The organism is Paenibacillus harenae DSM 16969 (genome assembly GCF_000422465.1).
In the GTDB taxonomy this organism is placed as follows: Bacteria; Bacillota; Bacilli; order Paenibacillales; family Paenibacillaceae; genus Pristimantibacillus; species Pristimantibacillus harenae.
Map to the genome: position 1 here is coordinate 1 of NZ_AULV01000020.1, position 57671 is coordinate 57671.

The 57671-nt window shown below is 52.1% G+C and carries 49 protein-coding genes, 1 rRNA gene, 1 other RNA gene and 1 riboswitch (1 of these 52 running past the window's edge); of the genes, 15 read left to right on the forward strand and 36 right to left on the reverse strand.

Annotated elements, in window-relative coordinates; genetic code table 11:
- From H581_RS0107440 to rpoE, 16 genes are all read right to left on the reverse strand, one after another.
- A 16S ribosomal RNA gene (locus tag H581_RS0107440) occupies positions 1-192 on the reverse strand; the annotation flags it as partial.
- A gap of 283 nt (positions 193-475) precedes the next feature.
- Complete coding sequence (locus tag H581_RS0107445; RefSeq protein ID WP_028609464.1) at positions 476-739, reverse strand: pro-sigmaK processing inhibitor BofA family protein; 264 nt, start codon at positions 737-739, stop codon at positions 476-478.
- Entirely contained in the window at positions 736-981 is a 246-nt protein-coding gene (locus tag H581_RS0107450; protein ID WP_028609465.1) for a DUF2508 family protein, read from the reverse strand. The genes H581_RS0107445 and H581_RS0107450 overlap by 4 nt, the downstream gene beginning before the upstream one ends.
- Positions 982-1152: 171 nt before the next feature.
- Positions 1153-1752 (reverse strand): recombination mediator RecR, encoded by a 600-nt coding sequence (gene recR, locus H581_RS0107455; RefSeq protein ID WP_028609466.1) that lies wholly within the window; start codon positions 1750-1752, stop codon positions 1153-1155.
- A 44-nt stretch (positions 1753-1796) separates the two neighbouring features.
- A complete protein-coding gene (locus tag H581_RS0107460; protein WP_028609467.1) occupies positions 1797-2108 on the reverse strand; it encodes a YbaB/EbfC family nucleoid-associated protein in 312 nt (103 codons plus the stop codon).
- Positions 2109-2131: 23 nt separating this feature from the next.
- Positions 2132-3928, reverse strand: a complete 1797-nt coding sequence (dnaX, locus tag H581_RS0107465) for a DNA polymerase III subunit gamma/tau (protein WP_028609468.1) — start codon at positions 3926-3928, stop codon at positions 2132-2134.
- A 331-nt stretch (positions 3929-4259) separates the two neighbouring features.
- Positions 4260-4527, reverse strand: an RNA gene (ffs, locus tag H581_RS36970) — signal recognition particle sRNA large type.
- Positions 4528-4602: 75 nt separating this feature from the next.
- Positions 4603-5004, reverse strand: coding sequence for a hypothetical protein (locus H581_RS0107470; protein WP_028609469.1), 402 nt, complete (start codon positions 5002-5004; stop codon positions 4603-4605).
- An 83-nt stretch (positions 5005-5087) separates the two neighbouring features.
- Positions 5088-5285 (reverse strand): 50S ribosomal protein L31, encoded by a 198-nt coding sequence (rpmE, locus tag H581_RS0107475; protein ID WP_028609470.1) that lies wholly within the window; start codon positions 5283-5285, stop codon positions 5088-5090.
- A 144-nt stretch (positions 5286-5429) separates the two neighbouring features.
- The gene (locus H581_RS0107480) at positions 5430-6683 is read right to left on the reverse strand and encodes a radical SAM family protein (protein ID WP_028609471.1); all 1254 of its coding nucleotides are present in this window, start codon (positions 6681-6683) and stop codon (positions 5430-5432) included.
- A 21-nt stretch (positions 6684-6704) separates the two neighbouring features.
- Positions 6705-8039, reverse strand: a complete 1335-nt coding sequence (rho, locus tag H581_RS33350; RefSeq protein WP_036718106.1) for a transcription termination factor Rho — start codon at positions 8037-8039, stop codon at positions 6705-6707.
- Between the two features lie 125 nt (positions 8040-8164).
- A complete protein-coding gene (locus H581_RS0107490) occupies positions 8165-9427 on the reverse strand; it encodes a UDP-N-acetylglucosamine 1-carboxyvinyltransferase (RefSeq protein WP_028609472.1) in 1263 nt (420 codons plus the stop codon).
- Between the two features lie 128 nt (positions 9428-9555).
- Positions 9556-10410 carry a class II fructose-1,6-bisphosphate aldolase gene (fba, locus tag H581_RS0107495; protein ID WP_028609473.1) on the reverse strand — a complete coding sequence of 285 codons (855 nt, stop codon included), beginning with the start codon at positions 10408-10410 and terminating at the stop codon, positions 9556-9558.
- A 390-nt stretch (positions 10411-10800) separates the two neighbouring features.
- Complete coding sequence (locus tag H581_RS0107500; protein ID WP_028609474.1) at positions 10801-11199, reverse strand: response regulator; 399 nt, start codon at positions 11197-11199, stop codon at positions 10801-10803.
- Positions 11200-11355: 156 nt separating this feature from the next.
- A complete protein-coding gene (locus H581_RS0107505) occupies positions 11356-12960 on the reverse strand; it encodes a CTP synthase (protein ID WP_028609475.1) in 1605 nt (534 codons plus the stop codon).
- A gap of 530 nt (positions 12961-13490) precedes the next feature.
- A complete protein-coding gene (gene rpoE, locus H581_RS0107510; RefSeq protein WP_028609476.1) occupies positions 13491-14063 on the reverse strand; it encodes a DNA-directed RNA polymerase subunit delta in 573 nt (190 codons plus the stop codon).
- A gap of 464 nt (positions 14064-14527) precedes the next feature.
- Here rpoE and H581_RS0107515 point away from each other — a divergent pair, with 464 nt between their 5' ends.
- Positions 14528-15664, forward strand: coding sequence for a S8 family peptidase (locus H581_RS0107515; RefSeq protein ID WP_028609477.1), 1137 nt, complete (start codon positions 14528-14530; stop codon positions 15662-15664).
- Positions 15665-15694: 30 nt separating this feature from the next.
- On the opposite strand, the gene argS is transcribed toward H581_RS0107515, so the two are convergent.
- The 12 genes from argS to speE all read right to left on the reverse strand — a co-directional run bounded on the left by argS (position 15695) and on the right by speE (position 33123).
- Positions 15695-17374, reverse strand: coding sequence for an arginine--tRNA ligase (argS, locus tag H581_RS0107520; RefSeq protein ID WP_028609478.1), 1680 nt, complete (start codon positions 17372-17374; stop codon positions 15695-15697).
- Positions 17371-17841 (reverse strand): YwiB family protein, encoded by a 471-nt coding sequence (locus H581_RS0107525; RefSeq protein WP_028609479.1) that lies wholly within the window; start codon positions 17839-17841, stop codon positions 17371-17373. The genes argS and H581_RS0107525 overlap by 4 nt, the downstream gene beginning before the upstream one ends.
- A gap of 64 nt (positions 17842-17905) precedes the next feature.
- Entirely contained in the window at positions 17906-18415 is a 510-nt protein-coding gene (locus H581_RS0107530) for a DNA-deoxyinosine glycosylase (protein WP_028609480.1), read from the reverse strand.
- Between the two features lie 149 nt (positions 18416-18564).
- Complete coding sequence (locus H581_RS0107535; protein ID WP_084134499.1) at positions 18565-20712, reverse strand: bifunctional 2',3'-cyclic-nucleotide 2'-phosphodiesterase/3'-nucleotidase; 2148 nt, start codon at positions 20710-20712, stop codon at positions 18565-18567.
- Between the two features lie 345 nt (positions 20713-21057).
- Entirely contained in the window at positions 21058-24108 is a 3051-nt protein-coding gene (gene lacZ / locus H581_RS0107540; protein ID WP_028609482.1) for a beta-galactosidase, LacZ type, read from the reverse strand.
- Between the two features lie 503 nt (positions 24109-24611).
- Positions 24612-25436 (reverse strand): carbohydrate ABC transporter permease, encoded by an 825-nt coding sequence (locus tag H581_RS0107550; protein ID WP_028609484.1) that lies wholly within the window; start codon positions 25434-25436, stop codon positions 24612-24614.
- On the reverse strand, positions 25429-26244 hold the full coding sequence (locus H581_RS0107555) for a carbohydrate ABC transporter permease (RefSeq protein ID WP_084134500.1): 816 nt from the start codon (positions 26242-26244) through the stop codon (positions 25429-25431). The genes H581_RS0107550 and H581_RS0107555 overlap by 8 nt, the downstream gene beginning before the upstream one ends.
- 194 nt (positions 26245-26438) lie before the next feature.
- Positions 26439-27734 carry an ABC transporter substrate-binding protein gene (locus H581_RS0107560; protein ID WP_028609486.1) on the reverse strand — a complete coding sequence of 432 codons (1296 nt, stop codon included), beginning with the start codon at positions 27732-27734 and terminating at the stop codon, positions 26439-26441.
- 177 nt (positions 27735-27911) lie between these two features.
- The gene (locus tag H581_RS0107565; RefSeq protein ID WP_028609487.1) at positions 27912-29687 is read right to left on the reverse strand and encodes a cache domain-containing sensor histidine kinase; all 1776 of its coding nucleotides are present in this window, start codon (positions 29685-29687) and stop codon (positions 27912-27914) included.
- 14 nt (positions 29688-29701) lie between these two features.
- On the reverse strand, positions 29702-31261 hold the full coding sequence (locus tag H581_RS0107570) for a response regulator transcription factor (RefSeq protein WP_028609488.1): 1560 nt from the start codon (positions 31259-31261) through the stop codon (positions 29702-29704).
- Between the two features lie 127 nt (positions 31262-31388).
- Positions 31389-32258: an agmatinase gene (speB, locus tag H581_RS0107575; protein ID WP_028609489.1), complete on the reverse strand. Its 870-nt coding sequence runs from the start codon at positions 32256-32258 to the stop codon at positions 31389-31391.
- 37 nt (positions 32259-32295) lie between these two features.
- Positions 32296-33123, reverse strand: a complete 828-nt coding sequence (speE, locus tag H581_RS0107580) for a polyamine aminopropyltransferase (RefSeq protein WP_028609490.1) — start codon at positions 33121-33123, stop codon at positions 32296-32298.
- A 222-nt stretch (positions 33124-33345) separates the two neighbouring features.
- Between speE and H581_RS0107585 the strand changes: the two genes are divergently transcribed.
- From H581_RS0107585 to H581_RS33360, 7 genes are all read left to right on the forward strand, one after another.
- Positions 33346-35448: a transglycosylase domain-containing protein gene (locus H581_RS0107585; protein WP_028609491.1), complete on the forward strand. Its 2103-nt coding sequence runs from the start codon at positions 33346-33348 to the stop codon at positions 35446-35448.
- A 257-nt stretch (positions 35449-35705) separates the two neighbouring features.
- Positions 35706-35987, forward strand: a complete 282-nt coding sequence (locus tag H581_RS0107590; RefSeq protein WP_028609492.1) for a hypothetical protein — start codon at positions 35706-35708, stop codon at positions 35985-35987.
- A gap of 489 nt (positions 35988-36476) precedes the next feature.
- Positions 36477-37454: a ubiquinol oxidase subunit II gene (gene cyoA / locus H581_RS33355; RefSeq protein WP_036718115.1), complete on the forward strand. Its 978-nt coding sequence runs from the start codon at positions 36477-36479 to the stop codon at positions 37452-37454.
- Positions 37455-37477: 23 nt separating this feature from the next.
- The gene (locus H581_RS0107600; RefSeq protein WP_028609493.1) at positions 37478-39448 is read left to right on the forward strand and encodes a cbb3-type cytochrome c oxidase subunit I; all 1971 of its coding nucleotides are present in this window, start codon (positions 37478-37480) and stop codon (positions 39446-39448) included.
- On the forward strand, positions 39448-40089 hold the full coding sequence (gene cyoC, locus H581_RS0107605) for a cytochrome o ubiquinol oxidase subunit III (protein WP_028609494.1): 642 nt from the start codon (positions 39448-39450) through the stop codon (positions 40087-40089). Before H581_RS0107600 ends, cyoC begins: the two co-directional genes overlap by 1 nt.
- Before the next feature lies 1 nt (position 40090).
- Positions 40091-40423 (forward strand): cytochrome o ubiquinol oxidase subunit IV, encoded by a 333-nt coding sequence (cyoD, locus tag H581_RS0107610; protein WP_028609495.1) that lies wholly within the window; start codon positions 40091-40093, stop codon positions 40421-40423.
- Positions 40424-40773: 350 nt separating this feature from the next.
- Positions 40774-41793, forward strand: coding sequence for a GNAT family N-acetyltransferase (locus H581_RS33360; RefSeq protein ID WP_051250547.1), 1020 nt, complete (start codon positions 40774-40776; stop codon positions 41791-41793).
- Between the two features lie 130 nt (positions 41794-41923).
- Here the strand turns inward: H581_RS33360 and H581_RS0107620 are convergent, their stop codons facing one another.
- The 4 genes from H581_RS0107620 to H581_RS0107635 are packed head-to-tail and all read right to left on the reverse strand — an operon-like array spanning position 41924 to position 44929.
- Positions 41924-42604 carry a hypothetical protein gene (locus H581_RS0107620; protein WP_028609496.1) on the reverse strand — a complete coding sequence of 227 codons (681 nt, stop codon included), beginning with the start codon at positions 42602-42604 and terminating at the stop codon, positions 41924-41926.
- Positions 42591-43778: a hypothetical protein gene (locus tag H581_RS0107625; RefSeq protein WP_028609497.1), complete on the reverse strand. Its 1188-nt coding sequence runs from the start codon at positions 43776-43778 to the stop codon at positions 42591-42593. The genes H581_RS0107620 and H581_RS0107625 overlap by 14 nt, the downstream gene beginning before the upstream one ends.
- 36 nt (positions 43779-43814) lie before the next feature.
- Positions 43815-44396: a hypothetical protein gene (locus H581_RS0107630; RefSeq protein WP_028609498.1), complete on the reverse strand. Its 582-nt coding sequence runs from the start codon at positions 44394-44396 to the stop codon at positions 43815-43817.
- Complete coding sequence (locus H581_RS0107635) at positions 44393-44929, reverse strand: RNA polymerase sigma factor (protein ID WP_051250549.1); 537 nt, start codon at positions 44927-44929, stop codon at positions 44393-44395. Before H581_RS0107635 ends, H581_RS0107630 begins: the two co-directional genes overlap by 4 nt.
- Positions 44930-45137: 208 nt before the next feature.
- On the opposite strand from H581_RS0107635, the gene H581_RS0107640 reads away from it, so the two are divergent.
- The gene (locus H581_RS0107640; RefSeq protein ID WP_028609500.1) at positions 45138-46370 is read left to right on the forward strand and encodes an MFS transporter; all 1233 of its coding nucleotides are present in this window, start codon (positions 45138-45140) and stop codon (positions 46368-46370) included.
- Positions 46371-46776: 406 nt separating this feature from the next.
- Here H581_RS0107640 and H581_RS0107645 read toward each other — a convergent pair whose 3' ends face one another.
- Entirely contained in the window at positions 46777-47301 is a 525-nt protein-coding gene (locus tag H581_RS0107645) for a YwhD family protein (protein ID WP_036718119.1), read from the reverse strand.
- A 105-nt stretch (positions 47302-47406) separates the two neighbouring features.
- Between H581_RS0107645 and H581_RS0107650 the strand changes: the two genes are divergently transcribed.
- From H581_RS0107650 to H581_RS0107665, 4 genes are all read left to right on the forward strand, one after another.
- A complete protein-coding gene (locus tag H581_RS0107650) occupies positions 47407-49422 on the forward strand; it encodes a M1 family metallopeptidase (protein WP_028609502.1) in 2016 nt (671 codons plus the stop codon).
- A gap of 28 nt (positions 49423-49450) precedes the next feature.
- Entirely contained in the window at positions 49451-50269 is an 819-nt protein-coding gene (locus H581_RS0107655; protein ID WP_028609503.1) for a hypothetical protein, read from the forward strand.
- Positions 50270-50741: 472 nt separating this feature from the next.
- Positions 50742-50893, forward strand: a riboswitch (cyclic di-AMP (ydaO/yuaA leader).
- A gap of 3 nt (positions 50894-50896) precedes the next feature.
- Positions 50897-51373 carry a C40 family peptidase gene (locus H581_RS0107660; RefSeq protein ID WP_028609504.1) on the forward strand — a complete coding sequence of 159 codons (477 nt, stop codon included), beginning with the start codon at positions 50897-50899 and terminating at the stop codon, positions 51371-51373.
- Between the two features lie 170 nt (positions 51374-51543).
- The gene (locus H581_RS0107665) at positions 51544-52929 is read left to right on the forward strand and encodes a cryptochrome/photolyase family protein (RefSeq protein WP_028609505.1); all 1386 of its coding nucleotides are present in this window, start codon (positions 51544-51546) and stop codon (positions 52927-52929) included.
- 314 nt (positions 52930-53243) lie between these two features.
- Here the strand turns inward: H581_RS0107665 and H581_RS0107670 are convergent, their stop codons facing one another.
- The 3 genes from H581_RS0107670 to H581_RS0107685 form a co-directional block, all read right to left on the reverse strand.
- Positions 53244-53624, reverse strand: coding sequence for a hypothetical protein (locus H581_RS0107670; protein ID WP_028609506.1), 381 nt, complete (start codon positions 53622-53624; stop codon positions 53244-53246).
- A gap of 69 nt (positions 53625-53693) precedes the next feature.
- Complete coding sequence (locus H581_RS0107675) at positions 53694-53984, reverse strand: hypothetical protein (RefSeq protein WP_028609507.1); 291 nt, start codon at positions 53982-53984, stop codon at positions 53694-53696.
- 735 nt (positions 53985-54719) lie between these two features.
- Complete coding sequence (locus H581_RS0107685; RefSeq protein WP_028609509.1) at positions 54720-55967, reverse strand: MFS transporter; 1248 nt, start codon at positions 55965-55967, stop codon at positions 54720-54722.
- A 161-nt stretch (positions 55968-56128) separates the two neighbouring features.
- Between H581_RS0107685 and H581_RS0107690 the strand changes: the two genes are divergently transcribed.
- Together H581_RS0107690 and H581_RS33365 are read left to right on the forward strand one after the other, a co-directional pair.
- Positions 56129-56608 carry a GNAT family N-acetyltransferase gene (locus tag H581_RS0107690; protein ID WP_028609510.1) on the forward strand — a complete coding sequence of 160 codons (480 nt, stop codon included), beginning with the start codon at positions 56129-56131 and terminating at the stop codon, positions 56606-56608.
- 196 nt (positions 56609-56804) lie between these two features.
- Positions 56805-57671, forward strand: partial view of an ArsR/SmtB family transcription factor gene (locus H581_RS33365; RefSeq protein ID WP_036718125.1) — the 5' portion only. It continues 48 nt past the right edge of the window; only the first 867 of its 915 coding nucleotides appear in the window; the start codon lies at positions 56805-56807; its stop codon lies beyond the right edge, outside the window.

The window sequence follows — 57671 nt, forward strand, 5'->3', positions numbered from 1 at the left end:
TCATGCGACCGACTCGCGTATCCGGTATTAGCATTCGTTTCCGAATGTTATCCCGGTCTTACAGGCAGGTTACCTACGTGTTACTCACCCGTCCGCCGCTAAGTTACTCCCGAAGGAATAACTCCGCTCGACTTGCATGTATTAGGCACGCCGCCAGCGTTCGTCCTGAGCCAGGATCAAACTCTCCAAATTGGTTAGTTGATGACTCATTACTTTTTTATCGCTTTTCCATTAATCCGTAAGGATTAACGGGGCAGTTTCACTCGTTGTTCAGTTTTCAAAGAACAATCTTTTCTTTCATGTCAGCCGTGTGTATCTCAGCGGCGACTTTTATAATATATCATAGATGCCCAGCTTCATGCAAGCTTTTTTTTCGAAAAACTTTTATGAAGATTGTTGCTTACTCTTGGGCCGTGAACTAATGTAGCATATAACCTCTTCAGAAGTCAACCTCCTGCGAGCATCTTTCTCATGTCTATACAACCAGCCATTGTACCCCTGCAATTAACGCAAGGCCAGGAATACCCAACGCGACAACGGTTCCGATCGTAATCGGATTGAGCGGAATGTACATTCCCTTGACAACTCCCGAGTAGTTCAATACGTACAGAAGAGCGGCAGCCAATATAAGATGTAACGAAAAGCTGCGGAGCCATCCCCAAGAAAGCTTATTACGCAGGACAACCGCTATCAACAGAACGGATGAGATAATAAAGACCGTTAACCATAATACTCTCATTCCGCCACCCCTCTCCAAGCCGGCCAACTTCCTTTCATGTCTTTTGCCGTACGCAGCAGCATTTCATACCTCTTCTCAGCTGATATAATGGCATAGATCGCATAATCAACCTGGTCCTTTCCTATGGCATAATCAAAAAACCGATTGGCATTCTCCCAATCCCTAAGCGCTTCTTTGATTTCAATCCGCAGCTGCTCCATACGATCCTGCTCAATGTTAACGACTTGCTTCTGATTCGGCAAATGCTTCCCCTCCCGCTTGTCCTGCCCTATAACGGCTTTTTACTATATGTATAAGCTTGGGCTAAAGATTAGAACGGGCACTTACGGGAGAGAATTGCCGGATGCGGACTCCAAACAGCAAAAAAAACGGCTGAGCGTCCATCGCTCAACCGTTCTTCGTTTCGATACAGGTTAGAATAGTTCCCGCCTGCCCTCTAACGCTTTGGACAACGTAACTTCGTCTGCATATTCAAGGTCGCCGCCAACCGGCAAGCCGTGCGCAATGCGCGTTACTTTAATGCCGAACGGCTTGACGAGCCGCGACAAATACATTGCGGTCGCTTCCCCTTCGATATTCGGGTTAGTCGCCAGTATCAGCTCCTGTACCCGCTCATCGCTTAACCGTCTTAACAATTCGGCAATACGAATTTCATCCGGGCCGATTCCTTCCATCGGAGAAATCGCTCCCTGAAGAACGTGGTATTGCCCCTGAAAATCCTTCATACGTTCAATCGCGACGAGATCCTTCGTATCCTGCACGACACAGATAACCGATTGGTCCCGAGACTTATCCTGGCATATTCTGCAGGGATCGGTATCCGTTATATTGCAGCAAACCGAGCAATAAAACAAATTGCGCTTCACGCTTACCAGCGCTTTAGCAAAATCAATAACGTCGTCTTCCTTCATTCGAAGCACGTGAAACGCCAGACGAGCGGCTGTTTTGGGGCCGATTCCCGGTAATCGCGTAAAAGAATCAATTAATTTCGCTATCGGTTCGGGATAATGCAAATCGAGGTACAGCTCCTTTCAAAACGTAAAGCGCGGGCCGCCTCTTAGAACAGTCCTGGTATTTTCATGCCGCCTGTAAATTTGCCCATATCTTTGTTCGCAAGCTCATCTACCTTCGCAAGAGCGTCGTTGACCGCTGTAAGCACGAGATCTTGCAGCATTTCCACATCTTCCGGATCTACTGCTTCCGGCTTGATCGCGATGCTAAGAATTTTTTTGTGACCATTCGATGTTACAGTTACAACACCGCCGCCAGCCGTGCCTTCAACCACTTTGGATTCAAGTTCTTCCTGAGCCTTCATCATTTGATCCTGCATTTTCTTAACTTGCTTCATCATTTGGTTCATATTGTTCATTTGTAATCACCTCATATTAGAATTTAATCTTTGTCCTTCACTACAACCAAATCCTCGCCAAAAAGCTTTACCGCTTCCTCGACCCAGTCCGGCCGACTCGCTGATTCCGGAGCTTCAGAGGGCTCCGGCTCCAGTTGAAGCGTTTCACCCTTCTGTTCGCCGGCGCCTTCGAATGCGGATTGCCAATCCTTCAGCATGACGGTAACGATCCGGGAAGCCTCCCCCAATATATCATGCATGACCTTCTCGATAATTTCCCGATTGGCCGGCTTCTCGGTCGTCTCCCTGTGCATCGTATTCTTAAACGCCACGAGCACAGCTCCATCCGCTGCCGATACAGGTTCACCATCCTTGAGCCAAGCATGAACGGTGATCTTCGCTTCCTTCACGCCCTGCAGCACGTCATTCCATTTCATCCGGATCATGTTGAATTCCGGATTTTTGGCTGCAGCTACATACTTATCAAGCTTAACAGATGAACGGGAAGCTCCGCCAGAGCCTCCGAAAGAGCTTCGAACCGCACCGGAGCGGCCGCCTGACGCCGGCTGCCTGGAAGATGCGCCTCCATCAGCGGACTGGCCGCCGCCCATCGCCGCTCCGCTGCGAATGGCCTGCTCCAGCTTCCGCTCTAATGCTTCAACCTGGTGGCGAAGCCGGTTGATTTCCGACGAGGGAGCTCCTGCGGAATCTGCCGCGGAAGCATTTCGAACGGCGCCTCCTCCCGATGTCTGCTCCTCGCTCAACGTACACAGCTTCATCAACGCCACTTCAAATAGCGTTTGCGGCTGGGACGCATGCTTCAATTCCACCTGGTAACGGTTCAGCGTATCGATCATAGCGAACAACCGCTCAGGCGTAAATGCTTCCGCCATTCCGCGGAACCGTTCCGGTTCGACCACGCGTTCCGTTACAGCTCCGCCCTGCGGCGCCAGCTTCATAACAAGCAGGTCGCGGAAATAGTAAATCAAGTTTTCCAAGCACTTATCCGCGCTTTTGCCGGCTTGCATCAGACTTTCGACCAGCGGCATAACCGCCGCCACGTTGCGGTCCCTAACCGCTTCCGCCAACTGGTAGAACTGGTCGGCGGCCATCCCGCCCGTTACGTCTACCGCCGCTTCGAGCGTAATGCGGTCGCTTCCGAACGCGGATACCTGCTCGAGCAGACTGATCGCATCGCGCATGCCGCCCTCCGATAATCGGGCAATGTAGCTGATGGCGTCCTCATCCGCATTAATGCCTTCCGCGCTGCAAATTTCCAATAACCGCTGGGTCTGTTCCTCTAACGATACCTGACGGAAATCAAATCGTTGGCAGCGCGATATGATGGTAGCAGGGAGCTTATGAGGCTCAGTGGTCGCCAAGATGAAGATCACATGCCCAGGCGGCTCCTCCAACGTCTTGAGCAAAGCGTTAAACGCCTCCGCCGTAAGCATATGTACTTCATCTATTATATAAACCTTGAACCGGACTTCAGAAGGCGCATACCTTACCTTATCGCGAATGTCGCGAATTTCATCAATTCCGCGGTTAGACGCAGCGTCAATTTCAACCACATCCATAATATGCCCGGCAGTAATTCCGATGCAAGCCGCACATTCATTACACGGCTCGGCAGCCGGTCCCCGTTCGCAGTTAACCGCTTTCGCTAAAATCTTCGCCGCGCTCGTCTTACCCGTCCCGCGCGGTCCGTTAAAAAGATAAGCATGGGAAACCCGGTCCTCGCGGATTGCGTTCTGGAGCGTTTGGATAATATGCCGTTGTCCGACCATGTCCTGAAACGTCTGCGGACGCCAGGCTCGGTATAACGCGATATGTGACACGCAGACCTTCCTTTCAAACTTGCCTGTTCATTTCAATAAGCGCAAACGGCTGTCGCCATTCTTAGGTGGCAAAAGCTAACGTTTCGCTGTGAATTCTAAACCCAAATAAGTGTGAAACTTATGAATTCTTAGAATTTGAATAACAATAAATTCTGATTCCTCTATTATACAACATCTATTTAGCAAGCAAAACTTTCTTTTGCCCGTCACATTAATTAATGACCGATTCTTGTCATGCAAAAACACCTGCATCCGCTAATCACGATAATCATCGCGATGCGTATACAGGTGCTACCTTGTCAAATGTTATTCATTATAATAAAGGATTGTACCGTGCACCTGCCCCCGATAGATACGACCCAGGCGGCATCCTTGCACTACAGCTCGAGCCAGGCACTCCCCCGGCACATGAACTAATTTGCTTACGGCTGCTTCCTTCCGGACCTGACCGGGTTCACAAACGTCCATTGCGGAGGACCCGACTGTCAACACTGCTCGCAAGTGCCAAGCCCCACATCAGCATAACCTCAAGCAGGAATTCAACCTCGCTACAGCGGATTGCGAGTTACAGGGCACCGCTACCTCCCCGTCTAGCACGGCAAAAATAAGTATAGCCGATCTTGTCCCAAAGCGCAACACGGAGAAAAGTGGGAACCTATATCGGCCGGTCCGCATTATTTCCGAACTTCTACATGAACATCATATCTGGGCATATTAAATTCCACGACGGATTGGGCCGTTGACAGAAGCTGCTGCACTTCCGCGTCCGAGAGGTTTTTATTCACTCTCAAATTAACATGCATATTCGTTCCGTCAAAAATAACTTGCGTGTCTCTAATGCCGGCTATGGGCCTTAGCACCTGCTCCACCATATTGCCGTCCGTTTCATAATTTATCGTCGTATGCCGCCCCGGCATGTTTGGATTGCTGTTCGACAGCCCCATGTATCCATCATGTCCGTACGTCTTCACGCGATCATCATTCGTGTTGGCGCAGCCGCCGGCAATCAGTGCAAACAAGCAAATCATAACTGCAGAAAATCGCCGGATTGAGTAATATAACCGTTCTGTATGCAATCAAAAAACCTCCCTTCTATCCAATAGGATGGCTGAGGGAGGTTCTTGTATTCTGCCAAATAAAGGCGGAACGATTCGTAATATTAAATACCGTATTTCTTCTTGAAACGGTCGACGCGGCCGCCGGCATCCAGGAACTTCTGCTTGCCCGTATAAAACGGGTGGCATTGGGAACAAACCTCAACGCGAAGGTTCTGTTTAATCGAACCAGTCTCGAAGGAGTTACCACAAGCGCAAGTAGCTGTAATGACGTGGTATGTCGGATGAATACCTTGTTTCATCACGTTCACCTCTTTCTGCCCTGAATCGCATGCGGACCCAGAGTTAAAATCACACTCTACGGATTATAGCATGAACCTCTTTCCCGTTGCAATGAATAATCATGCATATCGATCGTTTTGAATATATTCCCATCCGAATTGGGCTTAACGGCGCAAAGCCGTCGGCGGCACATGCGTATAAGAACCGATCACAACATCAGGAAGCTCTTCGCGGAAGATTTCGAGCATCTGCTTCATCCCGTAAATTTCGCCTTGCGCCTTCGGAATAATGGCCAGATAACTCTCCGGGTCAATATTCAAGTTGCGCATTTGGATCAGCTTCAGACCCGTTCGCTTCACGAAGCCGAGCATAGCTTCGATTTCTTCCTCGCGGTCCGTCACTCCCGGGAATATCAAATAGTTAATTGACGTATACACCCCTTTGTCGGATGCATATTTCAGCGACTTCTCGACATTTTGCAGCGTATACCCCCGCGGCTTGTAGTAAGCATTGTAATGCTCATCGAGCGCGCTGATCGTGCTTACGCGCATCAGATCGAGCCCTGCATCTACGATCGCCCGCATAAAATCGGTTAAGCCGGCGTTCGTATTGATATTAATGTAGCCGAGCGAGGTCTGGCTGCGTACGCGACGCATCGCTTCGACGATAATTCTTGCCTGCGTGGACGGCTCGCCTTCACAGCCTTGTCCAAAGCTGATGATCGACTCGGGCTCACGCAAATGCTCCAGCATAATTTCGACGACTTCATCGACGGTCGGCTTGAAGTTCATGCGCGTCTGGGGCGCAACAAAACCGCTATCGTCCGGCTGTTCGGAAATGCAACCAAAACAGCCGGCGTTGCATGAGTACGATACCGGCACCGCTCCCTCCCATCGTCCAAGGAACGTGTTGGATGAGGTCAAGCATTCATATCCTAAGGCGCAATGGGATAGGTGCTTGTACAGCCGGTTCTCCGGGTACTTGGCAAGCAATCGCTCCACCTGAACGCCCAGTTCTCCCCTGTCGCAATTTAGCGGATCCCATCTTTCCGGGTCATCGCATTGCTCAGCCGTCACATAGAATTTGCCGTCCTTCCACACAACTGCCGTATAACCGAACAACGGAAGCTTCTCATTCTTATCCGCCTTCACATAGCCGGGCAAACACAATCGTGTATATCCTTGAGGAAGCAGCGCGCCGACAGCTTGAACGTCGCCGGGCAATGTCTGCATCTCGCCTGTATCCGGATGCAGACCAACCGGACGCGTGAAGGGCAAGCTGACGAGCGTCGCTCCGTTCGGAAGAGGAATAAGCTCCTCGTCCATAATTTCAACAATCATATCGCCGCTTCTTCCAAGAGCTGCAAATTCGGGATGATCGAATACATTTCCTTGCGAGTCCGCATATACGAGATTCATGATGTCCTCCTTCCCGCGGTCTTACGATCCGTGCGTCGTTCGCGGCGCCGGCCTTCTGGTTGTCGCCTGCGTTCCGCTCTTAATTGTCGCTCTCTCCGGCTTCGCTTCCGTAGAGGTATCGAGAGACATAAGGAATTGCTCATTATTTTCGCTTTCCTTCAGCTTCTTCAAGAAATTATCGACAAATTCCAGCGAATCGTTCATATTGCGGCGAATCGCCCAAACTTTGTCGAGCTCTTCCTTCGTCAGAAGCATCTCTTCCCGACGGGTACCGGACCTGCGCATATCGAGCGCCGGGAAAATACGGCGTTCAGAAAGCTTGCGGTCGAGATGAAGCTCCATATTGCCCGTACCTTTAAACTCTTCATAAATGATGTCATCCATACGCGATCCCGTTTCAATTAAAGCGGTCGCGAGAATCGTTAAGCTGCCGCCTTCTTCCACGTTGCGGGCCGAGCCGAAGAAGCGTTTCGGACGATGGAAGGCTGCCGGGTCGATGCCGCCGCTCAGCGTACGGCCGGACGGAGGAATAACGAGGTTATACGCCCTTGCAAGTCGCGTAATGCTATCCATCAAAATAACGACATCTTTCTTATGCTCAACCAGCCGCAAAGCTCTCTCCAGCACAAGCTCCGCTACTTTAATATGATTTTCCGGCAGTTCGTCGAATGTCGAAGCAATAACTTCTCCCTTGACGGAGCGCTGCATATCCGTAACTTCCTCCGGACGTTCATCGATGAGCAATACAAACAATTCGATATCAGGACGATTTTCCGCTATGCTGTGTGCGATTTCTTTCAGGAGCAAAGTTTTTCCGGTCTTCGGCGGCGCAACAATCAAACCGCGTTGTCCAAGCCCTACAGGCGCAAGCAAATCCATAATACGGGTAGACAGCTTTGACTGGGAGGTCTCAAGCACCAGCTTCTTCTCCGGATAAAGCGGGGTAAGCGCAGGGAAATGAAGTCGTTCGGATGCGGTTTCAGGGTTTTCACCATTAACGGCATTTACCTGCAGTAAGCCGAAATAGCGTTCGTTTTCTTTCGGTGGCCGGCATCTACCCGACACGAGATCCCCGCTCCGCAGGTCAAATCTGCGAATTTGCGAAGCCGATATATAAATATCTTCTTTGCTCGGCAAATAGTTAATAGGCCGTAAAAATCCGAAGCCTTCCGACAAAATATCGAGTACGCCCTCCATAAACATAAGGCCGCTCTTCTCCGCCTGCGCGCGCAGTATTGCGAATATAAGCTCTTTCTTCTTCAACGTACCGTAATAAGCGATTTGATATTGCTTAGCCAGCTTATACAAATCGGTCAGCTTCATCTCTTCTAGATCGGCGATCTGAAGGTCTGTCATGTTCTCACCACTTTATTCAGTTTTCATTAAAAGTTTGCATCTAAATCTCTTAGAAACAATTGCCTGATTATCCATCATTGCCGGATAACCCGCCGTCTATTCCATTCTGCGGGATATCCGGCAAATTATGAGGAAGTGTCGGCTTCGCGCCATACCTCTGCTCCAAGCTTACATAAGTTGTCAACAAGATTGTCGTAGCCGCGATCGATATATTCTACGCCTGTAATTTCCGTTACGCCGTCTTCGACGGTCAAAGCCGCTACAACCAGTGCAGCTCCCGCACGCAGATCAGCCGCACGAACCTTTGCCGCGTTAAGCTTGCCGCCTTCGATGATTGCCGACCGGCCTTCTACGCGAATATTCGCGCCCATCCGGTTAAGCTCGGGAACATGCTTGAATCTGGTGCCGTATACGTAATCGGTTAAAATGCTGACGCCTGTCGCCTGCGTGAGCAAAGTCGTCATGGGCGATTGTAAATCTGTGGCAAAGCCTGGGTATACGAGAGCCTTTACGTCAATTGACGAATATTTCGGACCTCCGATGATGCGTATCGATTCATCCATTTCAATGACCTGAACGCCCATTTCTTCGAGCTTCGCGGTCATGGCTTCCAAATGCTTAGGAATAACATTATCAATAAGGACATCGCCGCGCGTCGCGGCTGCTGCTATCATATAAGTGCCTGCTTGAATTCGATCGGGAATAATGGAATGGCGGCAACCGTGCAACTGATCGACTCCGGTAATTCGAATCGTCTCAGTGCCGGCGCCTTTGATTTTGGCGCCCATGGCATTTAGGAGAGTAGCTACATCTATAATTTCAGGCTCTTTTGCCGCGTTTTCTATAATCGTTAACCCTTTGGCCCGAGAGGCCGCCAGCATAATATTAATTGTTGCCCCCACACTTGAGACGTCGAGATAGATCTTCGCGCCGCGCAACTGCTTTGCGGATATTCGAATGGATCCATGATCATTGGTAACCGTAGCGCCTAATGCCTCAAATCCTTTAATATGCTGATCGATTGGCCGGGGTTCAAAGTTACAGCCGCCAGGCATTCCGATCGTGGCTTCCCCGAATCTGCCGAGCATGGCGCCCATCAGATAGTAGGAGGCGCGCAGAAGCTTCACTTTACCATTCGGCATCGGCTTTGAAAACAGCTTGGAAGGATCTATCCGCATCATATCCCCGTCGCGCTTAACAACAGCCCCCAGCTCTTGCAATATTTCGCTATAAACCGCAACATCACTGATTATCGGCAAATTATCCAACACAACTTCCGACTCTGCTAGAATGGCAGCCGGTACGAGCGCAACCGCGCTGTTCTTCGCTCCGCTGATTTGAACGGTACCGCGAAGAGGACGTCCGCCGCGTATCATCAATTTCTCCATTTAATTATTGTTCCTCCCGTAGATTGGAAGAGAATAAAGGAAAAACCGCCGTGGCAGCGCCGATGCTGATGCTGATACCATCCGCGCTTGCCGTAAAAAGGCGGTTTGTAATCCCTTGCTCCTGATTGTTACGCCTGGTTGTTGCTTCCGAACAAGCGGATTTTCTCTTGAATAACAGCCTTCATCGCGTTGCGGGCAGGCGTTAAGTATTTACGAGGGTCGAATACTTCGCCGTTAGCGGCAAGAACTTCACGGATTGCGTTCGTGCAAGCCACTTGGTTCTCCGTATTCACGTTGATTTTACCAACGCCGGCTTGGATCGACAAACGAATAGCTTCGTCAGGAACGCCGGATCCGCCATGCAAAACAACCGGTACGGGAATCGCATCGGCTACTTTTTGAATAATATCGTAGTGGATTTTCGGTTCGCCTTTGTACATGCCGTGTGCAGTACCTACGGCGATTGCCAAGCAATCCACGCCTGTCTCTTCATAGAAACGGATCGCTTCATCCGGCTTAGCCATCGTAGCGTCAGCTTCGTCAACGCTCAGGTCATCCTCAACGCCGCCGATTGTACCCAGCTCGCCTTCAACGGATACGCCCATAGCGCGGGCGGCTTTAACAACTTCTTTCGTCAGTGCGATGTTTTCTTCGAGCCCGTAGTGGGAACCATCGAACATAACGGAAGAGAAGCCGGCACGGATACATTTCATTGCAACTTCAAAAGAGCTGCCGTGGTCAAGATGCAGCGCGATGGGAAGACCGGATTTTTTGGCAGCGGCCTCAGCCATTGCAACCGTAAATTCGATACCCATATATTTCAAGGCGCCTTCGCTAACCCCGTAAATAAAAGGCGAATTTTCTTCCATTGCAGCTTCTACAGTTGCTTGCGCGAATTCCAGGTTGTTCATGTTGAACTGACCTACCGCAAATTTGTTCGCTTTTGCTTTCGGCAAAAACTCATTCATCGACACTAATGGCATAGTTGTCTTTCCTCCTAATGAAATTCTTTGTTTTTCAAGCCCGTTCCGACTTGTCATTCTGAGTCATTATAACATATCGTACATTGAAATAGTAAAGCTTGTTTTACATGCCGCAAAATGCAAAACATTAATAATTTATAATGCAAGTGTAAACGATTACCGCGTTTTAGCGCACAAACCCGTTTCACATGAAATAAAAGCTTATTTTATCATTGCAAAACTTATAAATTTCTAATATTCAAGCAGAACGTCTGTCGGCGTATTCCAAGGACGCCATCGTTTCGCGGCGAATTATAAGACCATTTATAAGCGTTACACTTATAAGGTCTTATATATTCAACAAAAACGACACCGCCGCTTAAGTAGCGACGATGCCGTCAGTCATTCATTTTAAGATCCGATCGCGAACCGGTTGGTCGAATTGCCTCCACGCAGCTGCATGTTCACCGCGATTCGCATCTCATCGATGTCGAACGGCTTCGTAAAGTGCATCAGAGCTCCAAGATCGGTCGCTTCTTTAATCATGTCCAGCTCGCCATAGGCCGTCATCATTATGACTTTTATGTTACGATCGATGGCTTTGACGTGCTTGAGAATTTCCAGACCGTCCATGCCGGGAATCTTCATATCCAGCAATACAAGGTCGGGAGCTTCGTTCTTCACGATTTCCAAAGCCAGCTTGCCATTAGATGCCTGGAACGTATTGTAGCCTTCGCTGCTAAATACTTCCATGAGCAGTACACGGATACCGTTCTGATCATCCACGATCAACACTTTCTTCTTCTCCAACGCCACATACCTCCCGCGACTGAGCTTCACCCTAGAAATGGTCAACTCTTCCATAATCGTTAATATATTCGCTTAGGCAGGCATAGAATCCTTCTCGTCCAAAGAAAAACTTTAGCGCCGGATACGCAGGAGTGGACCGCTTCCGTTCACAGGCCGTTAGTTGCCCGAATATGCCAGAGCCGCCTTCACAAAGCCGCGGAACAAAGGCTGCGGACGGTTAGGCCGCGACGTAAATTCCGGATGGAACTGTACCGCCAGGAACCAAGGGTGATCCACGATTTCGATCATCTCGACAAGACGGCCGTCGGGCGATGTCCCCGAGAAGCGCAGGCCCGCCTTCTCAATCGTCTCACGGTATTCATTATTGAATTCATACCGGTGGCGGTGACGCTCATAGACAAGCTCTTCGCCGTATTCCTTCGAAGCAAGCGTGCCTGCCGCTAGCTTGCACGGATATAAGCCGAGCCGCATCGTGCCGCCCAAATCTTCAACCTCCTTCTGATCCGGAAGCAGGTCGATGACCGGATAAGGAGTGGACGGGTTTATCTCAGAGCTGTTCGCATTCGCCATTCCAACTACGTTGCGCGCGTATTCAATCACCGCTACCTGCATGCCGAGACAAATGCCGAAGAACGGAATTTGATTCTCGCGCGCATATTTGATCGCTGTAATTTTCCCTTCAATACCGCGGTCCCCGAAGCCGCCGGGCACCAAGATGCCGTGAACGCCTTGAAGCTCGCCCGCAATATTTTGCTCCGTCAGCTCCTCCGCGTTGACCCAGCGAAGCTTTATTTCGGAATCGGCAGCGATGCCCGCATGTCCAAGCGACTCCACAATACTAAGGTACGCGTCATGCAGCGCCACGTATTTGCCGACGATGGCGATTTCGGTCGTTTTGTGAAGCGACTTCACGCGCTCAACCAGACTTTCCCATTCCCGCATGTCCGGCTGCTCGGTCGACAGCTTCAAATGATTGACGACAATTTCGTCAAGGCCTTCCTGGCGAAGCATCAAAGGCACCTCATATAATGTCGAGGCGTCTCTGCATTCCACAACCGCGCTCGCGTCGATGTCGCAGAATAAGCCGATCTTTCGCTTCAGATCTTCCGCAAGGGGATGTTCGGTGCGGCATACGATAACATTCGGCTGGATGCCGATGCTGCGAAGCTCCTTCACGCTATGCTGCGTCGGCTTCGTCTTCACTTCGCCCGCCGCTTTGATATACGGAATCAGCGTAACGTGGATGTACATGACATTGTCGCGTCCGATATCGCTCTTGATTTGTCTGATCGCTTCCAGGAACGGAAGACTTTCAATATCGCCGACCGTGCCGCCGATTTCCGTAATAACGACGTCGGAGCCGGCTTCCTTGCCCGCGCGGAATACACGGTCTTTAATTTCATTCGTAATATGCGGAATAACCTGCACCGTTCCGCCTAAATAGTCGCCGCGGCGTTCTTTCGTAATGACGTTGGAATAAATTTTGCCGGATGTCACGTTGCTGTTTTTCGACAGATTGATATCGATAAACCGCTCATAGTGACCAAGATCGAGGTCTGTCTCCGCGCCGTCATCCGTGACGAATACTTCTCCGTGCTGGTATGGACTCATTGTTCCCGGATCCACGTTAATATAGGGATCGAATTTTTGGATCGTTACTTTGAGGCCCCTGTTCTTCAGCAATCTCCCGAGCGAGGCAGCCGTAATCCCCTTGCCTAGGGACGACACGACGCCGCCGGTTACAAATATATATTTGGTCACTGTGATGATACCCTCCAAGCTCCTATGGTTAATATTTAGGTTTGCCCATTTCCTCGATAAACATGGATGCAGCCGAACTGCCTGACCATCCAGTTTGTGGGAATGTTTCCCTCGAAACGTTCCCCACAAACAAAAAAAGTGACACCCGTAGCAACGGGGCACTTTTTCATTTGTTGGCATATATAAAAATATAAGAGTGTATACAAAGATTGAACTTCATACTCCGCCTATATTTCACCGCGAAACGAACCTTTACTCGCAAAGGACGCCGCTTGTATGCTTATTTGTTAACCGAATCTTTAGCCCATGCAATAGTTTACTCTGCCCTTATAGGACCTGTCAAGCAGAAACGCCTGCCTTTCGTCCTCGGCAAAGGACGCAAACCGTTTACTCCGTATATTCTGAAGAAACTCGTAAATTAAGCTCATCGAAAAACGGTATCGCAGAAAATTCTAAGCCCATATAAGTGTAAAACTTATAATTTCTTAGAATTCAAGGGAAACCGGTAACCTTATCGGAGCGAGAGCATGCTATTTGTCCTCGTCGTCGTCTTCCAAATCGTCTTCAGCGTCAGAATCATCGTCGTCCGCGTCCAACTCGGCATCCACTTCTTCTTCCTCGATATCATCGTCTTCCAGGTCAACTTCCTCGTCAACCTCGGATTCCTCTTCCGCCTCTTCGAAGTCCTCGCGGTCTTCGTCGAATACGTCGTAATCCTCACCCTGCTCCGCGTACGTATCCTCTTCCTCGTCCGTAAACATATCATCGTCTTCCAGATCATCATCGTCGTTAATAATGCGGGTACGCTTCGCATTGCCCACCGGATCCTCGGAACGCTCTACCGGATACCAGCGCTTCAGTCCCCACATATTGCTGCCAACGCAGGCGAAACGACCGTCGATATTAATCTCGGTATATACCTGCGCGATGAACTGATTAATACCTTCCGCGGAAAGACCGCGTATTTTAGCGATCTCCATCATGAGATCGCGGTAATAATAAGGTGTATTTGCCGCTTTCAGCACCTCGAACGCCAAATCGACCATAGGCATTTCCTTTATACGCTCAGGATCCAGCTTTAACGTGAAATTGCTGCTGCTCATATGGACACATCCTCTCTTGCCAATCAATTTATGTACTCGTTTCTTCCTTCTACGTGCTAGTCACAGTATAGTAAAACCTATTTCCTGCAAAAAAGCAAGCGGACGGGACGGGCCAAAGACGTAAAGGGCTTATTTAACGCACAAACCGTTAGCTGTGTGTGCGCACAGCTTGGTTCCGTAAACACGAACGGTTAGCCGTATGTACGATTTGAAGGTACAGCTTGGACTTCATGACAAAAAGCGAAGGGAAGCCCCTCCGCCATGACTGTATCCAACCGGCCGCGACACGAGCTAACGTACCTTGGACGTAAGAGCTCTCTCGAACTCTTTGTTCATCCTATGTCCATTATCGGTTTTTGACACGGTTTGCAGCCTAATTATATGAAAAAGGGCAAGTTGCTCATGCGGAAAGAAGCGCTCGGTCATACAATAGTTCAGCATGGTCCGTCGGGAGGGAACCAATTTTGGATACCGCCGTTTTTATCCGCTTGCTGCAAGAGACGATGGCTTGCACGGACACAGCGACAGTTAAGCGAATCATACGCTTTCAGCATGTAAGTGACTACCGGTACTTCCTTCAGAAGCTGCCTGTGATCCAACCGTCGTCATCGCCTCATAAACGTATCAGACAAATGCCAATTATCCGTGCCATCTCATGCAGGCTCCCGGCCGAGGAAACACTAGAGAGGTTCTCGGGACGGGTATGGATTGAAAAGGATTGCAAAATCAGCGTGCATGCTTCGATGCCAAAGTCGACTATTGTAGAAAAAGGAATCCCTTGGGGCGTTAATCAAATACGGGCCCCGCATGCATGGAGCACGACGACCGGCCATCGGGTGAGGGTCGGTGTCATCGATACCGGCGTTGACTTCAACCATCCTGATCTGCGTCAATCCTTATCGAGAGGAATCAATCTGCTGAACAGAAGTATGCTGCCGCATGACGACAACGGTCACGGTACGCATATCGCGGGCACGATTGCCGCAGCCAACCAGATACAGGGCATGATCGGCGTTGCGCCGCGCGCCTTGATCTCCCCCGTCAAAGCCTTCGACCATAACGGCAGCGCCTTTGTCTCCGATATTATTCTCGGCATCGAATGGTGCGTTCGCAATCGCATGAATGTCATTAATATGAGCTTCGGGATGAAAACAAGAAGTAAAGCGCTGCTAAGCGCCGTTACTAATGCGTATAACGCCGGCGTTATTATCGTCGCCTCCTCCGGCAATGACGGCAAACGGCGCTCCATCGACTATCCCGCCAGATATCCCCAAACCATCTCGGTCGGTGCGACCAATAAGCTCCGCCGCATCGCTCCCTTCAGCAACCGCGGCTCCTACATCGACATCTATGCTCCTGGAGATAAAATCGTTTCGTCGTGGCTTCGCGGTAAATATAATGAAATGAGCGGCACCTCGATGGCCACCTCGCACGTAAGCGGGGCCATCGCTCTTCTGCTTGCGCATAGGCCTGGCCTGACGCCGGCAGAAATCAAGAGCATTATTAAGCGCTCCGTACAACCATTAAAAGGCAGAAAAGCCCGCCGGACGATCGGCGAGCTTGACGTGATACGTATGATGCAAGCCGTGGAAAAGCTGTAGCTCCGCGGCTTGTTTTATTGTGACGATTATTTACATCCGCTCAGGCGCAGACACTCCGACGAGGCGCAGCACGTTCGCGATGGACAGCTTGACCGCTCCCAGCAGCGCAAGGCGGGCCTGCGTCTGCTCCGCGTCCTCCGTGATGACGCGTTCCGCCCGGTAGTAGCTGTGAAATTGCGAAGCCAGCTCATAGACGTAACGAATCAGGCGGTGAGGCGCATATTGGGCCGCCGCTTCGGATACTTCCTGCGGGAGCTCGCCGATCTTGCGAAGAAGATCGAATTCCGGTTCGGCGGTAAGCTTGCTGAAGTCGATCGCTTCGACCGATTTGAATGGAAGGCCCTGCTCCTCCGCTTGCCTGAAGATGCTGCATATCCGGGCATGCGCGTATTGTACATAAAAGACCGGGTTTTCATTGGACGTGGAGATCGCAAGATCCATATCAAAGTCCAGATGCGAATCCATGCTGCGCATCGAGAAGAAGTAGCGGATCGCGTCCACGCCTACTTCGTCCATCAGATCTTCCATCGTGACGGCTTTGCCGGTACGCTTCGACATCTTCATTTTCTCGCCGTTCTGGAACAGGCTTACCATCTGAGCAATGAGCACGGTAAGCTTATTCGGGTCGTTGCCAAGCGCCTCCATCGCCGCTTTCACGCGAGGGATATATCCGTGATGATCGGCTCCCCAAATATTAATCATTTGGTCGAACCCCCGGCTGTATTTGTCGCGGTGATAGGCGATATCCGGTGTCAAATACGTGTATGAGCCGTCATTTTTCACTAGGACACGGTTTTTGTCGTCGCCAAAAGGCATCGTGGACAGCCACGTCGCTCCTTCTTCTTCATATACATGGCCGGAAGCCTTCAGCGCCTTCAGCCCTTCTTCGACCTGGCCGCTCTCGTACAGCGAGGTTTCGCTGTACCACACATCGAAGCCGACGCGGAAGCGCGCCAGATCCCGCTTAATTTTGTCCAACTCGCGCTCCAAGCCGTACTGGCGGAAAAACGCGAACCGTTCCTGTTCCGGCAGCTTCAGCAGCTTATCTCCTTCTTGCTCGGCGAGAAGCTTCGCGAAGCCGATAATATCTTCTCCGTAGTAGCCGTCCTCCGGCATGTCGGCTTCTTGCCCGAGCTCCTGGCGATACCGCGCCTCGATCGATACCGCGAGATTCTCGACCTGCTTGCCCGCATCGTTAATGTAATATTCTCTTGTGACATCATAACCTGCAAAATCTAGCACGTTACAAAGCGCGTCGCCTACTGCAGCGCCGCGAGCATGGCCAAGATGCAGGCTGCCCGTCGGATTCGCGCTGACGAACTCGACCTGAACGCGCTTGCCTCCGCCTTCCGCCGTACGGCCGTAATCGCCGCCCGCTTGCAGAGCCGCGCCTACGACAGGATAAAGGTAGCTATTGTCCATGCGGAAATTGATAAAGCCCGGACCCGCTATTTCCGCCGATTGGATCGAAGCCTTCTTCGTATCCAGGTTCGCAAGAATCGCTTCCGCGATTTGACGCGGATTCTTCTTGGCGAGCTTCGTTAATTGCATCGCCGCATTCGTTGCCAGATCGCCGTGCGTTTTGTCCTTCGGCACCTCCAGCACGAATGCCGGAAGCTCTTCCCTTGCGGCAAGCCCGGCCGAGACAGCAGCGTCCGCGATCGCCGCCTTGACCTGCTCATACATGTTTTCTAGTACATTAGCGTTCATGATTGTTGTTCCTCCTGTATATGGAGCCGTATATGAAAACGGCCCGACATTTGATCACCCACATGCATATCGTACTGCCACTCTACCGTAAAAGGCAGCGTTGCCGGAAGCTCGTCCGCGCTTTCTCCCTGCGGCTGCCGCAGCTGCAGCAGGAGCGTATCCGTCTCGAGAGGAAACGATGCCGCCTTCGAGCGGTAATACCCCGCCCTGCGCAGACCCGGCACGAACAGCTGCTCCGAATCGACGGCGCCGCGCCTTACGATGGACAGCTCATCGGGACGGTACCGCACCAGCGTGCGCACTTCGCCTGTCTCCGGACCGTTCTCCGCAGCCGGTTCGACGTAACGCACGAATACCGATAATTCCTTGCGGAACCATTCGCCTTCGTAGGTATGGATGTGCGGACTTCCGTCCTGCATGCTTTCCAAGGTGACCCGCACTTTCCCGCTTTGCCCGCTTTGTCCCATAGCCTTGCTCCTGTTCAGTTATCGTATGTAACTACTATATACAGGAAGTCCCCTAATTTCAACGCTAGAGTGTCGTATACGGCACGATGGCTCGCCATGCTTCCACGCGGTCTTCGAGCGTCCGCATGCGCGGAGTCGGAATCGGGCTGGTAGAAGGAAGCTTAAGCAGCGTAATGCCCCGAAAGCTGTCGTTCCCGCGAAAATGCTTTTGGAATGTGTCGTACGCCTTGCTCCCATTAAAGGCGAAGCAGCGCAAATGCGGATATTCCCCGATAATCCAAGGCAAGTTCTGCGGCACCTCCGCCCGGATGTTCATATCCAGACTGCCTTCCCGCTCGCATGATTCCATGACGTCCCATAAGGCAAGCCTATGCTCCTTCATGAACGCAAGACGATTCTCGTAGACGGGATCCGGGTCGGAACCGGCGAACAGCTTATACATAATGCGCCACATGAAGTTTTGCGGATGACCGTAGAATTGTTTATGCTCGAGCGACTTTACGCTCGGCGCCGTACCGAGGATCAGCACGCGGGCCCGTTCGTCGATGACCGGGGGAAATGAAAAGATACGCATCGGTTACTCCTCCTGTTAACGCGCTTTGTTGTATTGCTTTGTTGTATTCTACTATAAGTCTAGCCTACAGGAGAGGAACAAATCCTCTGCACTGGGCAAAAAGAAAGACGCGGTCCGCTCTGCTGGGCGGACCGCGTCTCGTATGGGGATTATTTCGCGGGAATTTTGATTTTTTGCCCCGGATAGATGAGATGCGGGTTGCTTAATTTGTTGTAGCTGGCGAGCTTCTGCCATGTCGTGCCGTGCTTCTCGGCAATGGCATATAGGGTATCGCCGGCCTTGATGGTATATACCTTATCTTGAGGCGCCGCCTGGACGGGCTTCGCCGGTTCTGCCGGTTTCGATTCCGGCTCTTCCGGTTTCACTTCCGGCTCTTCCGGCTGCGCAGCAGCTTTCTGCCCCAGATCCAGCCTAAACTCCGCGTAACCGTCCTCTGTGTCGGCCGTGAACGCAATAGCCTTATTCGCTTCATCTGACGCCTTCGCATCAGGCGACGTCTTGAACGTCACATTCACCGAGCTGTTGATCGGCGCAAGCGACCAGTTGCCGTCTGCTGACGGATTGATCGTTTGGAAGGAGCGGATATAATCGATCACGACCTGACGGTTCTCGTCGGGAGCAGCCAGAATAATCCGTTTGCCGTCCGGGTTCGCAAGCTTGCTGGAAGAAGCGCGGTAGTTATTGGAAGCGACAACGAATTGTTGATCGGATACGATCGCCTTGCCTTCGAATTGCAGGTTGACGATCCGGCTCGAGTTCTCGTTCAAGAGCGATCCGCCCGCATCGTACCTCGGAGGCTGCGTAACGTCGATCTCATACGTCACGCCGTCAATGACATCGAAATTATACGTTGGAAAATCATAATTGATCAGATCCTGTTTGTCCTTGCTGTCCGGATCGATTTGTTTAAACTGGCCGGCCGACCATTCGAGCCATTCCTTCAGCTCGGCACCCGATATAAGCACGGCGTTGACCGTATTGGAGTATAAATACAAATCGGCCACGTTCTTAATCGCAATGTCGCCCGCCGCGATATTCGTGTAATAGCCCGGGCCTTGGCGGCCGCCGGCCTTAAACGGCGCTCCGGCCGATAATACCGGAATGCCTTCGTATTCCGTCCCTTGCAGATGCTTCTCGACGTACCATTTTTGCGCGTTAGTTACGATTTGAATGGAGGGGTCGTCCTGAATGAGGGCGAACCAGCTGGTAATCGATGCTGTCGTCTTGCCGACAGGTCCGCGCACATACTCGAGGGTATGCTCATGATCCTCTTTGACGGCGTCAATGATCGCTGGATCGGCTTCGACAAGCGGCTTCTTGTTCACCGTGTCGTAGATCGGCCTAACCATCGCCTTGGAATCAATTACGGTCCATTCGCCTTCTTTTTGCTGAAGCGTCAGATCGATAATGCCGAGGTTATTGCCCCAATAGCCCGGCTCGACGGACGGTACGCCGTTGATCGTGCCCTTGGCCAGGTCGACGCCGTTCTTCCCCTCGAACGATTTGTCGGGGAATACTTTATGCGCGTGGCCGAACAATATGGCGTCAATGCCGGGTACCTTGCTCAAATAAAGCACCGAGTTTTCCATTAGCGGCGTCTGCGGAATATCTTCAAAGCCGGAGTGCGGGATGGCGACAATCAAGTCCGCCCCCTTCTCCTTCATCTCCGGAATAAACTTCTCGGCAGTCGCCACGATATCCTTGACCGTGACCTTCCCTTCCAAATGCGCTTTGTCCCACTGCGTGATTTGCGGCGGCACGAAGCCGATAACGCCGATCTTCAGCTGATGCTTGGCACCCGCATTGTCGGTAACTTCCTTATCGAGGATCAGGTACGGCGTGAACATATTCTCATCATTCGTCTCGTCCGTATCTCCGTCCGCTTTATAAATGTTCGCATTCACATACGGAAAATCCGCGCCGGCCAGCGAGGTTTCCAAGAATGACAGCCCATAATTGAATTCATGATTGCCCAAGTTGCCCGCATCGTAATCGAGCAGGTTCATCGCTTTATAAACAGGATGGGTCTCGCCTTGCTGCAGCTGATCGACCGTCGCCACGTAATCGCCCAGCGGATTGCCCTGGATTAAGTCGCCGTTATCGAACAATAAGCTGTTCGGCGCTTCCTCCCGCGCTTTCTTAATGAGCGTCGCCGTCTTCGCCAGGCCGTATTCGTCCGTAGGCTTGTCCGCAAAATAATCGTAGTTCACCATATTTACGTGCAGATCCGAGGTTTCCATAATCCGAAGTTGGACGGTGCCTGCGCCTCCCGTCTCAGCGGATACCGCGAGCGGCATGGCCGCAAGGCTGACGGTAAGAAACGCCGTAACCGCGCCCTTCCACAATGCTTTGTACGGTTTCACCAAATGAACTCCTCCTTATTTTTCTATCTGCTTACGCGATGCTGCAAAAGGCATGATGCCCCAATCATTACCATCATATCGTAATTTAAATATTTTGAATAGTCACTCAATGATTTTGTCGAATCATCAGGAATGATGTCCGAACCATACTGCGAAAAAGGAAAAGAACCCGCGCGGCGGCAGCCGGGTGATTTAGCGCCGCCGACCGAACGCAAACAAAGGCTGCCCTTTAAGAATCGATTCCGATCCTTCGGGACAGCCTAGTTTATTTGCGGTCAGCTATACTCGCTCGATGATAAACTCGAACGAAAGGTCTTGACCGGCTTTTATCGTGTATTCGTCATGCACCGGGGCGCCCCAGCTGTCGTCGCCGCCGACGCCCATCTGCCGGCCTGCTATCGTAATGACGGTATAATGCACGTTCGGCAGCTCATAATGATGCTGCGCGCTCTCAAGCTCGAACGCCGTATATGGAGAAATGCCGCATTCCACGGGCTCATCCGCCGCGCTGACCCGAATGCCCCTGCCTTCTTCGTCAAGCACGCTCACGCGCCGTACGCCGGTGCGGTTGCCCGACTCCTGCGGCACGACGTAACCGGACACGTTGCCGGCCGCGGTGCCGCGGAACAAGCCGAGACGCGCGCCGCTGACGCGGTCCTCGTAGTTTTCCTCCGGTCCCATCGCGAGCCATTCCAATTGATCGTAATCAGAAGGAACCTTGAAGGATACGGCGAAGACCGGCAAACGCGGAAGCCCTTCGGCGCCGCGGTACTCCGCTTTGACATGAATGCTTCCGTCGCTGCGGACCGTGTAGGCGATCCGCGCCTCTACCTTCTCGCTGATCGAGAAGCCGTACCGGTAAGCGACCGTCATGCTGCTGCCGTCTTCGGCCTCCATGACATCGATGCCGGTGCATTTCCGCGTCAAACTAGCCGCGAACCAGCCGCCCGCGTCAAAACCTTGGGCATAACCCCGGTCGTTATCCGTCGTCGCCCGCCAGAACAGCGGCGCAGGCGGTGCAGCAATCATCTCCCGTCCCGCGTAATTCAGGGAGATGAGACTCATCGCCTGTTTGGAGAATAGAATGCTGAAATCATTTCCCTTAATGCCGATATTCACGTCGCCGTGCACAACCTTCAGCTTGCCGGCAGGACTTGCGCCCTTCGTATTAAGCGCTCCCTCGATCCGGAATACATGCTGCCCGAACGCAACCTCATGTCCACTCTCTGCCCACAGCGTATTCTCCTTCAGCTTGAAGGCGGCGTGAAGGGCATATTCTCCCGACGCCAGCAACGAATCAGGAAGCTCGATAGCGATGTACTTCTCGCTCTTCGGCGCTACGACCGCATCCAATTGACGCCGCGCCAGTTCCTGACCTTCGCGATATAACGCATACTCCAGCACAAAGCCGGACGTATCGGCGAACAGGTTTTCGTTGCGAACCGTAATGCCCTTCCGATCAGGAATAAGCTTAATGTTCTGATAGAGGAATTTCACTTCCTGCATCTTAGGCGAAAGCCTTCGGTCGGCATAGACAATCCCGTTCGTGCAGAAGCCGTAATCGGTTGGCCGGTCGTCGAAATCGCCGCCGTACGCCAGATACTCCTTGCCGTAACGGTCCTTCTTGACGATTGCCTGGTCCATGTAATCCCAAATGAAACCGCCCTGGTACATCGGGTATTTCCGTTCCAGATCGGTATATTTACTCATGCCGCCGAGCGAGTTGCCCATCGCATGCATATATTCGCAGCTGATGTACGGCTTATCGGGATCTTTGTCCAAATATTGCTCGATATCCGCAACTTTGGCATACATTCGGCTCTCCATATCGCTTGCTTCGGTGAACCTGCGGTCGTAGAACACGCCTTCGTAATGAACAAGCCGGCTGCTGTCGTTCGACCGGAAATAACGGGCAGCGTCTACCAGCACGTCACCGACATAAGATTCGTTGCCAAGCGACCAAATGAGGATGGACGGATGGTTCTTATCCCGTTCATACATCGAAATCGCCCGGTCCAAGACAATAGCCCGCCACTCCGGCTTGCTGCCCGGGATGTTCCAGGACGGCTCGACCGCACCCATCTTCTGCCATGAGCCATGCGTTTCTAAATTCATTTCGTCGATGACATAGATGCCGTACTCGTCGCACAGCTCGTACCAATAGCTCTGATTCGGGTAATGCGACGTCCGGACGGCGTTCAAATTGTTCTGCTTCAAAGTTTTGATATCCCAGAGCATGTCTTCCTTCGTAATCGCCCTGCCCCTGCGGCAGTTAAACTCATGGCGGTTCACGCCCTTGAATACGATGCGCTCGCCGTTGATGCGCATGATCTTATCCACCATTTCAAACCGGCGGAAGCCGATTCTTTGGGGAATAGCCTCAATCAGTTTCCCGGAGCCGTCGAAGATCTCAATATATAGCCGGTACAAGAACGGTACCTCGGCGCTCCAGAGCTTAGGTTCGTTCATTTGCGCCTGCAGTGAGATTTTCTCCAGGCTTCCAATCTCCGCCTCTGCAGAGGCAACCCGGTTGCCATCCGGGTCGCACAGCGTCAATTCCGCCTTCGAGCCGGCCTCGGGAGGAGTACGGAAAGTCAGCTCTGCTCGAAGCGTACCCGCCCGGAAAGCGTCATCCAGCTCCGCGCGGACATTCAAATCATATACATGAATGGACGGCACCGTGTACAAGTAAACCTCGCGGAATATGCCCGAGAAACGCCAAAAATCCTGATCCTCCAGCCAGCTGCCCGTGCTCCGTTGGTAAACCTCCACCGCCAGCTTATTCTCGCCTTCTTGCAAATAAGGTGTGAGCTCAAATTCGGAAGGAGTAAAGCTATCCTCGCCGTATCCGACAAAATTGCCGTTCAACCAGACAAAAAAGGCGGTTTCAACGCCTTGGAAAGAGATATAAACCGGTGAACCCTGCATCGATTCCGGCACGAAAAAGGCCTTCACATAGCTGCCTACCGGATTGTGGTCTTCGGAAACCTGCGGCGGGCGCAACTCCTCATGTCCGTCCCAGGGATACATCGTATTGACGTATTGCGGCTGGCCGTAGCCCTGCAGCTGAATATGCCCGGGCACCTGAATTTCCTTCCAGCCTGCACAGCTGTAATCCGAGTGATAGAACTCGGCCGGCCGGCTGGCCGGATTCACCGCGTAGTTGAATTTCCATGCGCCGTTCAGCGAATGGCGCATCGCCATGGGTCCCCGCAGCTTCGCCTCTTCCAACGTTCCGTAGTACGAGTGATCGGAATGGGCCGGCAGCCGGTTTACTTCGTAGACGCTCACGTCGCTTAGCCAGTTCAGGCTAGGCATGGTTGCTTTCATTGCGTTCTCTCCCAACGTCTAAAATAACTGTATTTCGTATTTCTATCTTTTCATAATAGATCACTCTGGACCAGCTTTAAAGGGAATTTCTCCCGATAAATTCACAGTGATTTGGCTTTGGGAGATCCTAAAAGGAAATTCTCCCGCAAATTGGACCTTTTCATGATAAATTAGCCGGAACTCGTCGAAATAGCCGGAGGTTTTCTCGCTGCATAAGTTGATCAACGATTCGCAGTGGCTGCTGTCACTGTGAAAGAAAATCACTCTTGCTGGATTTAGATACACGAAATCCACCAATTCCCTCCCTTCACCAAACGCGGTGAAAAAGGAGCGCAGCGGGCCATTTGAATCTGGAAAAGCGTTAGCGGTCGCTTTTGAAACCCCATTCTTTCCCTCTACCAGTAATCAGAAGAATGGGGTTTCAACGCGATTGGAAGATCAAATGGCACGCGCAGCGGCATGTTTCACCTGCATTACGCTCTTCACTCCATTTTCACCGCGCCCTACTTCACCGATCCCGTCATACCGGCGACAAAATGCTTCTGCATGAGGAAGAAAACGATCGCCGTCGGCAGTGTCGCAATCAGAATGACGGTCATAATAACGCCGTAATCCGGCGAATAGCCGGACCCGAGATTCGAAATCAGCAGCGGAATCGTTCTTTTCTCCGGCGACTGCAGCACGACCAGCGGCCACAGGTAGTTGTTCCAGCTGGACATGAACGTAATGATCGCGGCAGCCGCATACGAGGTTTTCATCGTCGGCACGTATATCCGGAAGAATACGCCAAGCTCGCTTAAGCCATCGATGCGGCCCGCTTCAAGCATGTCCTTCGGAAACATCTTCGTGCTTTGGCGAAAGAAGAAAATCAGAAAAGCCGTCGTGACCGTCGGCAAAATAACCGAGGAAATCGTGTCGATTCCAATGAACGGCATGGTCTGCGTAATGCTGCCGAACATCCGGTACAGCGGCACCATCAGCGCGGCAAACGGAATCATCATGGACAGCAGCAGAATGCTGAATACGGTATCCTTCGCCTTGCTTCTGTAAATTTCAAAGCCGTATCCGGCAAGCGAGGCGATCAGCATCGCAAGAAGCGTCGTCGTGATCGAGATCTTCGCCGAATTAAGCAGCGCCGGAATCAGGTCGACGGTATCGAGCACCTTGCGCAGGTTCTCGCCGAGATAATTGCCGGGCAGGAGCCTTCCTTGCGTAACATCGATGGATCTATTCGTCGAGCTGACGATCATCCATAGGAATGGAAATATGGAGACGATAGCCGCTGCACTTAAAAATACATAAGTGAAAATTCGTTTAAACTTAGCCATTCTTATCACCTGCCAATTTGAACTGAAGGATGGAAAAGATGACGATCAGAATAACGATGGCATAGGAAACCGTGGCGGCATAGCCGAAATCCGGCGTATATTTGAACGACAAATTATAAATGTACTGCGACAGCGTCATCGTCGCGTTGCCCGGTCCGCCCCTCGTAATATTCATAACCTCGTCGAACAGCTGCAGCGTTCCGATCGTCGACGTAATGGACGTAAACAAAATAATGGGCTTCAGAAGCGGCACTGTAATTTTGGTAAACTGCGTAAAGGCGGAAGCGCCGTCAATACGGGCTGCCTCGTAGATCGAATTGTCGATATTTTGAAGCGCAGATAAATAGAAAATCATGTTATATCCGGTCCAACGCCATGTAATGGCGATAATAATCGTAATTTTAGCCCAGAACGGATCCGTGATCCATTGGATCGGAGCCGCGATGAGGTGAAGCTTGAGCAGCATGGCGTTAATAAGGCCGTCCGCTCCGAATAAATATTTAAAGATAACCGAATAGGCGACAAGCGACGTCACCGCCGGCAGAAATATCGCCGTACGATAGAAGCCCTTGAGCTTCAAATCCTTATCGTTAAGAAGTACCGAAATAAATAAAGCAAGAATAATCATGATCGGAACTTGAATGATCAAATACAGGAATGTGTTCTTCAGCGTCGTCATAAAAGTAGAATCCGTTAACAAGCGGGTGTAGTTGTCCGCGCCGACAAAAGATAGATTCGTGCCCGTGCCCGATTGGAATGACATGATCAACGCTTGAATCATCGGGTAGAAATAGAAAGCGCAAATCATAATAACCGCCACCGAAATAAAAGACCAGCTGATGACGTTCGTCCTAGCTTTAATATTCAAAGCCTTAGCTTCTCTCACAATATTTGGCAGCTCCTCTCTTCTCCAATTTCAAAACAAACCTTGATACAGGCCGTTTGCCGCCTACATCATGGCATCGGCAAACGGCTGTTCAAGGTTTCTCTGTGTGATTGCTGTTATTTAATTTGAGCGTCCGCTTGCTTCTGGGCGTCAGTCAGCACTTGGTCGATGCCCTTGCCGTTCAAATAGTTTTGCATTTCCACAATGATAATATCCTCAACCGCATACGTATGCATGCCGTAGTTTACGTTTGGAATTTCAGCCGTCCATTTTGCAAAATCGGCCACGATTTCTTGTCCGCCGAAAAACTCGTTCGGCGCTTTGTAAGCTTCGCCTTCCGCAGCAGGCTTATACGTTCCGATAGCGCCAACGTCCGTGATCAGCTTCTGATACAGGTCGACGTTCGAGCCTAACGTAGCGCCGAGGAATTCGGCAGCCTTTTCTTTGCCAGGCACGTTCAGCACGTACCAGGAGCTTCCTCCGAGGCTTGATGCGTGAACCGATTCGGGGTTATTCGTCAGCTTCGGCAGCGGAGCGATCGCCCACTTGCCGGCTTGGTCCGCGGCAGCCGTAATCGACGGCGTGAACCAGTTGCCCGTCGGAACGGATGCGACGTCGCCGCTGTTGTAATTCGCAACGAACTGGCTCCAGTCCGCGTGAATTTTCACGATGTTGGCTTCCATCATTTTCTTGTATGTCTCAAACGCTTCTTTCAGCGCTGCGTTGCCTTCCAGGTTGGCGGTCTTGCCGTCTTCGTTCAAGTACCATGAGCCCGCCGATTGGATCATCACGCGCAAAATGCCCATGTCGTTCGGATCAAGGGAAATCCAGTCCTTGCCCGTTTTCTCCTTGACGGCCTTTCCGATTTCAATGTATTTATCCCATGTAATATCCTGAAGATCTTCAATCTTGTAGCCGGCCTGCTCCAAATAATCGGTTCTGACATACAAGCCGGTTACGCCGGAGTCGAACGGAAGACCGTAGTTTTTGCCGTCAACGCTGGTCGGCCCGATTTTGTAATCCGCGAAGTCAGAAGCTTTGAAGCTTTCCGTCAGCGGGTAGAAGGCGTCCGGATAGGCTTGCAGGAAGCTTTGCGCGCGGTAGTCCTCGATAAGGACGATATTCGGCAAACCTTTTGTCGTTCCGGAGCTAAGGCCGGTATTCAGCTTTTGAACGATGTCGTTCTGGGCGTTCTCGATAATATCGACGGTCAAATCGGGATGATCGGCCGCGTAAACGTCCTTCGCGAGGTTCATCGCTTTAATGTTGAAATTCGGATCCCAAGCCCAGATCGTAATTTTGCTTGTATCCGCCGCCTCGCCGGCATTGTCGCCGTTGCCGGTGTCCGTATTGGCACCGCAAGCCGACAAGATCATGATGCTGGCAAGCAGCAGGGCAATGATTTTCTTCATGTCAAGACCTCCATTTATTTATCTGTCCTGTAAGCGTTTCCCCGCCTACTTCATTCATGTTAGCATTCGGAGGATTTAGGACGTTAGAATTATCTTTGCCTTCACTTGTCAGATTATTATGGTTTTCCGGATTATCCAAAATTTTATTTGTACGATTTTTGGATTCTGGGAAAATTTTTACCCTTTCAGCAGCGGAATACGAATTTTCACTTTCGTGCCCTCTCCCGGCTCGCTCGTAATCGTCACTCCGTAAGCTTCCCCGTATAACAGCTTAATTCGGTCATGCACGTTTTTTACGCCGATTCCCGTGAACAACTGCCGCTTGCTTTTTGGACGCGGGAGAAGATTGCCGGCGGAGGGGGCGTCCGCCATCCCGTCCCCGTCATCGACGACCTCGCAAACAAGCGCATCCCCCTCTTTCGCAACCATGATGTAAATGTGGCCCTCGGGCTTGTTGTTAAACGCATGAAAAAAAGCGTTCTCGATAAACGGCTGGATGATCAGCTTCGGAACGTGGAAGCCCATACAGTCGGGTGCGATAAAATAGTTCACTTTAATCCGGTCGCCGTAACGGACGTGATTAATGAACACATAGTTTTTCATATTCACCAGCTCTTGGCTAAGGGGAATCGTCTCGCTGACATTGCCGATCGCGTTCTGGAGAAGCGAGATCAGCGCGTTGATCGTCTCCGCCGCCTTCTCCTTGCTGCCCCGCTGCACCATAAATTTCACCGAGGCCAGCGTATTATATAGAAAATGGGGGTTGATTTGCTGCTGAAGCGCCTCCAGCTCCGCATTCCTCTGCTGCTTCTGCGTCTGAACGAGCTCCTTCACGTATTCCTGCAGCTCATCGAGCATATCGTTGAAGGCCTGTGCCAATTGACGCGTTTCATAGCTTCCTCCTACGGTCACGTGATGGTCGAATTCGTATTTCGATATCGTTGAAATTTGCTTCACCAGTCTCGTCAGCGATTTTGTCATCCTGCGGGAGATGACAAATACGATAATGACCGTCGCGAGCGTTATAGCCATGACGCTGAGCACGATCGTTTTCGTGTCGATCAATTGGCCGATAGCCGTCTCTTTATCGATCAAATTCACCACATACAAGTCAAACGGCGTCAAATATTCGGAAAGCACCACTTGATCCTTGTCCATGATGTCCACGTTTTTATAAGGAAGCCCCTGTTCCTCGATTTGTTCGGCGTATTGGAGAAGGTCGGCCGCGGGCTGTCCGATCCACTCCAGCCGGTTGGCCGATACGATCGTCCCTTCTCTATCCAGCACGGCGACATCGTTGCCAAGGCTGGTATAGCTCTCATAGAAACGCCTGAATTCCCGTTCCGGTATCGAGAAATACATCGTGCCGTACACAAAATCGGTCCGGTCAATGAGCGCCTTAGAAGCGATGACCGTCGGTTTGGTTGCGGGATTACCGGAATGCGCCGCATCGTCATATTGGTAGATCAGCCTGCGGGGCTCTTGAAGCGTCTTGGCCGTGACCGGATGATCGCGAAGCTCGGCATCGGTTAACGGCCAATAGGAGCGGTCGGATGCGTAGCTCCTGCCGTTCACTCCCGTAACCGTAATCCCCACCTCATACGCGTCAACACTTGAATTGAACCTTTCCATCTGCTGGCTCATGCTGTAATAAGCCTTGCTCCTGGCTATGGAGTCGCCGTCCCCTTCCGTCAGAAAACTGCGGACCGAGCCGCTCTGCGAAATATTATTGGACGTAATGACGATCGAATAATTGAAAGAATCCAGACTGCTCTTAATCTGCTCGATCACCTTGGAATTCGTAATGCTGAACGTCTCCATGAAGACCCTCTCCGACATATTGATTGTCGTCCACGTCGTCGTGACCGATACGGTAACGATACTGACAACCATGATAATGAACATTTTGACAAACAGCCCGTTATATTTAAAGCGATCCAACAAACGTCTCATAACCATCTCTTCCCTTATTTCATATATTGTCTGCGGTAACGGCTCGGGGACATGCCGGTCAGCTTCTTGAATACCTTGGTGAAATAACTGTGGTCGGAATAACCGACCAGGCCGCTGATTTCCGAAATCGTCGCTTCCCCGCCCCGAAGCAGCTCTGACGCCTTATCCGTTCTAACCCGGTGCAAATAATCGATAAAGCCCTCGTTGTTGTGGGAAGAGAAATAACTGGACAGATAGGACGGATTAAAATGAAAATGCTTGGCCATCTCCGTCAAGCTGAGCGGCTCCGCATAATGCTCGTCAATGTAATCAAGCAGCCGCTTCATATTCGCATTGCCGGCAGAAGCGGCTTTGCTCTCGATGCTTTTACCCGCCTCTGCGATAAAATCCTCGAGTTTCGCGATCGCTTCTTCGGCGTAACGGGAATCCTCGACCGCTTTGAAATACGCGTATTTACTTTTTTCCAGCTCTTTTATGTCATACGACATATTGCCCAGCAGCACGGTCATGTTAAAAATAAGATTGCCCAGAAACGACTTGAATTCGAACACGTCCGTTTTATAGTTGCCGGCCATGGCCCGGACATACCCGCGCAAATAACTGAACGCCGACTCGAAGCGCTCCCGCTTAAATTCGTCTGTGAACACATTTAAGTTAAAGCTGTCAGGCGCTGGCTGCGGTTCGGGCAGCTCGTTGTAGACCAATACTCTTTTCCCCTGCAAATAAAAGGAATAATCGAACAGCTTCAACAGGCTGTCTCTGTAGACCGTGCCCAGCTGCGAGAATTCGGCAAACGGCTCGCTGACGGCGAGGGCGGCACCCGAAGCGGCATCGGCAACGATATCGGCTATATGTCTTGCCAAGCCGTTCAGCCCGGGCCGATCATGCCGTTCCACATTCAGAAGCAGTGCCACCCTATTCTCATCCGTGGGGAGCAGACGGAATGCGGCTCCGGGCATCCGCAGTCCGATTTCCATCTCCATCCGCTGCTTCAAGCCGTCGCAGCCGGCTCTCCATTGATCCTGCAGCCCCCGCAAATTGACGCCGAACAGACAGAACCAGGGGTGAGGAAATACGGCTGCCACCTCTTCCTCATCGTACTCCATCGTATAGCCGGAGATCATGCTCTCCATCAGCCTGTCCAGGGAGAAGCGATAGCGGCCTGCCGCTTCACTCGACCGAAGCATTGGAATTTTGTCCGCCGTCAGCTTCAAGACCGCAAGCAGATGCTGCAGATCCAGCTTCGGCTTCAAGATATAATCCGCAACCCCGCTTTGGAAGGTAGACCGGACATAATCGAATTCCCCGAAGCTGCTTAAGACGATCACTTCGATATCGGGATAATGCTGCTTGATTTGCTTGGTCAGCTCCTCGCCGTCCATGACGGGCATGACGATATCCGTTATGACGATGTGCGGCTGCAGCTCGCGAATCAGCTCCAGCGCCTCCATTCCGTTCGACGCTTCCCCTACGATAAGGAAGCCTTCGTGTTCCCAGTTCATAAAGTGCTTGATTCCCTGCCGAATTAATACCTCGTCATCCACGATCAACACCTTGCAATATGTAAGCGTCATTCCGACGATCCCTCCCTGCACCGTTCATGAAGTAGCTATAGTATATACCTTCCTGCGCCAATACAAAAAGAGCCCGGCCCCGGCGAGCAGCCGGAATCAGGCTCTTTGGTTCGATTAAGCGCAGGTATTATTTCAAGAAGCCAAGCAGCATTTCGCGAATGACCTTCGCCGCCACGATTTGCGTCTGCTCGGTAGGGTCGTATGCCGGAGCTACCTCAACGAGGTCGCAGCCGACAACGTTAACGCCGGAGCGAGCTATGGCATGAACCGCTTCGATGAGCTCCTTCGACGTAATGCCGCCCGCTTCGGCGGTACCTGTGCCGGGCGCTGCCGAAGGATCAAGCACGTCGATGTCGATCGTCAGGTAAACCGGGCGTCCCTCCAGCTCCGGGAGCACCTTCTTCAATGGCTCAAGCACCTCGAACGGATGGAAATTAATGTTCTCGCGGGCGTATTGGAACTCCTCGCGGGAGCCGGAACGGATGCCGAACTGGTAAATGTTCTTGCCGCCCATCAGGCCGGAAGCCTTGCGGATCGGCGTCGAGTGCGACAGCGGCTCGCCTTCATACTGCTCGCGCAGATCGGCGTGAGCGTCGAAGTGAATGATCGCAAGATCGGGATATTTCTTGTATACCTCTTGGAAGACCGGCCAAGAAACAAGGTGCTCGCCGCCGAGTCCGACCGGCATCTTGCCGTCGTTCAGAACACCGCGCACGAATTCGCCGATAATCTCCAGGCTGCGGGCTGCATTGCCGAAAGGCAGCAGCAGATCTCCGGCATCAAAATATTCGATGTCCTCGAGACTGCGGTCTAAGTAGGGGCTGTACTCCTCCAGCCCGATCGATACCTCGCGGATGCGGGGAGGACCGAAGCGCGAGCCCGGACGGAAGCTGACCGTGAAATCCATCGGCATGCCGTAGATGACCGCTTTGGACGCTTCATAGTTGTCGGAGCTCAGGATGAAGACGTTGCCGGAATATTTTTGATCCAATTTCATGAGGCTTGTCCTCTCTTTCCTATAACGTACCGCTCGCTTACTTTACGAGGTCTTCGACAAATTTAGGCAGCACGAATGCGGCTTTGTGAAGGCGCGGCGTGTAATATTTCGTATCGATTTCCGGAATGGCCGACTCATCGACGGCAAGCGGATCGTACTTCTTGCTGCCCATCGTGAAGGTCCACAGGCCGCTTGGGTACGTCGGAATATTCGCGCCGTATACGCGCACGATCGGGAATACTTCCTTTACGTCCTTGTTCACGCTCTGGATCAGCTCCGCTTTGAACCACGGGTTGTCCGTCTGCGCCACGAAGATGCCGTCTTCCTTCAAAGCTTCGTAGATGCCCTGGTAGAAGCCGCGCGTGAACAGGTTCGCCGCAGGGCCGACTGGCTCGGTGGAATCGACCATAATAACGTCGTACGTATTTTTATGATCATGGATATGCATGAAACCGTCGTTCACAAGCACTTCAACGCGAGGGTTGTCGAGCTCGCCCGCGATGGTAGGCAAATATTTTTTCGAATATTCAATAACCTTGCCGTCGATGTCAACAAGCACCGCTTTCTTCACCTTCGGGTGCTTCATCACTTCGCGAATAACGCCGCCGTCGCCGCCGCCCACGACGAGCACATGCTCCGGATTCGGGTGAGTGAAGAGAACCGGATGCGCGACCATCTCATGGTAAACAAACTCGTCCTTCACCGTGGTCATAACCATGCCGTCCAGCACCAGCATAGTGCCGAATTCTTCCGTTTCGATCATATCCAGCTGTTGAAAGTCCGTTTGTTCATTTACATACGTTTTCGTAATCTTCGCCGTAATGCCGAAGCTATCGGTTTGTTTCTCCGTATACCATAATTCCATGTCGCTGATCCCTCTTTCCTTCAATGGTTCAACCTGTATTATAGTTATTTGCTTCAAAAAAGCAACCTTTTCCAGCCTCCGCACAAAAAATTAATGTACCGCCGCCTCGCTCGTGAATAGCGCGAACCCCGTTTTTCCATACTAAGGAAAAGCGAAGGTTTGCGTATAAGTCGATCTTATAGCGAAATTTGTAAATTTTGTAACCCGAAGGGAGCCTGCTCCATGAAAAAGCCTTCCAACCGGCAGGGGAAGACCCGCCGCCGACCCGCTTTTCCTAGTATATCCGAGAGGTTTCTTCCCCATGTTCTACATATAAAAAATGGGCTGAAATGGTCTGCCGCCGTGTTCACGGTCTTCGTGCTTCTGTTCGCAGGCACCCTTATTTATTTGCGGACACAAACGCTTCCGGCCGCCTCCATCAGCCAGACTTCGCAAATGGTCGACCTGCACGGCAACGTCATCGATACGTTCCACGCCGGCGAGAATCGCCGTTCCGTGCCGCTCGCCGATATATCCCATTACGTCGTCGATGCCACCTTGGCGATCGAAGACCGGCGCTTCTACGAGCATCGCGGCTTCGACATGAAGGGAATGGCGCGCGCCGTCATGGTGAACGTTCAGAGCATGTCCGCCCGTCAAGGCGCAAGCACGCTCACGCAGCAGCTGGCGAGAAATCTCTATTTGACGCATGAGCGGACATGGCAGCGCAAAATAAAGGAAGCGATGTATACCGTACAGCTGGAGATGAACTACTCCAAGGACGAGATCCTGGGCATGTACTTGAACCAAATTTATTACGGACACGGCTCGTACGGCATAGAAGCGGCGGCCATGATGTATTTCAACAAGCATGCCTCCGAGCTGTCGCTTGCGGAGAGCGCCATGCTGGCCGGCATTCCGAAGGGGCCGAAATACTATTCTCCTTATCTCAACATGAAAGCCGCGAAGGATCGCCAGCTTACGATCCTGCAGGCCATGCTGGAAGGCGGCTCGATTACGGACGGGCAAAAAAGCGCCGCCTATGCGGAGGTGCTGAGCTTCCAGCCGCTCGGCTCTGGCCAGCAGGAAGGTTTTGCTCCGTACTTCCGCGACTATATCCGCTACATAGCGGTGGATAAGCTGGGTATTAACGAACAGCTGCTTAACGAGGGCGGCATTACGATTTATACCACGCTTGATCCCGTCGCGCAGGCCGCTGCCGAGGAGGTCGTCGCCAAAGGAATTCCCGCAAGCTCGGAGCAGCAGGCCGCGCTTATCGCGATCGACCCCCGCACCGGCTATATAAAAGCGATGGTAGGCGGCCGCGACTATAAGAAGAACCAGTTTAACCGTGTTTTTGCCGACACGCGCCAGCCCGGCTCCTCGTTCAAGCCGTTCCTGTATTTGACCGCGCTGCGCAGCGGCTTCATGACGCCGGTGACACGCTTCAAGAGCGAGCCGACCGTCTTTACTTATGACGAAGGACGCAAAACCTACGAACCGCGGAATTACGGCGATAAATATTCGAACGACTATATCGACATGCGCAAGGCGCTCGCAAGCTCGGATAACATCTATGCGGTTAACACGATCATGACGGTTGGCGCAGATAAGGTCATCGAAACCGCGAGAAAGCTCGGAATCGACAGTCCGATGCAGCCCGTTCCTTCGCTTGCGCTCGGCACCTCCCCGGTCAGTCCGTTCGAAATGGCTTCCGCCTTCGCTACTTTCGCCAATGGCGGCACCCGGGTCGAACCGGTTGCCATTACGCGGATCGAGGACCGCAAGGGACAAGTCTTATATGAAGCGAAGCATCAAGCCGAGCAAGTCATCGCCCCCGCCGAGGCTTATGTTATGACCAGCTTAATGGAAAGCGTATTTGAAGAAGGCGGCACGGCCCATCGCGTTTCTTCCGCCATCAAGCGGCCAGTTGCCGGCAAGACCGGAACGACGCCAACCGATGCGTGGCTGGTCGGTTATACGCCGGAGCTCACGACAGCCGTGTGGGTCGGATACGACAAGAACCGCAAGCTGACCGTTGCGGAGGCTTACCGCGCAGCGCCGATCTTTGCCCAGTTTACGGAAAAAGCGCTCAGCACCGTTCCTCCGAAAATCTTCCCGATTCCGCAAGGGGTCGCTACGGTCTATATTGATCCGACCAGCGGAAAGCTTGCGGCGGAGACCTGCCCGAACAAGCGGCTGGAGAGCTTCCTTAGCGGCACGGAGCCGACGGAGGTATGCGGCGAGCCGGCAGCCGAGTCCGGCACGGACGGGCAGAAGGACGGTTCGGCGGAGAAGGGACGCCATTCGTGGTGGACCGACTTCAAGCGTTGGTGGACCGATTAAAACGGCGGTATGTGCAGCATCAAGAGAACCTCTGGATTGTCCTCGGGCACCGGGTTTTCCTGTCTGCTCATCACGTTGCCCCTTTCCGGTTCTGCACGTATCTCTGGGTTAGTATGGCTATACACCTTTTTTCGGCTGGTCAACCGTGTATTTTTGTCCGAATTATGATCATAAAGTGAATTTTCTTTGAACAAATTCGCGTGATTATGGTATAGTAATTCTAAGAAAACACTTACAATTAACCGGGAGTGTTCATAATGACGACGAAAACAGCAACAATCAGCCAGGTTCAGCCGTCGAAATCGGATGTCAAACGGCTTGTTAAAGCCATGACGGCAATCGCATGGGCCGTGCTCAGCATCGGCGTTCTGCTCTGCGCAGTTAATCTAAGCCACTTCAGCGATCAAAATGTCGGCCTAATGGTCGGTATCGGATTTCTAATCGGCAGCGTTCATATTTATGTCATCGGCACCGCGATCGGACTCGTTCACGCGCGGCTCCACCAGGAGACGCCGAAGATTGATCAGGGCGACGAATAATTTTCGAATGTAATGAAAGAAGACGTACTCACCGGCATCCGGTTTGTACGTCTTTTTTTTACAGTTAAATTTGAATCCGTTCCGGAAAGTCCTCGTCCGGATTACCCATCGTTATCGTTCGAATCCGCTGCGCCCGCAAGCTCCGCTCTCATCCGGACCTTAACGGAGGTGCCGATGCCAAGGTGGGAAGAGATACTTCATCCGTTACCTTCTCCGGCATACAGCTAGATGCGCTCATTGACGTTAAACAAACCGTATGAGCTTCCGTTGCCGTTATGGTCTCCCTTATCGTTCCTCTCCTCGGTCAACAGACGCCGGGACAGCTCCTCGTCCATGCCGATGATGCAAAAAGTAACAGTTGTCGAAGCGGTGAACTTTCTTTTACAGAAAAAAGACGAATTATTGACGTAATTGTTAACCCCGCAGTTATTGCGCGCAGGATCTGCTATTGTAGTCGTAAGCAGTCATTTTGAGGAGTTGAAACGAGGTATGAAACCGAATATTCGTATGCTGACACCTGTGTTGTTTTTGCTGATGGCGATGACGCTTTCCGGCTGCGGCGAGCAATTTATCGTGCTTGACCCGAAAGGGCCGATCGGTGAATCACAGAAGGATTTAATCTATATTACAACGCTGTTATGCGCCGTGGTTATCGTGCCGGTTCTCATTCTATCGGCGATCATCATCTGGCGTTACCGCGATAGGCCCGGCAGAAAAGCCGCTTATACGCCGGAGTGGGAGCATAGTACGAAGCTGGAGATTGTGTGGTGGGGCATTCCGATCATTATCATCCTCATCCTGGGGGTCGTTACGGTCAAATACACCTACGAGCTCGAGCCTTCCAAACCTATCGTCTCCGAGAAGGAGCCCGTTACGATTCAAGTTACGTCGCTCGATTGGAAGTGGCTGTTCAAATATCCGGAGGAAGGCATCGCAACCGTCAACTATCTTAAAATTCCGGAGGACGTGCCGGTGAAGTTCCAGCTCACGTCCGATAAGGCGATGAATTCCTTCTGGATTCCGCAGCTTGGCGGCCAAATCTACACGATGTCCGGCATGGCGATGACGCTGTTCCTGCAGGCGGATGAACCGGGCAGCTACTATGGCTCCGGCGCCAATTTCAACGGAAAAGATTTCGCCAAGATGACCTTCAAAGTCGATGCGACATCGGAAGAGGGATACCAGGCGTGGATCAATGAGGTGAAGGGCACTTCTCCTGCGCTTACCATGGACGGCTATGAGAAGCTGACCGAGCCCGGCTCGTCCGAGACGCTTCTGTTCTCAAGCTTCCCTGAAGGCCTGTTCGAAAAAGTCGTCACGCAATATGTGAACGGGGACGGCGGCGCACACCAGCATCACGGCGGCGATACGGCCGAGCAAGAGGATGAGGCTGCCGAGGCAGATGATTCCGCTTCACCGGATAGTACCGGAACCGAGTCCAACGCACACCATCATGCGGGTCATTAGCCCATAACGAAAGGAGACCCCTCATGTTAGATAAACTGAAAGAATTCGCATCCGAGTTTTTCGTTACCGGCGATCCGCTTATTTTAGGGGCTCAAGTATCGATCGGATTATCGCTTGTCGCGATTATATTTGCGCTTACCTTCTTCAAAAAATGGAAATGGCTGTGGACCGAATGGCTCACCAGCGTCGATCATAAGAAGATCGGCATCATGTATATTATCGCCTCCCTCCTGATGTTATTCCGGGGCGGCGTCGACGCTCTGCTTATGCGGATGCAGCTTGCGGCCCCGCAGCTTGAATTTTTGAACGCCGAGCACTATAACGCGATCTTTACGACTCACGGCGTCATCATGATTTTGTTCATGGCGATGCCGCTCATGTTCGGCTTGTTCAACATTGTCGTTCCGCTGCAAATCGGCGCGCGCGACGTTGCTTTCCCGTTCCTGAACTCGCTCAGTTTCTGGATGTTCTTCTTCGGCGCGATGCTGTTCAACGTATCGTTCATCATCGGCGGCTCGCCGGATGCCGGCTGGCTGGCTTATCCGCCGCTCTCCGAGCTGTCGGGCAGTCCCGGACTCGGCCAGGACTTCTATATTTGGGGGATACAGATATCCGGTATCGGCTCCCTGGCGACAGGGATCAACTTTATCGTGACGATCCTGAAGATGCGCGCCCCTGGCATGAAGCTTATGCAAATGCCGATGTTCATTTGGTCGGTGCTGTCGTCTTGTATTACGATTATTTTCGCATTCCCGATCTTGACCGTTACACTGTTCCTGCTGTTCCTCGACCGTTACTTGGGCGCTCATTTCTTTACGCTTGACGGCGGGGGCAATCCGATGATGTATATCAATCTCATCTGGATGTGGGGACACCCTGAGGTCTATATTGTTATCTTGCCGGCATTCGGCATATTCTCCGAGGTGGTATCGACCTTCTCGAAGAAGAAGCTGTTCGGTTACAAATCCATGGTATTTGCACTGATGTCGATCAGCTTCTTCTCCTTCTTCACCTGGGCGCATCACTTCTTCACGATGGGCTCCGGCGCAGACGTGAACGCGTTCTTCGCCATCACCACGATGCTGATTGCGATACCGACCGGGGTCAAGGTGTTCAACTGGCTGTTCACGATGTATCGCGGACGCATTACGTTCTCGACGCCGATGATGTGGGCGGTGGCCTTCATTCCGTGCTTTGTCGTCGGGGGCATGACCGGCGTTATGCTGTCGGTCGCGCCGGCAGACTTTCAGTTCCATAACAGCTACTTCCTGATCGCTCACTTCCACCAAGTGCTGATCGGCGGCGTCGTATTCGGCTATTTCGCCGGTCTCTATTACTGGTGGCCAAAAATGTTCGGCTTCCGCCTGCATGAGGGCCTCGGCAAGTGGGCATTCTGGTTCTGGAACATCGGCTTCTATGTTTGCTTTATGCCGCAATATGCGCTTGGCCTAGACGGCATGACGCGCCGTGTCAATACCTACGACTTCGATATGGGCTGGCAGCCGCTTAACGTCATTTCGACGGTCGGCGCTTTCCTGATGGGTCTCGCGTTTATTTTCCAAGTCTGGCAAATCGCTCACAGCATTAAGTTCTACAAGAAAGAGAAGGATGGCGACGCTTGGGACGGCCGCACGCTGGAATGGTCGATTCCATCGCCTGCGCCGCTGTATAACTTCGCCCGCCTGCCGCAGGTTAGGAGTCAGGATGACTGGTGGGAAGAGAAGCAGCGCAAAGCCAAGGGCGAGCCTGCGAAGCCGCTGGCGCCACTCGAACCGATTCATATGCCGAAAAATTCAGGCATTCCGTTCATTATGTCCGCGTGCTGGTTTACGGCCGGCTTCGGCTTCGTATGGGATTGGAAATGGATGATCGTGCTTGGACTTGGCGGCGTAGTCGTATGCATGCTGGCCCGCTCGTTCTCTTACGATACGGATTATTACATTCCTGTCGACGAAATTGAACGGACGGAAGCGGCATTAAGGGGGACAAAATAATGGCACAAGCAATCAACAAGCCTGCGGCCGGATCGCATGGCGGTCACGGTGCCGGCCATGGCGGCCGCCATGAGGAGCATCACGATCAGGAAGCGATGAAAACGTTCGGCTTCTGGTTGTTTCTTATAACCGACGTCATTCTGTTCGGCACGCTGTTCGCAACCTTTGTCGTCCTCCGTCTGAATACGGACGGGGGCCCGACCGGCGCGGAGCTGATCGAGCTGAACGGCATTATTATCTCGACGTTCATCCTGCTAACGAGCAGCTTTACGAGCGGCGTCTCCGTTCTGGAGATGAACAAGGGCAGCAAGCGCGGCCTCATTCTATGGCTCGCGATTACCGCTTTGCTAGGCGCAGCGTTTATTTATTTGGAGGTTGCCGAGTTCATGCATCTGGTGCATGAAGGCGCCACAATCGGAACGAGCGCTTATTGGTCGGCGTTCTTCACCTTGGTCGGCACGCATGGGCTGCATGTCACGGTCGGTCTCGTCTGGATGGTTGCGCTTATGCTGCAGCTTAGCCGCCGGGGCATTACGCCGGTCACGAAGCGCAAGGTCGGCATTATCAGCTTGTACTGGCATTTCCTTGACGTAGTATGGATTTTCGTCTTCACGATCGTTTATCTGATGGGGGTGATGTAGGATGGATAAGCATAATATACATGCGCCCGAATCGCACGGTTCCCATGGCGGGTCGATGAAGTCTTACGTCATCGGTTTTCTGTTCTCGATTATTCTGACCATCATTCCGCTCGTCGTCGTCATGAACGATATGCTGAACAAAACGGCCACAACCGTGCTCATCCTGTTAATGGCCGTGCTTCAGTTCCTTGTGCAGCTGATCTTCTTCATGCACATTCGCGATGAAGAGAAACCGCGCTTCAACCTGATGGCGCTTATCTTCGGCCTCGTCATTCTGCTGACGATCGTCGCCGGCTCCATCTGGATTATGACTTACAATACAGTTGCGTCATAAGGCAACGCATGATAAAAGTCTGCGCTTGGTCATTGGGTCAGTCCCCTTGTGACTTGGCGCAGACTTTTTTTGTTCATTGTAAAGGAGTAACTCGGATCCCTGCTCACGGTCCGCCAATACGAGCTATGATGGGCAAAATCCACTTTAGCTTCGCCATCACTAACTATGCTGGATAATCCACTATAGCTAAAAACGTTTAGCGTCAGCCCCATTAAAAGCCTTATAATTTAGCGGCGCCGCATGACATCGCTTGAATAAACGGCTATAAACAAACTTTCCCTTTCGCTCCCTCCGCCGGACGTGACATACTCATGTGTATAGACACGACTTTGGGAACGGAGGGGTCAAACATGACCATTAAGCTTCGCTCGCTGCGGCTCCCGGACGATTACGAGGCGATTGCAGAGCTGTTGAATACGGTCTGGTCCGAGCCATCGACAGCTGAGAGCTTGCGTGAAGCGGATGAGAAGCTGTACGAGGTTGGACACACCTGGTTCGACGAGAACGGGCTGCTGGCAGGCTATGACCGGGAGCGGCAGGTTGCCGTCACGGAACAGGGGGAGATTGCCGGCTATGTCTGGTCCTGGCGGGCGCCATGGACAGAGCCGGGCTATTTGTGCAATACGCTGGTCGTAGCGGAAGAATATCGGAACCGCGGCATCGGCAAGCTTCTGCTGCGGCATACGGTGGACTGGGCTTCCAAGCTGGGAGCTGTCGCGCTCATCGCCGAGGTATGGGATGATCATCAAGCCGCGATTGCGTTTGCTGGCCAAAGGGGATTTATCATCGAACGCCACGCGTTCCAGTCGCTGTTAAAGCTCGACGGCAATCAACCGCAGCGGTTGGATGCCATGCTGGAAGGTTTTATAGAACCGAAGGAAATCCGTTTTCTCACATTGGCGGATGAACCTGGCGAAGAGAGCGAGCTGAAGCTGTATCAGCTTTACAAAGAATCGCTGATCGACATTCCCGGTTTTCTCGGCGACGTGCCGGAGCTGGGCGAATGGCGCAAATGGTACTTGAAGGTGGACGGATATGCGCCGGAACGCGTCATTATCGCCGCTGACGGAGACAGGTTCGTCGGAATTACGAATGTGCTGCACAATCCGCAAACCAACGGCATGTACCATGAATATACCGGCGTCAGCCGGGATTATCGCGGCAGAGGAATTGCATTCGCCTTGAAAGTAAAAGCCGTGCAGCTTGCCATGAACAGCAAGGCTGCTTACCTGCGTACCGATAACGATTCGACGAATGCGCCTATTTTAAAAATCAACCGAAGGCTTGGCTACACCCCGCTCCGCGGATCGTACCGGATCATTGCCCAGCTTCGTCACGTACAGGAACGGCTTGGGACTTCGATTATATAGAGCCGAAAATCATTGACGAATCGTATAATGCCTTAGAGAAAACTTCAACTATACGATATACAGGCGCTTGCATGACGGAAGACCGCATTTAGCCGCCTTCCGACATGCTTTGCCCCAATATATCCCAAGATCAGCGCTGCCGCTGCTGGATCTCCACGCCCTTCGGAACGATCAGCGTAAGCTGGGGATTGACGGTGTCCGAGACAAACCCGCCGTCCTGGCGCTCCACCGTTCCGATCATGACGTACATGGTCGAGCCGACGACATTCGTCCGCAGCAGGCTGTCGTCCAGCCGGTCCAGCTTCTCAGCCGACCAATAACGCACCTGGCCGAACAGCTTCACTTCCCTTGTATCTGCCTCATCAAATTCCACGCCGTCCATGCTATGTACGACGATTTTGTTGATCTCCGCCGGCACTTGTACGGATTGCGTATCGACAAAAGCCGAACGCTGCGTCATTTGCAGTCCCCGCTGCAGCTCATCGAACAAGCCCGTCGACATGAGGAGCGCAAGACCCAGGCTAACCGTGCCAATCACCCCGACAAAAAACACACTGATCCAATCGTAGCGTACGATCGCGCGGTCGCTGCCGGAAAATTTCAAGTAGAGCAGCAGCTCCGCTCCCAGCATAATAAATACGATAGGCGCCACCCACGTCAACACTTCGTAGGACTCGATATCCTGCCACAGTGATACCGCGAGCGCCGTTCCCATCAGCATAAGCGTAATGCCCATCGATAGCGAGCCGACCCGCCAAGTACGTATGCTCGCTCCGCGACCGGTTTCGGGAATAACGTTAGCGCTGTTCATTTTGCTCCCCCTCCCGTTCGTCGTATGCCTTAGCGAATCCGGCTTGTTCAGGCGCCGGCGGCGCAAAGTTTCTGTGGTCGGCTCTATTGCTGCCGAAGGTTAACCGCAAACCGAGCAGAATCAGCACAAACGAAACGACTACCGTCGGAATGATATAGATGAAATCCATATAGGCATCGTAAATTTGCTTCGTAAAATGATTGAACACGAAATTATTGATGACACGGTTCAGTAAGTAATACACCCCAAACCCGATCAAGGCGACGCCGAACCACTTCTGATATGGAACGAACTGTTTCATCACCGGCTCGTCGGTCAGCTCATGCCGCTCGTAGCGCGACGTCTGCTGCAGCGCGTCGAAGAAGGCGAAGCACCAGAACAGCGGCAGCAGGAAGAAGAACAGCGACAGTCTCAAGTTATCCATAATATAGATGGCCAGCAGGAAGCCCCCCATGAGCTGGAGTCCTCGCTTCTGAAGCCCCAAATAAAGATGGCCCGCTCCCGGGAAAATCGACAGAGCGATCGCAAGCACTTTGTTCTTGCGCCCGGACGCGATTTGCCTCTCCAAATCCTCGAATATGGCGCGGTCGACGATCGCCTCGCCCCTCAGCTTCGCGTTCAGTAGCGATATCGCGTCGAACATGCTGTAAATCCAGATCACCGGCAGAGCCAGCAAGAAAATGAGCAGCGCCCCGGAGCCCGTCACGATACTGAGAAAAACGACGATTGCGAACAATCCGATAAAGGAGATGAGCAGCGTGATGCCGCGCTGCATAAGTCCGAGGCTCATATGGCCAAGCCCCGGCAGGAACGAGAGCAGGATCGCGCGCGTTCTCTCGCGCTGCTGCTCTTGAGAAAACTGCTCCGCCACCGCGTATGTGTCCGGGTACCCCCCGTAAGCGGCATGTCCGGCGCCGGCCGTCTGCACTTTGCCTGACAGAAGCGAAAAAATCATATCAACCATGTTGATGATCCATATCAGAACCGCGATGATCAGCAGAAAAACCGCAATCTCCTCTGCACCGCTATTCGAAACGAGAAACAAAAAAATCAGTCCCAGCGGTCCGAAAAATCCTCCCCCATATATAATCGTGCGGACGGGCCGTCCCAAATACGCATGTCCTGCGCCTGGTATAAACGAAAGCAAAAAAGCGGTTAACGGGCTTTTGTTCATGGATGGTTCATTCCTTTCTTTATGTTCATAAGGCTATTATTTAAACCGCAATGCTTGCAGCCCGTCGAGCCAAGAGCCGGTCTGGCTGACCATCCGGTCCGACCACGATTCCGCCTGTCCGGTAATCGGGCTGTTCGCGACCGGATGATGCGCCCGGCTCTCTAGTAGATCCCGCTCCTCCAACCGCTGCGAGAAGGCCGCAAAGGTGCCGCTGCCGAGCAGCATCAGCGTAACCGAAGCCGCGATCGTATACTGGACGGCCGGATGCTGCAGCCAAGTACCGCGGCGGGAGGCTTTTGCATGTGATACGATCAGCTGCTCGGAAGCCGTCTTCCGCTCCCGCTCCAGCCTCTGCTCGTTCATAAGCCGCGACACGACGCGTTGCTCCAGCTGCAGCATATCCGGCAGTCCGCCGCCTGCCCCCGCTTCCTCCGAGCCGTTCACCGTCATGAACAGCGCAAGGCAAGCCTCGCATTCCACCAGCCGTTGATCGATTCGCTCCCGCTCCGGCTCGGCTAACAGTCCCTGTACGTAATGCTTCATTTCTTCCAACGTAACATGCTGATGCATCGTCAGATTCCGGTCATGCTCCGCATGTCCCCAAGTGGTATCGTTCATTCAAAATCCTCCTTCCGCCAATGCCGCTTCATCCAGCTTCGCGCCCGGTACAGCCGGGATTCCACGCTTTTGGGCGCGAGGCCCGTCTCCGCCGCGATCTGTTCGTACGATTTATCCTCCATATAAAAGGCAGTGACGACCTCGCGATAATTGTCCGGAAGCGTCTCAATCCGCCCTCTGAGCAGTCGCTTGTCCTCCTGCTCGATAGCTACCGTCTCGGCTGCAGGCATTCCTGCCCGGGCACCCTGTCCCGCCTCGGACAGCTGTTCCTCGTCAGCAAGCTCCTCCGGTCTTCGCGCTCTGCTTCGCTTGAAATCAATGGCGCGATTAACGGCAATCCGCGTTATCCACGTCTTCAGTCCGTCCAATCGGCATTCCGGGAGAGAGCGATAAATTTGCAGCAGCACTTCCTGCGTTACGTCTTCCGCATCATGAGGCGAATGAAGCACTGCGAAGACCGTTCTATATATATACGGACCGTAGGCTTGTACGAAAGGCCGATAATGCTCTGCCCCGCCGCTTCGCACAGCCATGATCCAATCCTCGTCTTGAATGTCGCTCTCCTCCTTCCCGAGAGAATAGACGTCGGCGCGTCCCGTTTGCCCTGCACTTTTTACAAAAAAACTTTTTCACCCGACTTCCATCTGCTATGAAATAGAATTTGAAAAAAGGATAATTGTCATTCCGACCGAACTATTAGTATGACTAAAGGCAAGTTGACAGAAGGAATGGAGGAAAAAAATGTTTGGCTTAACCAGGCTTCCCAAAAATGCGCGCGGCTGCCTGCTCTATGAACCGCTGTTTCTAATCCCGTACAGCATGTTCAGCACGTACGCCACGATTTATATGTTTGAAATGGGGATGAACGAGACGGCCATCGGCTGGGTCACCACGCTAACCCTGATTGTACAGGTATTCTCGTCCTTCATCAGCGGCTACCTGACCGACAGGCTCGGCAGGAAATGGGCGCTGCTATATTTTGACGTGCTTAGCTGGACGGTCGGAACGCTGCTCTGGGCGGTATCGCAAAATATATGGTTCTTTATCGTCGCGGCCGTCGTGAACGGTTTTCAACGAGTGCCGCATACCGCTTTCTACTGCTTGCTTGTAGAAGACACCGAGCCGAAGGACCGGACCTTCGTCTTCTCCGTTCTTCAGTTCGTCGGCATGCTTGGGGGGTTGTTCGCTCCGCTCGGCGGGCTGCTTGTCGCTCATTACGGACTGATACCCGGCATGCGGATCATGTATGTTCTCGCCTGCGTCTGCATGACGGTTCAATTCGTCGGACGGCATTTTGCCACCCGCGAGACGGAAATCGGCCTTCGCAAAATGGCGGAAACCCGCAGCGTCGGCTTTATGGCCGGACTGCGCGAATACAAAGGGGTCATCAACGGCATGGTTGACAATAAGCCTCTTCTGATGATTTTCGGCGTCTACATTCTGTTCCAGTTCCAGCTTACGATGAAAGGCACCTATCTGTCGCTCTTTCTCGTCGATTATCTTCAGTTGGACAGCGGACTCGTGTCGATATTCCCGGCAGTAACCTCCGTCATTATGCTGCTCTCCATGTGGCTGCTGCTGCCCCGGCTGGGCGATAACAGACTCCATGCGGTCATGCTGTGGGGCTTCTTCATCTCGCTGGTGTCCAATCTGCTGCTGATTCTGCCGCTTCCCGGCATGATGTTCTGGCTGATCCTCAGCACCGTTCTCGCCGCGGCGGGTACGATGATGACGTATCCGTATTTGGAAGCGGCGGTCGCCAACGCCATCGACGACGAAAACCGGGCAAGCGTATTTGCGATGCTGTCCGTGCTGATTCTGCTTGTCGTATCACCTTCCGGCATTATTGGAGGCTGGGCTTACCGCCTCGCCCCCTCCCTGCCGTTTCTGCTGATTGTGCTGTCGTTCGCGGCGAGTATGGCGCTGCTGATGCTGTATAAGAAGAGCGCCGGGCGTGAAGAAGCGAAAGTGTGATTGCGTAAGCGTGATTGCGTAAGCGTGAGGCTGTACGTGTAAAAACAACAAAGAACCCCATCGTCCGCAAGATTAACTTGCATACGATGAGGTTCTTTTTCGTACAGGTCGCCCAGCAAACTTCGCGCCCTCATTAGCAAGAATTCCTCCCTCTAATGCAAAGGAAAAAGCACTATCGACGAGCTTGCGGGATTTCCTCACTCTAATTCTGCCTATTTTCTTTAATAGAGCCGTTATTCGAGGAATTAGCGGGAGGTTTTACGGTTAATTGGTACGACAAAGCCAACTGGGATCAATTAATGGGAGAATTTCCGGTTAACCGGAATCCGAAATCCGAAATCTGGAATTCGGAATCCATCCCGCCGACCCCGGTGTCTCCCTTATTCCCATCTCGATCCCCTGTAGCCTACCCGCCCAATGCCGCTTTCAGCTCTTCCGGCGACCGGTCCCACCACTCCTGATTATGCTCGATGAGAAGCTTGCGAAGCGCAGCCTTCTCCACATCGCCGAGCTCGCCAAGCACGTAGCGGCGCTTGATCGCATAGTCCAGCTTGTTCACGTGGTCGGCAAGGATCTTCCAGCCGCGGCGGGCCTCCGTATCGATCAGCATCTCGCAGGCCGTCGCGCCCGCATAATACGAGCCTTCCTCTTTACGATCGACCGCTACCCATACGATCCAGCATTGGCGGCCATCCGGCGTGTCCTCTTTGTTCGGCGTAAACTTGATGCCCCGCTCGATCTTGCTCTTCGCGTGCATCGCGCCTACGTCGATATAAGCCTCTCCGTCATCGATGATTACGCAGGCCACATCGCTCAAATCGATGGATCCCGCGCCAAAGCCTTTATGTTTTTTGCTGCTCACCACATTGAGCGACAGTGATTTCTTTTCCTTTTTTTCCGGCTGCTCCGCCTGTCCTTGTTCTTCCGTCATGCGTATTCACACCTTCCCCGATACAATAATTCCATTTTAGCTAATAATCCTCCAAATGCAAACATATACATGCTGTAGATGCTTGTCACGGGAGGGAAACGTTCAATGACTCCACGCTATTTCAAACGAATTGCAATCGTAACACTCGCAGCTGTACTGCTCGGCGTGTCCGTGCACTACGGCTTCGGGACTGCTTGGCAATCCCAATATACATACGCAATCGCTCCCGCCGCCAAAGCCAAGCAACCCCCCGCCCCTGCCCAAAATTCGGCCAAGCCGCCGGCGGTGCAGGAACCGAACTCGGTCATGACGCCAAAGCCACAGTCGCTTAGCAAAAGGGTCGTTGAGTACCATATCAACGTTCAGTTGCGCGAAGACGCGCGGCATTTGGACGGCGAACAAGCTGTAACTTGGATCAATCCGGGCAAAAAAGCGGTGTCCGAGCTCTACTTCCATTTGTACCCGAATGCCTTCCAATCGGACAAAACGACGTTTATGAAAGAATCCGGCGGTCAGCTGCGGCAGGACAAGGCTACGGCCGACAGCCAGGGCTACATGAAGCTGCTGACGCTGCAGACGCTGGAGGGCGAGAGCCTGCTGCCGCGGCTGCAATACGTACAGCCGGACGACGGCAACGAGCACGACTTTACGCTAGCCAAGATTCGTCTGCCCGAGCCGGTGGAGCCGGGCAAGTCCGTAACGCTGCGGATGAGCTACGAGGTGAAGCTGCCCGAGGTGTTCGCAAGGATGGGTTACTCCGGCAATTTCATCATGGCCGGCCAATGGTTCCCGAAGGTCGCCGTCTACGAAACTGCCGGTACGCGCGGCCGGACCTCCGAGGGCTGGAATGTCCACCAGTACCATGGCAACTCCGAGTTTTACAGCGATTTCGGTATTTACAGCGTCAAGATTAAAGTACCCGAAGCCTACACCGTCGCCGCTACCGGCTTCCAGACGAAGGCTATTGAGGTGAAAGACCAGAAGAAGGTCTACCAATTTTACGCGGACGATGTGCATGACTTTGCCTGGTCGGCTTCGCCGGACTTCGTCTACGAGGAAGTCGCCTTCTCCGATATCGGCATTCCCGGCGTCCGCATCAAGCTGTATCTCGATCCGTCGCATGCGGCGCTGAAAGACCGCTATATGCATGCCGCCAAGTCCGCCTTATCCAATTATGCCAAGTGGTACGGCCAATATCCTTACAGCACGCTGTCGATCGTCGTCCCGCCGAAAGGGGCAAACGGAGCCGGAGGGATGGAATACCCGACGCTTATTACCGCATTCGCGGCCGAGAAGGAGAATCCCGGCTACGATCTGGAGCGAACGGTGGTGCATGAGATCGGCCACCAATACTGGTATGGGATGGTAGCGTCGAACGAGTTCGAGGAGGCTTGGCTGGATGAAGGCTTCACCTCCTATGCGGAAGACAAGGTCATGGAAGCCGCTTACGGGCTGGAGCTTAATCTGCGGGTCGAAGCCAGCTACATGACCGATCCGGCGCCGCTTAAGCAGCCTTCATGGGCATACGGAAGCCATTCCCAATATGCTGAGAATGTATACATGAGAGCCAAGCTCGTACTCGTCGGGATCGAGAATCAGGTGGGCTCGCGAACGATGCAGAAGATTTTGCGCACCTATTTCCAAAAATATAAATTCAAGCATCCTTCCTCTACCGACTTCCAACGGGTGGTGGAGCAGGTAACGAAAACAAAATGGCATGATTACTTCAGCCAATATGTGTACGATGACCAAATGGCCGACTTTTCGGTAGAAGCCATTCACGTCCGGCCGGTGAAGCAGGACGGCAAGCCGATGTACGAGTCTGTCGTGCTGATCAAGCGGAACGGCGGGGTAAACGGCGAGATCCCGGTCGTCATGCAGTTCACGGACGGTACGAAGGTAACGAAGCGGTGGACGGCGGAGGAAGCCCACATCCAATACAAGCAAGTGCATTCCTCGCCGATTGAGTGGGTTGTCGTCGACCCTAACCACTCCAACGTGCTGGACAATAAAATCATCAACAACTTTATGCAGGCGCAGCTGCCGGAAAGCTCGCGCACGAGATGGAGCCTGGGCGCCGCGAAGCTGATTGAAGGACTGCTCGGGTCGCTGAGCTGGTAAGTTATCCGCGTTCAAGGAGCGATAAACCATGAAGATACACATGATGCAAGGCTGGAGGCTAACGGTAAAACACTTATATATCGTCATCCTATTATTTCTGTACCAGCTGCTGTGGGGGTTTTTCCTATACCGTTTTATCGATTCGGTCGTCTCTCCGCTGCTGCGCCGCTTCCCGGGCTCCTATCCGTCTGATACGGCCGCGCAGCTCTTCATGACGGAGGCGCAGTTCCAGCTCTTCAAGACGGATCTGATTACGCCTTATTTATGGATTTTCGGCGGCCTGTTTGCCGCACGCATGCTGCTGACGCCGGTCTTCAACGCCGGCTTGTTCTACTCCCTGCAGCAGACGAGGGGGGACGGCGCAGGCACCCGCTTTCTGGAAGGCATTCGCAAGACGTGGAAGCCCGTCATGCTTCTCTACTGGCTGGAATCCATTCTGGCGCTTGCGCCGGCCTGGTGGCTGCTGCCGCATACGCTCGACTCGCTCCTTGCGAGCGGCTCCATACCCGAGCTTCTGCTCGGCGTCATGCCCTGGGCCGGCCTGTGGCTCCTCTGGGGAACGGTTCTTCACCTTCTGTCTCTGGCCATGCAATTGGGCGCCGTATCCGGAGAAGGGATATTCCGTTCATTATGGCGGGCCGTAAGGAACTTCCTCATGTACGCGGCCATTTCGCTGGTCATGTGGGCCATCGGCGCCGCGCTTGGGCTCGTTGTATCCAGCCTCTCCCTCGTCTGGGCCGGATTATTCGCCCTTATCGTCCATCAAGGCTATCATCTGGTCCGAACGCTGTTGAAGGTGTGGACCGTTGCCTCCCAGCTCGATTATCTGCAATCCAAGCAGGCGTAAACGCATTTATTCCGCGAAAATAAAAAACAGGCTGTCCGATCAGGTCGAAGACCTTGTCGGACAGCCTGTTTTTATGCAAATATAAGCATTTATAAGTTTAGCATTTATAATTTGGCCTATCTCCACGTTTAAACGTCCGCCCCCTTCGGACAAGGACGCCGACAGGCGTTTCTGCTTGATGAGATTTTTTTAATATATGCTGCTTTTTTTCGCTATAATCGGCTATTTCCGGACCTTTTGGCCTGTACGAAGGTCCAAGCGCACCACGGACAAATCGGTATATTTTACAATGGATTCACATATTTAATGAAATTGAGCCGCGGTATTTAGTCTGATAGCACCAGTAATGACGATTAATATTACAGAAAAAACGTTATAACGCACGAATTAGTCAAAAGGTTACATGAGAATTATTAGAATTTGCCGATTTAAGAAGGAGATTAATGAAAAAAATCGAAATCTACTCGAGTCAATAAAAAACCTGCCAAATTTCCTAACGGAAAACGGGGGAACCACTTTGGGTGAATTGATTCCGACGTCTGACACCGGTCAGCGCCTGAGGAATCATAGGGGACCTTCTACCGAACCCCACAGCTAACCTCGTCGGCATTGGAAGGAGTTTCACAATTGAAAAAGGTTACCGTAATACTTTTGGGTCTGATGCTCTTGCTCGCATTCCAGGCAGGAAGCGTTTTCGCAGACTCCAAAATGAACGGGCTCATCAATGATGTGATTGGTAGTCCGTACAAAAGCGGCGGAACGACGACGAAAGGCTTTGACTGCTCCGGTTTTACGACCTATGTGTTCGATAAAATGGGCATTGACCTTCCGCGTACATCCGCTTCGCAAGCAAAAGCAGGATCTAAGGTCGCTAAGGCGGACTTGATCCCGGGAGATCTCGTGTTCTTCGACACGGCCGGCGGCAATAACGGCTCCGTATCCCACGTTGGCATTTATATGGGAGACGGTAAGTTCGCTCACGCTTCCTCCAGCAGAGGCGTTGTAACCGACGAGCTTGATTCCTCCTATTATGAGAAACGTTTCGTGACCGCGCGTCGCGTAATGGACTCTGAAGCTTTCGTTAATTTCGCAGAAGTGAAATAGAGCGATCCAAGCAATCCTCCCATACAGGAGCGGCTGCAAGGCAGGCTCATTCAGCAAAGCCGCAGTTGTTTGTCCTCGGTCGACAAACCACATGCGGCTTTGCTGTTTCTATTCCTTGACGATTAACGAAGCCGGCGGTTGCCGCGGCAGAGGAGAGGAGCACGATTTCCATGTATTTATTTATCCACCGCAAAGATTTGCGCACTTCCGATTTACGCGCGTTTGATTACATACGATGTAAGGATACGTCAGGTATCCATTTGCTCATTATAGATCCCGCCTTGCTCGGCGGAGGGCGGCTGACCAGCCATAGCGGGCGCAATTATATCGGCCAGGCCGCCGCCTTGTTGCAAGGCTATGCCGATGCCGGCAAAGAGCTGCACGTCCTGTACGGCGAGCCCGAGCGCATTACGGAAGCGCTCCTCCAGACGCATCCGATCGACGAAATCATCGTTCATGCCGATTACACGCCCTATTCTCGCAGCCGGGATGCACGGCTGCGGCAGATAGCGCGCGGGCTGAACCGCCGCTGGATGTCCTTAGCCGATGCGCCGCTGGCCGACTTGGAGACTCTACCGGAATTCGCCAAGCGCACAGAGCCCTATAAGGTATTTACGCCCTTCTACCGGATATGGCGCAGCTTTATTCAGATGTCATACAGCCCGATAAGCGAAGCGACGATCGGGGATTTGTCTACCGTGCGCGAGATCGATCCTGCCATTGCGGCGCAGTTCGCGCTGCCCGAGCCGGTCGCCAGCGCGCTTGGAGAGACCTCCGGCGTCGAAGGGCCCGTTAAGTCCGCTGCGAAGCTCGAGCGCTTCGTCCGCGAGCGGCTGGCCGCCTACCCGGATAACCGTGACGCCTATGCGGAGGATTATACGAGCGGGCTGGCGCGCTTTATCAATAACGGCTCGCTCTCGGCCCGTCAGGCTTTCGAGACTACGCAAGGATTACCGGGAGCAGACACGTGGCTCCGCCAGCTCGCCTGGCGCGATTTCTATATCTATCAGGCCATGTATCATGACGATTACTTCCGATATGAGCATGTGGTCGATCTGTCCGCGCTCACCGATACCCATCTGGAGGCTTGGGCCAGCGGCTCGACCGGCATTCCGATCATTGATGCGGCCATGACGCAGCTCAACCGTACGGGAGAGCTGCCGAACCGGCTCCGTATGGTAACAGCCATGTTCCTGACCAAAAATTTGCTATGCCCGTTTACGTTAGGCGAGCAGCACTTCCGCCTTCATCTAAGCGATTACGACAATACGCTCAATCGAGGCGGCTGGCTGTGGAGCTCCTCGCTCGGCTACGATGCCGCGCCCTATTTCCGCATCATGAACCCCGTGACGCAATCGCAGAGGCATGATCCGGGCGGCAGCTACATCAGACGCTGGCAGCCTCATCTCGCGCATCTGTCCGATAAGGAGATTCACCTTCCGCTCAGTGGCGCAATCGTCGATCTGAAGGCATCGCGCGCCCGGGCCGTAGGCGTGTACAAAACCATTGTTTCCTTACGTGCAGACGGCCGTATACGTCGGCAGATACAAGGGTAGCCGCGCAGCGCAGGCCAAGGGAGCGTAAGAGCGATTCTGCTGCAGATTGTGCAATGTACCTTCAACTTGTGAATGACGATCGACGTGCAGCCGACCACAAAAAACCGTCCGGAAAGATCGAGGCCACTGAAAAAGCCCCCATGAAAAAAGGTACAGCCCCTCAAAAATAGAGGCTGTACCTTTTTCCTGTATAATTAAGTCACCATAGGGAGATGGTGATTTGATTGATTCAACAGCAACATACGCTGATCGTAAGTCCATACATACAGCTCTATAATTTAATTGTACCCTTCACTTTTATATTGGTTTCTTATTTACTTTAAAATCGCCCTAACTAGAGACGTAACCTGGATCGTTCCACCAGCGGGTACTACTATAAGGAGTAGTTCCAGATTTGTAAGAGAAATCTCCGCCAATAAATGCGGATACATAGACAAAGGCTCCTCCACCACTTGCACTGAAATGAGCAGAAGAAGAACAAGTCCCTCTATACCTTCATATCGTTTTTGTTCTAAAAAAACTTGGGTTCCTAAGACGACTCCATAAGAATTCACCTTTAATCTAGGTTTAGTTTTCAGGTTTGTGACTGTTTTACCAGGAAATGTTGTGTGATAATTAACGACATCCGCTACAACTTTCCAGGATAAATCATTAATGGTTAATGTCTGACCATTATGGCCTACCATTTGCATCATTATGTTGTTACTATTCCAACTCTGAGCTGCTTGTGCTGAAGGGATGCTATAAGTCCCAACGCTATTATCTCAAGAGAAATTATTGCCCAGCTTGTTAATAGCAAATAACTTTTGATCTGATTTGTTTTTTTCTTCTTCAATACGGATATTTTTTTCTAAATCTTCAATTCCGCCTTCGAGCTCTTTTCTTATTGTAGTAACTTTGGTACCATCTTCTAAGTACGAGATTTCAGTAGTTTCATTTAATACTTTGAGACCATTAAACCGTTTCTCTTCAACCTGCTGTCCGTTTGCAGATACAGTTCCCATAGCAAAAGTAAAAAATAGTACGAGTGACAGAACAACTTTGGTATACTTCATTTTACTACTCCATCCATATTATGCTAAAATTAGTACACGGTTTGATGGTATTATGGAATGACAAAAAAAGGAATAGTATTAAAGTATTAGAAAACGAGGGAAATAAAGGGATGTGATTATTATGCAAGGATGGGGAATAACTGGTATTTTGCTCATACTTTTCATTATCATTGTTTTTGTATATATCTTGAAGTTTGTTGTGCGTAGTGCAATTAACGAATCCGAATTTAAGAGATCAGTAGATAACGATCTCAAAAAGATTAAAGAAGACATTAATAACATTACTGAAATTCTAAAATCAAAAAACAAATGAAAAAGCCTCACGAAACAGAAAAAATCGCACGCTAAGCAATGCGTTGCATAAAAAAACCCCGGACTCTTTACTTCATAAAGGAATCCGGTTTTCGTAATCAGCAGCTATAGCTCGTTGAACTAACAAATCCTAGAATACCATAGCAACGCTGGGTTTCACCAGTGAGCTAAATTGAAAAATAAAGAACCACACTTCAAGGCGCTATGGCCATATTCGCTGAAATCTGAAGCGAATATTAAAACTGGGCGATTAAGAATACAAAAGCCATTCTCCATAAAAAGAAAGACATCTGCCCGAAATTATACGGACAGATGTCTTTTTTAGTTTTGTGACCACCGCTATGACGAAATACGTAAGTTCTTCAGTGGCCTCGAAAGATCCGGACGGTTTTTTTATGAGCTGATACCTGCTTACCGGTTCTTCTAGCTGGCTTCTGCTTCCCTATGCTCCCGCGCCCGCCTTCTGCCAAGCACAAGCATGACCGCGAGCAGCAGCAGCATAACGATCACGAGTGCGCTCACGTACCATAACGTCGCCTGCACATGGAATTGGTCCATGATCCAGCCGGTTAACCGCGGGAAGATGGCGCCGCCAAGACCGCCGCATGCAACGAGCAGGCTCGTCGTCCGCTCGGTCATGCCCGGAATAAGCGCGTTCGCATAGACGAGAGCGATTCCGAATATGCCGGAGAAGCATAAGCCGCTTAACCCGACAAAAACAAGCGTCCAGCTCAGCTGGCCCATAACCGCCATTAATACAAAGACGGCCGAAGCGCCCAGCGTCGCGATCAATAAATAACGCGAATACCCCATACGGTCGGCAAGCACGCCGGCGAATAGGCGACCGAGCACCATCGTTCCCCAGAACAAACTCAGCACTGAGGCGGCCGCCGACTCGCCAATGCCCGACCTTTCGATCAGAATCGAAGGCAAGTAGTTAGAGAAGCTCATTTCCATTCCGACGTATATCATAAAGAATAGCGCCGACAGCAGAAGGAACGGCAGCGCTTTGCGCGAATAACCGAAGAAAGCCGAAGCATCCGCCCGGGGAGCGGCGAGCGACGCCGCAATCTCCGCATTTGCTTGACTCCCCTCCGCGGATTTCGGCGCGTAGCTGAGTTGATCGTCCAGCTCCCCGAACGACATCGTCAGCCAGAGCACGAAGGTGATGCCGGACATTGCCGCCAATATCGGAAAAGAAACCTGCCATACGTTCTGCTGAATGAGATAAGCCGCCGCGATGGGTATCAGCAGCGCCCCGACGCCAAAGAAAGTTTCCAGCCGGCTCATCGCCGATGCCTTGCCGTTCTTGGCCAAATCAATGATCATCGCGCCGACAACCGCTTCCGTCATGCCGAAGCCGATACCGGCAAGCGGAGCGATCGCCAGCATCCAGCCCCATGGGAGCAATAGGCTGTAAGCGGCCTCGCTGGCGGTCAGTATACCGATAGCCAGCAGAACGGCGCCGCGCTTGCCGACTCTCGCCGTCAGTGACGGCGCAAACAGAACCCCGACGAGAAAGCCGAGAAACTGATTCATGATCCACTGCCCGCCGTCCTTATAAGTCAGCCCGTAATGCCCGATCAGCTGCTCTAATATCGAACCGCCTACGACATGGGCAACCCCGATAACCAGATAGGACAAGCAGCCAAGCCAAATTAACTTTCTCATACCATTCGTTCTCCTTATGTACACACGACCTATTGCGCTTATCTGTTATAATAATCCTGTTTCATCCGTATTTATGCCCGCAGAGGCATACGGTGATTGGAGGCGGCAGATCCGTGACCGATAATCAAAGCTCCACCCATTATAAACGACATTCGCATGTGATGACTATACACACGATGGAAATCCGTTACGCCCGTGAAATTTGCGAATGGGCATACGAAGAGCCGTTCGATATTTTCAATTGGCCGTCTTGGGAGAAAATGCAAAAGGACGGTATCGAATTCGGCGATTCCGTCCTTCGGGAAGAGCAGTATGCGGCGGTTCTGGGCGGCTCGAACGAGCTCATCGGCTTTGCGCAATTTTTCCCCATAACAGGCGTAACTAGGCTTGGCTTAGGCTTGCGGCCCGACCTGTGCAGCCAGGGTCTCGGCCCTGCTTTCATTCGTACGATCTTCCGGGAGGCAATCAGGCGCGCACCATGGAATGAAATCGACCTTGAAGTACTGGCGTGGAACACCCGCGCCATACGCGCCTATGAACGTGCAGGCTTCCGGATAACGGATACGTACTCGCGCGGGACCCCGCGCGGCTTCGCCGAGTTTCACTGCATGGTATACGATCCGGAGACCGCGGAGGTTTAATCGCGCCGCGTCTCCCTCTTCCAACGGCATTCAATAAATATTCCCCTCCAGATTCATCGAAATCATTTCTCAAATATAAATAATACTTTTTAAGACGAACTTCATTTCCATAATATCCAATATTTAATCACACCGATCTGTTGGATTAACTATCGTCGACAGTTATAAGGTTAAATTGGAAGATCGGAGCGATACGATGAAGATTGATATCTCGGAGACGCACTTACCTATCTATGAGGCGCTGGCCAGCGCCGTCAGGTTAAAAATTATTAAGCTGCTCTCGCAGCAGGAAATGAATATCAAGGAACTCGCGCAAGCGCTGGAGTTAAGCAGCCCAATCATAACCATGCATGTTAAGAAGCTCGAAAAAGCCGGTCTGATCAGCTCTGAGATGGTAGCAAGCAGCGGCGGAACCAAAAAGATGTGCAAGCTTATTACCGACGGCATAATGATCGATTTCCCTTCCAATAACCTGCCTGCACTGCGTACCTATCATGAATCTATAATATCTATCGGTCATTACACTGACTTCGAAATTGAGCCCACATGCGGCCTAGCTACAACGGCGAAGGTCATTGGCATGTTCGACGATTCGCGTTTTTTCCTGGATTCAGATCGCACCAATGCCAAAATATTATGGTTCAGCAGCGGCTTCATCGAATATAGGACCGCGAATTTTTTGCTAAAAAACGAGAAGCCGACCGAGCTCGAAATATCGTTCGAGATATCATCAGAAGCTCCGTTCGCTAACGAAAATTGGCCGTCGGACATTTCGTTCTACTTAAATGGCACCAAAATCGGAATATGGACCAGCCCGGGCGACTTCGGCGTTAAGCGCGGCAAGTTTACGCCTGACTGGTGGTGGGACGGAATCAATCAATACGGACTGCTTAAGGTAATCAAGATTACGCCGACCGGAACATTTATCGACGGTCTGAAGATTTCGGACGTTACGCTTGATGAAGTAGATATTCTGAACAAGCAATGGAAATTCCGTATAGCCGTAGAGCCGGATGCTGAAAATGTAGGCGGCGTCACCTTGTTCGGTTCCGGATTCGGCAAT

Excerpts from the sequence above, each read along its gene's own strand:
- rpmE (WP_028609470.1), bottom strand. The coding sequence starts at position 5,285 with ATGAAACAAGGTATTCATCCGACATACCACGTCATTACAGCTACTTGC.
- H581_RS33360 (WP_051250547.1), top strand. The coding sequence starts at position 40,774 with ATGACCATTAAGCTTCGCTCGCTGCGGCTCCCGGACGATTACGAGGCG.
- H581_RS0107655 (WP_028609503.1), top strand. The coding sequence starts at position 49,451 with ATGAAGATACACATGATGCAAGGCTGGAGGCTAACGGTAAAACACTTA.
- H581_RS0107535 (WP_084134499.1), bottom strand. The coding sequence starts at position 20,712 with ATGCCGCTCGCGGTATCCGCTGAGACGGGAGGCGCAGGCACCGTCCAA.
- H581_RS0107625 (WP_028609497.1), bottom strand. The coding sequence starts at position 43,778 with ATGAACAAAAGCCCGTTAACCGCTTTTTTGCTTTCGTTTATACCAGGC.
- H581_RS0107685 (WP_028609509.1), bottom strand. The coding sequence starts at position 55,967 with ATGAGAAAGTTAATTTGGCTTGGCTGCTTGTCCTATCTGGTTATCGGG.
- speB (WP_028609489.1), bottom strand. The coding sequence starts at position 32,258 with ATGAAATTGGATCAAAAATATTCCGGCAACGTCTTCATCCTGAGCTCC.
- H581_RS0107665 (WP_028609505.1), top strand. The coding sequence starts at position 51,544 with ATGTATTTATTTATCCACCGCAAAGATTTGCGCACTTCCGATTTACGC.
- H581_RS0107530 (WP_028609480.1), bottom strand. The coding sequence starts at position 18,415 with ATGCGTATCTTTTCATTTCCCCCGGTCATCGACGAACGGGCCCGCGTG.
- cyoA (WP_036718115.1), top strand. The coding sequence starts at position 36,477 with ATGAAACCGAATATTCGTATGCTGACACCTGTGTTGTTTTTGCTGATG.
- H581_RS0107590 (WP_028609492.1), top strand. The coding sequence starts at position 35,706 with ATGACGACGAAAACAGCAACAATCAGCCAGGTTCAGCCGTCGAAATCG.
- H581_RS0107555 (WP_084134500.1), bottom strand. The coding sequence starts at position 26,244 with ATGATTTGCGCTTTCTATTTCTACCCGATGATTCAAGCGTTGATCATG.
- H581_RS0107670 (WP_028609506.1), bottom strand. The coding sequence starts at position 53,624 with ATGATGCAAATGGTAGGCCATAATGGTCAGACATTAACCATTAATGAT.
- H581_RS0107630 (WP_028609498.1), bottom strand. The coding sequence starts at position 44,396 with ATGAACGATACCACTTGGGGACATGCGGAGCATGACCGGAATCTGACG.
- H581_RS0107635 (WP_051250549.1), bottom strand. The coding sequence starts at position 44,929 with ATGGCTGTGCGAAGCGGCGGGGCAGAGCATTATCGGCCTTTCGTACAA.
- H581_RS0107650 (WP_028609502.1), top strand. The coding sequence starts at position 47,407 with ATGACTCCACGCTATTTCAAACGAATTGCAATCGTAACACTCGCAGCT.
- cyoC (WP_028609494.1), top strand. The coding sequence starts at position 39,448 with ATGGCACAAGCAATCAACAAGCCTGCGGCCGGATCGCATGGCGGTCAC.
- H581_RS0107550 (WP_028609484.1), bottom strand. The coding sequence starts at position 25,436 with ATGGCTAAGTTTAAACGAATTTTCACTTATGTATTTTTAAGTGCAGCG.
- H581_RS0107600 (WP_028609493.1), top strand. The coding sequence starts at position 37,478 with ATGTTAGATAAACTGAAAGAATTCGCATCCGAGTTTTTCGTTACCGGC.
- H581_RS0107445 (WP_028609464.1), bottom strand. The coding sequence starts at position 739 with ATGAGAGTATTATGGTTAACGGTCTTTATTATCTCATCCGTTCTGTTG.
- rho (WP_036718106.1), bottom strand. The coding sequence starts at position 8,039 with ATGACAGACCTTCAGATCGCCGATCTAGAAGAGATGAAGCTGACCGAT.
- H581_RS0107560 (WP_028609486.1), bottom strand. The coding sequence starts at position 27,734 with ATGAAGAAAATCATTGCCCTGCTGCTTGCCAGCATCATGATCTTGTCG.
- argS (WP_028609478.1), bottom strand. The coding sequence starts at position 17,374 with ATGAACGCTAATGTACTAGAAAACATGTATGAGCAGGTCAAGGCGGCG.
- H581_RS0107690 (WP_028609510.1), top strand. The coding sequence starts at position 56,129 with ATGACTATACACACGATGGAAATCCGTTACGCCCGTGAAATTTGCGAA.
- fba (WP_028609473.1), bottom strand. The coding sequence starts at position 10,410 with ATGCCATTAGTGTCGATGAATGAGTTTTTGCCGAAAGCAAAAGCGAAC.
- H581_RS0107480 (WP_028609471.1), bottom strand. The coding sequence starts at position 6,683 with ATGAATCTCGTATATGCGGACTCGCAAGGAAATGTATTCGATCATCCC.
- H581_RS0107620 (WP_028609496.1), bottom strand. The coding sequence starts at position 42,604 with ATGAACAGCGCTAACGTTATTCCCGAAACCGGTCGCGGAGCGAGCATA.
- H581_RS0107460 (WP_028609467.1), bottom strand. The coding sequence starts at position 2,108 with ATGAACAATATGAACCAAATGATGAAGCAAGTTAAGAAAATGCAGGAT.
- H581_RS0107640 (WP_028609500.1), top strand. The coding sequence starts at position 45,138 with ATGTTTGGCTTAACCAGGCTTCCCAAAAATGCGCGCGGCTGCCTGCTC.
- lacZ (WP_028609482.1), bottom strand. The coding sequence starts at position 24,108 with ATGAAAGCAACCATGCCTAGCCTGAACTGGCTAAGCGACGTGAGCGTC.
- H581_RS0107645 (WP_036718119.1), bottom strand. The coding sequence starts at position 47,301 with ATGACGGAAGAACAAGGACAGGCGGAGCAGCCGGAAAAAAAGGAAAAG.
- rpoE (WP_028609476.1), bottom strand. The coding sequence starts at position 14,063 with ATGAGCAGCAGCAATTTCACGTTAAAGCTGGATCCTGAGCGTATAAAG.
- H581_RS0107585 (WP_028609491.1), top strand. The coding sequence starts at position 33,346 with ATGAAAAAGCCTTCCAACCGGCAGGGGAAGACCCGCCGCCGACCCGCT.
- H581_RS0107565 (WP_028609487.1), bottom strand. The coding sequence starts at position 29,687 with ATGAGACGTTTGTTGGATCGCTTTAAATATAACGGGCTGTTTGTCAAA.
- H581_RS0107490 (WP_028609472.1), bottom strand. The coding sequence starts at position 9,427 with ATGGAGAAATTGATGATACGCGGCGGACGTCCTCTTCGCGGTACCGTT.
- H581_RS0107525 (WP_028609479.1), bottom strand. The coding sequence starts at position 17,841 with ATGGGACAAAGCGGGCAAAGCGGGAAAGTGCGGGTCACCTTGGAAAGC.
- speE (WP_028609490.1), bottom strand. The coding sequence starts at position 33,123 with ATGGAATTATGGTATACGGAGAAACAAACCGATAGCTTCGGCATTACG.
- H581_RS0107570 (WP_028609488.1), bottom strand. The coding sequence starts at position 31,261 with ATGACGCTTACATATTGCAAGGTGTTGATCGTGGATGACGAGGTATTA.
- H581_RS0107675 (WP_028609507.1), bottom strand. The coding sequence starts at position 53,984 with ATGAAGTATACCAAAGTTGTTCTGTCACTCGTACTATTTTTTACTTTT.
- cyoD (WP_028609495.1), top strand. The coding sequence starts at position 40,091 with ATGGATAAGCATAATATACATGCGCCCGAATCGCACGGTTCCCATGGC.